This window comes from Enterococcus raffinosus (assembly GCF_001886185.1).
Lineage (GTDB): Bacteria > Bacillota > Bacilli > Lactobacillales > Enterococcaceae > Enterococcus_A > Enterococcus_A raffinosus.
Genome location: NZ_JXLA01000007.1, coordinates 57,672 through 115,342, shown reverse-complemented (window position 1 = coordinate 115,342; position 57,671 = coordinate 57,672). Strand labels below are relative to the sequence as shown.

62 protein-coding genes (1 of these 62 only partly in view) are annotated in these 57,671 nt (G+C 41.3%); 48 read left to right on the top strand and 14 right to left on the bottom strand.

Annotated features, from left to right (window positions below):
* The 8 genes from RV13_RS05530 to RV13_RS05495 all read left to right on the top strand — a co-directional run.
* Positions 1–227, top strand: partial view of a helix-turn-helix transcriptional regulator gene (locus tag RV13_RS05530; RefSeq protein ID WP_010745222.1) — the 3' end only. The gene continues 640 nt to the left of window position 1, outside the view; 227 of the gene's 867 nt are visible here — the last part of the coding sequence; its start codon lies off the left edge, out of view; it ends in the stop codon at positions 225–227.
* A 57-nt stretch (positions 228–284) separates the two neighbouring features.
* A complete protein-coding gene (locus tag RV13_RS05525) occupies positions 285–758 on the top strand; it encodes a GyrI-like domain-containing protein (protein WP_010745223.1) in 474 nt (157 codons plus the stop codon).
* A 204-nt stretch (positions 759–962) separates the two neighbouring features.
* Positions 963–1,763, top strand: a complete 801-nt coding sequence (locus RV13_RS05520; RefSeq protein ID WP_028020034.1) for an SDR family oxidoreductase — start codon at positions 963–965, stop codon at positions 1,761–1,763.
* 56 nt (positions 1,764–1,819) lie between these two features.
* Positions 1,820–2,233, top strand: coding sequence for a PTS sugar transporter subunit IIA (locus tag RV13_RS05515; RefSeq protein WP_010745225.1), 414 nt, complete (start codon positions 1,820–1,822; stop codon positions 2,231–2,233).
* Position 2,234: 1 nt separating this feature from the next.
* A complete protein-coding gene (locus tag RV13_RS05510) occupies positions 2,235–2,723 on the top strand; it encodes a mannose/fructose/sorbose PTS transporter subunit IIB (RefSeq protein ID WP_060789277.1) in 489 nt (162 codons plus the stop codon).
* 57 nt (positions 2,724–2,780) lie between these two features.
* A complete protein-coding gene (locus RV13_RS05505; protein WP_010745227.1) occupies positions 2,781–3,593 on the top strand; it encodes a PTS mannose/fructose/sorbose transporter subunit IIC in 813 nt (270 codons plus the stop codon).
* Between the two features lie 12 nt (positions 3,594–3,605).
* Positions 3,606–4,469 (top strand): PTS system mannose/fructose/sorbose family transporter subunit IID, encoded by an 864-nt coding sequence (locus RV13_RS05500; protein WP_010745228.1) that lies wholly within the window; start codon positions 3,606–3,608, stop codon positions 4,467–4,469.
* A 40-nt stretch (positions 4,470–4,509) separates the two neighbouring features.
* Positions 4,510–5,736, top strand: a complete 1,227-nt coding sequence (locus RV13_RS05495; protein WP_010745229.1) for a zinc-binding dehydrogenase — start codon at positions 4,510–4,512, stop codon at positions 5,734–5,736.
* Between the two features lie 123 nt (positions 5,737–5,859).
* Here RV13_RS05495 and RV13_RS05490 read toward each other — a convergent pair whose 3' ends face one another.
* Together RV13_RS05490 and RV13_RS05485 are read right to left on the bottom strand one after the other, a co-directional pair.
* A complete protein-coding gene (locus RV13_RS05490; protein ID WP_010745230.1) occupies positions 5,860–6,627 on the bottom strand; it encodes an alpha/beta hydrolase in 768 nt (255 codons plus the stop codon).
* A 47-nt stretch (positions 6,628–6,674) separates the two neighbouring features.
* Positions 6,675–7,046, bottom strand: a complete 372-nt coding sequence (locus RV13_RS05485; RefSeq protein ID WP_010745231.1) for a hypothetical protein — start codon at positions 7,044–7,046, stop codon at positions 6,675–6,677.
* A 151-nt stretch (positions 7,047–7,197) separates the two neighbouring features.
* On the opposite strand from RV13_RS05485, the gene RV13_RS05480 reads away from it, so the two are divergent.
* The 13 genes from RV13_RS05480 to RV13_RS05420 all read left to right on the top strand — a co-directional run bounded on the left by RV13_RS05480 (position 7,198) and on the right by RV13_RS05420 (position 21,225).
* Positions 7,198–8,214 carry a LacI family DNA-binding transcriptional regulator gene (locus RV13_RS05480; RefSeq protein ID WP_010745232.1) on the top strand — a complete coding sequence of 339 codons (1,017 nt, stop codon included), beginning with the start codon at positions 7,198–7,200 and terminating at the stop codon, positions 8,212–8,214.
* A gap of 139 nt (positions 8,215–8,353) precedes the next feature.
* Positions 8,354–9,655: a pyrimidine-nucleoside phosphorylase gene (locus RV13_RS05475; protein WP_010745233.1), complete on the top strand. Its 1,302-nt coding sequence runs from the start codon at positions 8,354–8,356 to the stop codon at positions 9,653–9,655.
* 62 nt (positions 9,656–9,717) lie between these two features.
* Positions 9,718–10,380, top strand: a complete 663-nt coding sequence (gene deoC, locus RV13_RS05470) for a deoxyribose-phosphate aldolase (protein WP_010745234.1) — start codon at positions 9,718–9,720, stop codon at positions 10,378–10,380.
* Between the two features lie 17 nt (positions 10,381–10,397).
* A complete protein-coding gene (locus tag RV13_RS05465) occupies positions 10,398–10,790 on the top strand; it encodes a cytidine deaminase (RefSeq protein WP_010745235.1) in 393 nt (130 codons plus the stop codon).
* 59 nt (positions 10,791–10,849) lie between these two features.
* Positions 10,850–11,947 (top strand): BMP family lipoprotein, encoded by a 1,098-nt coding sequence (locus RV13_RS05460; protein WP_060789276.1) that lies wholly within the window; start codon positions 10,850–10,852, stop codon positions 11,945–11,947.
* 213 nt (positions 11,948–12,160) lie between these two features.
* On the top strand, positions 12,161–13,696 hold the full coding sequence (locus RV13_RS05455; protein WP_192926093.1) for an ABC transporter ATP-binding protein: 1,536 nt from the start codon (positions 12,161–12,163) through the stop codon (positions 13,694–13,696).
* Positions 13,689–14,819, top strand: a complete 1,131-nt coding sequence (locus RV13_RS05450; protein ID WP_010745238.1) for an ABC transporter permease — start codon at positions 13,689–13,691, stop codon at positions 14,817–14,819. Before RV13_RS05455 ends, RV13_RS05450 begins: the two co-directional genes overlap by 8 nt.
* Entirely contained in the window at positions 14,819–15,772 is a 954-nt protein-coding gene (locus RV13_RS05445; protein ID WP_010745239.1) for an ABC transporter permease, read from the top strand. The genes RV13_RS05450 and RV13_RS05445 overlap by 1 nt, the downstream gene beginning before the upstream one ends.
* Positions 15,773–16,201: 429 nt before the next feature.
* Positions 16,202–17,374 carry a phosphopentomutase gene (deoB, locus tag RV13_RS05440; RefSeq protein ID WP_010745240.1) on the top strand — a complete coding sequence of 391 codons (1,173 nt, stop codon included), beginning with the start codon at positions 16,202–16,204 and terminating at the stop codon, positions 17,372–17,374.
* 25 nt (positions 17,375–17,399) lie between these two features.
* Complete coding sequence (locus RV13_RS05435; RefSeq protein ID WP_010745241.1) at positions 17,400–18,218, top strand: purine-nucleoside phosphorylase; 819 nt, start codon at positions 17,400–17,402, stop codon at positions 18,216–18,218.
* A 51-nt stretch (positions 18,219–18,269) separates the two neighbouring features.
* On the top strand, positions 18,270–18,977 hold the full coding sequence (deoD, locus tag RV13_RS05430; protein ID WP_010745242.1) for a purine-nucleoside phosphorylase: 708 nt from the start codon (positions 18,270–18,272) through the stop codon (positions 18,975–18,977).
* Between the two features lie 98 nt (positions 18,978–19,075).
* The gene (locus RV13_RS05425; protein ID WP_010745243.1) at positions 19,076–19,828 is read left to right on the top strand and encodes an alpha/beta fold hydrolase; all 753 of its coding nucleotides are present in this window, start codon (positions 19,076–19,078) and stop codon (positions 19,826–19,828) included.
* A 209-nt stretch (positions 19,829–20,037) separates the two neighbouring features.
* Positions 20,038–21,225, top strand: a complete 1,188-nt coding sequence (locus RV13_RS05420) for an iron-containing alcohol dehydrogenase (RefSeq protein WP_010745244.1) — start codon at positions 20,038–20,040, stop codon at positions 21,223–21,225.
* 27 nt (positions 21,226–21,252) lie between these two features.
* Here RV13_RS05420 and RV13_RS05415 read toward each other — a convergent pair whose 3' ends face one another.
* Positions 21,253–22,263, bottom strand: coding sequence for an acyltransferase family protein (locus RV13_RS05415; protein ID WP_010745245.1), 1,011 nt, complete (start codon positions 22,261–22,263; stop codon positions 21,253–21,255).
* 116 nt (positions 22,264–22,379) lie between these two features.
* On the opposite strand from RV13_RS05415, the gene RV13_RS05410 reads away from it, so the two are divergent.
* From RV13_RS05410 to RV13_RS05395, 4 genes are all read left to right on the top strand, one after another.
* On the top strand, positions 22,380–23,252 hold the full coding sequence (locus RV13_RS05410) for an alpha/beta hydrolase fold domain-containing protein (RefSeq protein ID WP_010745246.1): 873 nt from the start codon (positions 22,380–22,382) through the stop codon (positions 23,250–23,252).
* Between the two features lie 179 nt (positions 23,253–23,431).
* Positions 23,432–24,046, top strand: coding sequence for a TVP38/TMEM64 family protein (locus RV13_RS05405; protein WP_010745247.1), 615 nt, complete (start codon positions 23,432–23,434; stop codon positions 24,044–24,046).
* 79 nt (positions 24,047–24,125) lie between these two features.
* Complete coding sequence (locus RV13_RS05400) at positions 24,126–25,079, top strand: Gfo/Idh/MocA family protein (protein WP_010745248.1); 954 nt, start codon at positions 24,126–24,128, stop codon at positions 25,077–25,079.
* A gap of 410 nt (positions 25,080–25,489) precedes the next feature.
* Complete coding sequence (locus RV13_RS05395; protein ID WP_010745249.1) at positions 25,490–26,239, top strand: MerR family transcriptional regulator; 750 nt, start codon at positions 25,490–25,492, stop codon at positions 26,237–26,239.
* 269 nt (positions 26,240–26,508) lie between these two features.
* Here RV13_RS05395 and RV13_RS05390 read toward each other — a convergent pair whose 3' ends face one another.
* Positions 26,509–28,017: a helix-turn-helix domain-containing protein gene (locus RV13_RS05390; RefSeq protein ID WP_060789275.1), complete on the bottom strand. Its 1,509-nt coding sequence runs from the start codon at positions 28,015–28,017 to the stop codon at positions 26,509–26,511.
* A 448-nt stretch (positions 28,018–28,465) separates the two neighbouring features.
* Between RV13_RS05390 and RV13_RS05385 the strand changes: the two genes are divergently transcribed.
* From RV13_RS05385 to gltX, 3 genes are all read left to right on the top strand, one after another.
* On the top strand, positions 28,466–29,944 hold the full coding sequence (locus tag RV13_RS05385) for an amino acid permease (protein ID WP_010745251.1): 1,479 nt from the start codon (positions 28,466–28,468) through the stop codon (positions 29,942–29,944).
* A 35-nt stretch (positions 29,945–29,979) separates the two neighbouring features.
* A complete protein-coding gene (gene gad, locus RV13_RS05380) occupies positions 29,980–31,356 on the top strand; it encodes a glutamate decarboxylase (protein ID WP_010745252.1) in 1,377 nt (458 codons plus the stop codon).
* 76 nt (positions 31,357–31,432) lie between these two features.
* The gene (gltX, locus tag RV13_RS05375) at positions 31,433–32,944 is read left to right on the top strand and encodes a glutamate--tRNA ligase (RefSeq protein WP_010745253.1); all 1,512 of its coding nucleotides are present in this window, start codon (positions 31,433–31,435) and stop codon (positions 32,942–32,944) included.
* A gap of 169 nt (positions 32,945–33,113) precedes the next feature.
* Here the strand turns inward: gltX and RV13_RS05370 are convergent, their stop codons facing one another.
* Together RV13_RS05370 and RV13_RS05365 are read right to left on the bottom strand one after the other, a co-directional pair.
* Entirely contained in the window at positions 33,114–33,431 is a 318-nt protein-coding gene (locus RV13_RS05370; RefSeq protein ID WP_010745254.1) for a type II toxin-antitoxin system RelE/ParE family toxin, read from the bottom strand.
* Entirely contained in the window at positions 33,431–33,682 is a 252-nt protein-coding gene (locus RV13_RS05365; RefSeq protein WP_010745255.1) for an AbrB/MazE/SpoVT family DNA-binding domain-containing protein, read from the bottom strand. Before RV13_RS05365 ends, RV13_RS05370 begins: the two co-directional genes overlap by 1 nt.
* A 294-nt stretch (positions 33,683–33,976) precedes the next feature.
* Between RV13_RS05365 and RV13_RS05360 the strand changes: the two genes are divergently transcribed.
* Positions 33,977–34,222 (top strand): hypothetical protein, encoded by a 246-nt coding sequence (locus RV13_RS05360; protein WP_010745257.1) that lies wholly within the window; start codon positions 33,977–33,979, stop codon positions 34,220–34,222.
* Positions 34,223–34,275: 53 nt separating this feature from the next.
* Here RV13_RS05360 and RV13_RS05355 read toward each other — a convergent pair whose 3' ends face one another.
* Positions 34,276–35,007: an MIP/aquaporin family protein gene (locus RV13_RS05355; protein WP_010745258.1), complete on the bottom strand. Its 732-nt coding sequence runs from the start codon at positions 35,005–35,007 to the stop codon at positions 34,276–34,278.
* Positions 35,008–35,221: 214 nt separating this feature from the next.
* Entirely contained in the window at positions 35,222–36,229 is a 1,008-nt protein-coding gene (locus tag RV13_RS05350; protein ID WP_010745259.1) for an alcohol dehydrogenase catalytic domain-containing protein, read from the bottom strand.
* A gap of 268 nt (positions 36,230–36,497) precedes the next feature.
* On the opposite strand from RV13_RS05350, the gene RV13_RS05345 reads away from it, so the two are divergent.
* From RV13_RS05345 to RV13_RS05310, 8 genes are all read left to right on the top strand, one after another.
* Positions 36,498–37,124 carry a DUF1054 domain-containing protein gene (locus tag RV13_RS05345; protein ID WP_010745260.1) on the top strand — a complete coding sequence of 209 codons (627 nt, stop codon included), beginning with the start codon at positions 36,498–36,500 and terminating at the stop codon, positions 37,122–37,124.
* A 323-nt stretch (positions 37,125–37,447) separates the two neighbouring features.
* On the top strand, positions 37,448–38,917 hold the full coding sequence (locus tag RV13_RS05340) for a BglG family transcription antiterminator (protein ID WP_010745261.1): 1,470 nt from the start codon (positions 37,448–37,450) through the stop codon (positions 38,915–38,917).
* Position 38,918: 1 nt separating this feature from the next.
* Positions 38,919–39,413: a PTS sugar transporter subunit IIA gene (locus RV13_RS05335; RefSeq protein WP_010745262.1), complete on the top strand. Its 495-nt coding sequence runs from the start codon at positions 38,919–38,921 to the stop codon at positions 39,411–39,413.
* 25 nt (positions 39,414–39,438) lie between these two features.
* Positions 39,439–39,753 carry a PTS fructose transporter subunit IIB gene (locus RV13_RS05330; RefSeq protein WP_028020029.1) on the top strand — a complete coding sequence of 105 codons (315 nt, stop codon included), beginning with the start codon at positions 39,439–39,441 and terminating at the stop codon, positions 39,751–39,753.
* Between the two features lie 248 nt (positions 39,754–40,001).
* The gene (locus RV13_RS05325; protein ID WP_010745264.1) at positions 40,002–41,087 is read left to right on the top strand and encodes a PTS fructose transporter subunit IIC; all 1,086 of its coding nucleotides are present in this window, start codon (positions 40,002–40,004) and stop codon (positions 41,085–41,087) included.
* 57 nt (positions 41,088–41,144) lie between these two features.
* On the top strand, positions 41,145–41,996 hold the full coding sequence (locus tag RV13_RS05320; protein ID WP_010745265.1) for a class II fructose-bisphosphate aldolase: 852 nt from the start codon (positions 41,145–41,147) through the stop codon (positions 41,994–41,996).
* Between the two features lie 23 nt (positions 41,997–42,019).
* Positions 42,020–42,919, top strand: coding sequence for a ketose-bisphosphate aldolase (locus tag RV13_RS05315; protein WP_028020028.1), 900 nt, complete (start codon positions 42,020–42,022; stop codon positions 42,917–42,919).
* A 50-nt stretch (positions 42,920–42,969) separates the two neighbouring features.
* Positions 42,970–43,851: an ROK family protein gene (locus tag RV13_RS05310; RefSeq protein ID WP_028020027.1), complete on the top strand. Its 882-nt coding sequence runs from the start codon at positions 42,970–42,972 to the stop codon at positions 43,849–43,851.
* A 22-nt stretch (positions 43,852–43,873) separates the two neighbouring features.
* Here RV13_RS05310 and RV13_RS05305 read toward each other — a convergent pair whose 3' ends face one another.
* Both RV13_RS05305 and RV13_RS05300 read right to left on the bottom strand, forming a co-directional pair.
* Complete coding sequence (locus RV13_RS05305; protein WP_010745269.1) at positions 43,874–45,031, bottom strand: macrolide family glycosyltransferase; 1,158 nt, start codon at positions 45,029–45,031, stop codon at positions 43,874–43,876.
* A 105-nt stretch (positions 45,032–45,136) separates the two neighbouring features.
* Positions 45,137–45,679: a biotin transporter BioY gene (locus tag RV13_RS05300; RefSeq protein ID WP_010745270.1), complete on the bottom strand. Its 543-nt coding sequence runs from the start codon at positions 45,677–45,679 to the stop codon at positions 45,137–45,139.
* Positions 45,680–45,959: 280 nt separating this feature from the next.
* Here RV13_RS05300 and RV13_RS05295 point away from each other — a divergent pair, with 280 nt between their 5' ends.
* The 3 genes from RV13_RS05295 to RV13_RS05285 are packed head-to-tail and all read left to right on the top strand — an operon-like array spanning position 45,960 to position 48,665.
* A complete protein-coding gene (locus RV13_RS05295; protein ID WP_010745271.1) occupies positions 45,960–46,778 on the top strand; it encodes an efflux RND transporter periplasmic adaptor subunit in 819 nt (272 codons plus the stop codon).
* Entirely contained in the window at positions 46,775–47,461 is a 687-nt protein-coding gene (locus RV13_RS05290; protein WP_010745272.1) for an ABC transporter ATP-binding protein, read from the top strand. The genes RV13_RS05295 and RV13_RS05290 overlap by 4 nt, the downstream gene beginning before the upstream one ends.
* Positions 47,451–48,665 carry an ABC transporter permease gene (locus RV13_RS05285; protein ID WP_010745273.1) on the top strand — a complete coding sequence of 405 codons (1,215 nt, stop codon included), beginning with the start codon at positions 47,451–47,453 and terminating at the stop codon, positions 48,663–48,665. Before RV13_RS05290 ends, RV13_RS05285 begins: the two co-directional genes overlap by 11 nt.
* A 24-nt stretch (positions 48,666–48,689) precedes the next feature.
* Here the strand turns inward: RV13_RS05285 and RV13_RS05280 are convergent, their stop codons facing one another.
* On the bottom strand, positions 48,690–49,136 hold the full coding sequence (locus RV13_RS05280) for a VOC family protein (RefSeq protein WP_010745274.1): 447 nt from the start codon (positions 49,134–49,136) through the stop codon (positions 48,690–48,692).
* 259 nt (positions 49,137–49,395) lie between these two features.
* Between RV13_RS05280 and RV13_RS05275 the strand changes: the two genes are divergently transcribed.
* From RV13_RS05275 to RV13_RS05265, 3 genes are all read left to right on the top strand, one after another.
* The gene (locus RV13_RS05275; protein ID WP_010745275.1) at positions 49,396–50,424 is read left to right on the top strand and encodes a hypothetical protein; all 1,029 of its coding nucleotides are present in this window, start codon (positions 49,396–49,398) and stop codon (positions 50,422–50,424) included.
* A 377-nt stretch (positions 50,425–50,801) separates the two neighbouring features.
* Positions 50,802–51,728, top strand: coding sequence for a sulfurtransferase (locus tag RV13_RS05270; RefSeq protein WP_010745276.1), 927 nt, complete (start codon positions 50,802–50,804; stop codon positions 51,726–51,728).
* Positions 51,728–52,432 carry a TVP38/TMEM64 family protein gene (locus RV13_RS05265; protein WP_010745277.1) on the top strand — a complete coding sequence of 235 codons (705 nt, stop codon included), beginning with the start codon at positions 51,728–51,730 and terminating at the stop codon, positions 52,430–52,432. Before RV13_RS05270 ends, RV13_RS05265 begins: the two co-directional genes overlap by 1 nt.
* 36 nt (positions 52,433–52,468) lie before the next feature.
* Here RV13_RS05265 and RV13_RS05260 read toward each other — a convergent pair whose 3' ends face one another.
* On the bottom strand, positions 52,469–53,386 hold the full coding sequence (locus RV13_RS05260) for a DUF975 family protein (protein ID WP_028020025.1): 918 nt from the start codon (positions 53,384–53,386) through the stop codon (positions 52,469–52,471).
* Positions 53,387–53,567: 181 nt separating this feature from the next.
* Between RV13_RS05260 and RV13_RS05255 the strand changes: the two genes are divergently transcribed.
* From RV13_RS05255 to RV13_RS05245, 3 genes are read left to right on the top strand one after another with little or no spacing between them, the layout of a single operon-like run.
* A complete protein-coding gene (locus tag RV13_RS05255) occupies positions 53,568–53,777 on the top strand; it encodes a helix-turn-helix transcriptional regulator (protein ID WP_028020024.1) in 210 nt (69 codons plus the stop codon).
* A 3-nt stretch (positions 53,778–53,780) separates the two neighbouring features.
* Positions 53,781–54,164 (top strand): hypothetical protein, encoded by a 384-nt coding sequence (locus RV13_RS05250; RefSeq protein WP_010745280.1) that lies wholly within the window; start codon positions 53,781–53,783, stop codon positions 54,162–54,164.
* Positions 54,165–54,202: 38 nt separating this feature from the next.
* On the top strand, positions 54,203–54,736 hold the full coding sequence (locus RV13_RS05245) for a helix-turn-helix domain-containing protein (RefSeq protein ID WP_010745281.1): 534 nt from the start codon (positions 54,203–54,205) through the stop codon (positions 54,734–54,736).
* A 162-nt stretch (positions 54,737–54,898) separates the two neighbouring features.
* On the opposite strand, the gene RV13_RS20980 is transcribed toward RV13_RS05245, so the two are convergent.
* Both RV13_RS20980 and rpsD read right to left on the bottom strand, forming a co-directional pair.
* Positions 54,899–55,057: a hypothetical protein gene (locus RV13_RS20980; protein WP_156424137.1), complete on the bottom strand. Its 159-nt coding sequence runs from the start codon at positions 55,055–55,057 to the stop codon at positions 54,899–54,901.
* A 110-nt stretch (positions 55,058–55,167) separates the two neighbouring features.
* Positions 55,168–55,779 carry a 30S ribosomal protein S4 gene (gene rpsD / locus RV13_RS05240; protein WP_010745283.1) on the bottom strand — a complete coding sequence of 204 codons (612 nt, stop codon included), beginning with the start codon at positions 55,777–55,779 and terminating at the stop codon, positions 55,168–55,170.
* Positions 55,780–56,140: 361 nt separating this feature from the next.
* Here rpsD and RV13_RS05235 point away from each other — a divergent pair, with 361 nt between their 5' ends.
* Both RV13_RS05235 and RV13_RS05230 read left to right on the top strand, forming a co-directional pair.
* Positions 56,141–56,779, top strand: coding sequence for a DNA alkylation repair protein (locus tag RV13_RS05235; RefSeq protein WP_010745284.1), 639 nt, complete (start codon positions 56,141–56,143; stop codon positions 56,777–56,779).
* 15 nt (positions 56,780–56,794) lie between these two features.
* Entirely contained in the window at positions 56,795–57,574 is a 780-nt protein-coding gene (locus RV13_RS05230; protein WP_010745285.1) for a Cof-type HAD-IIB family hydrolase, read from the top strand.
* Positions 57,575–57,671 lie beyond the last annotated feature (97 nt).

Genomic DNA, 57,671 nt, shown 5'->3' with positions numbered 1-57,671 from the left:
TACGCTTCAGTAAACGAATTGCCTATAAAAAATATGCGGAGTTCGCCGATTTTGACTGGACTGATAATGCGGACAGCAGTTTTGATGCCTCATTGACCTTTGCGGAATTCGACGATCTGTACCGTTTCTTGATTCCGCTGGGGAAAAATGTCGAAATACTTGGACCTAGCTGGATTCGTGAGAAGGTGCTGAATTATGTCGCGGCTTTTTACGAAAATCATTTTTAATATGACAGGTTCTGGCACCTTTCTTCGGTAGAGTAGAGAAAAGAGGAGGAGATAGCTATGCAATTTGAACCAATCATTAAACCGGATCAGTGGATTCTTTCCCAAAGCTTTACTGTGAAAGTCGAAGAAATTCCACAAGTCATTGGACCAACCTTTATGAAATTGGGCGGCTTCGTTCAAGAGCAAGGAATCGCAATTTTGAGTACCCCTTTTGTGTCCTATAAAAATATGGATGAGAATGGCGGGTTAGATGAGTCTGCTATCGAGATGGAGGTGGGCTTTCCAGTAGCGGAGGAAGTGAAGAATGCTGCGGAAATTGACAGCGACAGCTATTTTCTGCCTTCCTATAAAGCGTTATCTGGTCTTTATGTAGGCAAATATGAAGAGATGACCGAACCCTATTTCGCGATGATGGATGAGATTAAACGGATTGGCGGAACCTTCAGCGGGATTTCTTATGAATATTATCTTAGTGATGAGGAGATCCCAGAGGAACAGCAGGAAACGATCATGGAATTGGTTTACGAATAGTGAGCAGCAGGACAAGTTGAAAAGCTTGTCCTGTTTTTGTTTTAACGACCCTAGGCAATTTTGCTAGGGTTTTTCTTTGTGCACTTTTGTGATTTTGTTTTAAATAAATTGCAAAAAGTTGTTGACAACGTTTTCTTGTGCGGTTACTATAAAGGTGCAACAAATGTTAAAAAGAAATCACAAATGTTAAAAGGGGCGTTTGCAATGGATTGGTTAGATGTAAAAGGAAAAACGGTCATTGTCACAGGAGGATCATCAGGAATTGGAGCGGCCATTGTCGAAGAGTTATGTGAATTAGGGATCAATGTCGTGAACGCGGATCTTAGAGAAGGAAGCTTCACACATGAAAATCTACTTTTTAGTCAAACAGATGTGACGTCACCTGAATCTGTGGAGCAGACAGTTGCCACAGCTGTAGAAAAATTTCAAACGATTGATGCGGTTGTGAACAACGCAGGGATCAACATCCCTGCTTTACTAGTCGATGAAGAACTGACTGAAGGCGGGAAATTCCAAATCAACGAGCAAATTTTTAATAAGATGATCGCCATTAATCAAAAGGGTGTTTACCTGATGGGGCAAGCTGTCGGTCGTGTGATGGTCAAGCAGGGCTACGGCGTCATTATCAACATGTCCTCAGAATGTGGGCTAGAAGGTTCGGAAGGTCAAAGTGTTTATGCAGCGACAAAAGCGGCGGTGAATAGTTTTACGCGTTCATGGGCAAAAGAGTTAGGAAAAAAAGGCGTTCGGGTAGTAGGGATCGCACCTGGAATCATGGAGGAAACAGGCTTACGCACAATCGAATATGAAACAGCGTTGGCTTATACACGCGGTATCACTGTGGAGCAATTACGCGCAGGCTACAGCAATACAAAAACAATTCCACTGGGACGCGATGGAAAATTAAGTGAAGTAGCAGATTTGGTTGCTTACTTTGTTTCGGGACGCTCAAGCTATGTGGATGGTGTGACGGTGAATGTTGCCGGTGGGAAAACGAGAGGATAAATCGTCTGTTTCCTTTTTTGAAGGACATGGACATAAATAGGAACGAGGAGGGACTTATGAACAAGGTAATTTTAGTCGCACATGGCAAGCTGGCACATGAAATGAAAAATTCCGCTGAAATGATTTTCGGCGGACTGCCAAATTTTGAGTCAGTGGAATTTTTGAAGGAGGAGGGCTTAGATACGATTCAGGAAAAAATCACTGCAGCTATGCAAGATGATGAGTCTTCGTATTTGATCTTGACCGATTTGTTTTGCGGCACACCTTATAATGCCAGCTGTGCCGTGGCTATGAAAAATCCCGAACGCGAGATCGACGTCGTATCGGGAATGTCGCTGCCGATCGTTTTAGAGGTGGCAAGTATGTTAGGGAATTCTTTGCAGGATATTGTGAATCATGCAACAAGTATTCCGTGCGATACAGTGAAAGCGTTTAAACAGCAGGTGATTGAAGAAGAGGAGGATTTTTAAGATGCAAATCAAATTAGTGCGGATCGATGATCGATTGATCCATGGACAAGTAGCAACGGTTTGGGCAAAGGAAGCAGGTGCGAAACGAATCATCGTTGTCAGTAAAGAAGTCGCGAACGATGACATTCGCAAGACATTGGTGAAACAAGCAGCGCCTCCAGGTATCAAAGTGAATATTGTTGATCCGGAAAAGGCAGTAAAGGTTTATAACAATCCAAAATACGCGGACGAGACAGTCTTCTATCTATTCACCAATCCGATGGAGGTTTTAGAGCTGGTACAAATGCAAGTACCTATCAAATCTATCAACATTGGCGGCATGCAGTTCAAAACAGGTCGAACGCAAATCACAAAAGCCGTATCCGTTGATCAAACTGAAGCGGATGCATTCAGAAAATTAGAAGCAGCAGGTGTAGAGCTGGATTTACGTGTCGTGGCAACAGATCCAAAAGGAAATTTTGAGGAAAAGCTGAAGGAAGCGGGATTTTAATCAGTATTCAAATAGTAGGAAAGAACTACGTTCGAACAAACAAGGAGGACACAAAAAATGGAATTATCAGCTTTACAGATTGTACTTATTTTTCTTTTTTCATGTGTGTGCGGGATGGGCAGTGTGTTGGATGAATTTCAAACGCATCGACCGTTGATCGCCTGTACGATAGTTGGCTTGATTCTAGGGGATGTAACAACGGGCATTATTTTAGGCGGAACGTTGGAGCTAATCGCGTTAGGGTGGATGAATATTGGTGCGGCACAGTCGCCGGATTCGGCTCTAGCCAGTGTGATCTCAACAATATTAGTAGTTGTGGGTCAGCAAGACATTCAATCAGGGATCGCCATCGCTTTACCTGTCGCAGCAGCTGGGCAAGTATTAACCGTTATCGCTCGGACGATCACCGTGGCTTTCCAGCATGCGGCGGATCGCGAGGCGGAAAAAGCGAATTTCAACAAAATTATCTTCCTGCATTTTAGCGCCCTGTTCATTCAGGCGTTGCGTGTGGCGATTCCAGCGACTATCGTAGCGGCCTTCGTCAGTGCAGAGATGGTAACGAAAATGCTAGACATGATTCCAGACGTGATCACGGGTGGTTTGGCAGTGGCCGGCGGCTTTATCGTGGTTGTCGGTTACGCGATGGTATTGAACATGATGAGCGTCGCTTACTTGATGCCGTTCTTCTATCTAGGATTTGTGATGGGCGGCTATCTAGAGTTCAGTTTGCTGGCCTTCGGGATTATTGGATTGATCACGGCATTAATCTATGTGCAGTTGAATCCAAACTTTAAGAAAAATGAAGTCCAAGGCAATCAGGTGGCGGCGGTCGTTGCTGGTGAGCTGGCTGACGATGAGCTGGAAGATTAGGAGGCAAAGAAAATGGAAAATACTTCAATGGTAGAGAGTAAAAAGGATATTTACGCGCAATCACAATTGACGAAAAAAGACTTGATGACGACGTTTGTCTTCTCAAATTTCCAGCAAGCGTCGTTTAACTTTGAACGAATCCATGCCTTGGCATTCTGTGTGGACATGATCCCAACGATTCGCCGAGTGTATAAAACAAAGGAAGAGCAGGCGGAAGCTTTGAAACGCCATTTGACCTTTTTCAATACAACACCAGCGGTCTGTGGACCAGTCATTGGTGTAACGATGGCGATGGAGGAAGCACGGGCAAGCGGTGCGGATATCGATGATGGAACAATCAATAGCTTGAAAGTTGGATTGATGGGACCATTAGCTGGTGTCGGTGATCCATTGGTCTGGGGAACATTACGACCGATCACTGCAGCTTTAGGAGCATCTTTGGCACTATCCGGCAATGTGATGGGACCGATCCTATTCTTCGTGGCCTTTAATGCGATCCGGTTAGCCATGAAATGGTTTGGCCTGACCTATGGGTTCAGCAAAGGGATGGATATCGTAAAAGACCTGTCGGGAAATCTGTTGCAAAAATTAACCGAAGGCGCGACAATCCTAGGTTTGTTCATCATGGGTGTCTTGGTAACGAAGTGGACGACCGTCAATATTCCATTGGTTGTCTCAAAAACACCAGGTGCGGATGGCAAAACGGTTATTACGACCGTTCAAAATGTTTTGGATGATTTGGTACCTGGCTTGCCAGCTTTAGGTTTGACTCTATTGATGATGTATCTATTGAAGAAAAAAGTCAGTCCAATCGTCTTGATTTTTGTCTTGTTTGCAGTTGGGATCGTTGGTTATTGGTTAGGTATTTTAGCGTAATAATGCTTCATAATATAGTAGGATTTTAGGAGGAACAGCAGTGAAAACGAAAGCGGTAAGATTATATGGTAAGAAAGATTTGCGCTTGGAGGAATTTGAATTACCTGAAATTAAAGAAAATGAAATTTTGGCATCCGTCATTACCGACAGCATTTGCATGTCGACATGGAAATTAGCGAATCAAGGGGCCGACCATAAGAAGGCGCCAAATGATCTAGCGGAAAATCCTATCATCATCGGCCATGAATTTTGCGGCGAACTGCTGGAAGTAGGCGGAAAATGGGCGCACAAATATAAAAAGGGTGAACGTTATGTTCTGCAGGCGAACCTGCAGCTGCCGGATCGCCCAGATTGTCCAGGGTATTCGTATCCTTACACAGGCGGCGACGCTACCTACATCGTAATTTCAGAAGATGTCATGAATCAAGATTGTCTGATTCCATATAAAGGAGACACCTACTTTGAAGGGTCATTGATTGAACCCTTGTCTTGTGTGATCGGTGCCTTTGAAGCAAACTACCATTTAAAAGAAGGGTCTTATGAACACAAGATGGGCATTCAGCCTGATGGCAATTTATTGATCATGGGCGGTACCGGACCTATGGGCTTATTGGCGATTGATTATGCGCTGCATGGCCCTATCAAACCTAAAAAATTAGTGGTCACAGACCGTGACGCAGAAAAATTAGCTCGTGCGGCAAAGCTTTATCCTAGTCAAGATGGGATCGAGGTTTCTTATGTTAATGTGGCGGATGTGGAAGATCAAGTCAGCGTATTGAAGGAAACAGCTGGCGGCGGCTTCGATGATATCTTCGTCATGGTACCAGTCGGCCCAGTGGTAAGTGACGCGGCAGCGATGCTAAATCCTGACGGTTGTTTGAATTTCTTCGCCGGACCACAGGACAAGGGATTTTCAGCGAACGTAAACTTCTATGACGTACACTATTCATTTACTCACTTTGTCGGAACCTCAGGGGGAAATACCGAAGACATGCGTAAAGCGGTGAAGCTGATTGAAGACAAGCAGGTGAAAGTGGCGAATGTCGTTACTCACATTTTAGGGTTAGATGCTGTGGGAGAAACGACACTGAATCAGCCGGCTATCGGCGGTGGAAAGAAATTAGTGTATACCCACAAGCAATCTGAATTAAAGAAATTGTCAGAGATCGATAAGGATTCTGAACTAGGAAAAATTCTCGCTGAAACAGATGGAATTTGGAGCAAAAAAGCAGAAAATTATGTTTTGAAGAATTACCCAAATATTTAATATTTTATTTAGTAAATGAATTAATCCGCATTTGGCAGGATTTCCGAATATCAAATGTTCGTGTTTTAAAGGAATAAAAGAAAAAAGATCGCCGCAGAAAAATCAAACTCTGCGACGATCTTTTTAAATAGTAGCCTTTAAGAATTGAACGGTGGCTTGGTAGGCGATCTCCGCGTAGCCTTCTCCGTGGACGGTCCCTTTGATTAGTTTGTTTTCGCTAGGGATGCCTTTTTCAGCCAGGGCCGCTTGTAATTTATAGACTCCTGATAATGGAACCAATTCATTTAGTGAGTTGGCGATAAAAAGTGGTCCGCTGTTATTTGAGACGCGAGCCAATGGATCGGCCTGCTTCAGCCGTTCCATATCCTGACCAACATAATTTAGGATGAACCACTTATAAAAGGCGTCGTTTGCGCCGTCTTGGTCGATTTTTCCGCTGGCTTGTTTATCAAAATCGGGTTTTTGGTTCATTGCTGGAACAACCTCTGGGTGCTGCTGTACCCAATCATAGAGGTCGATGATCCCAGACCAGGAAGCTGCTGGAATCCCCTTTTGCAAGGCCAATTCAATAGATAAATTGCCGCCGGATGAAGAACCAAGGGCGGTAATTTTCCCCTTTACCGGATAGTCACTGGCTGCCAACCAATCATAGACCTTCAGTAAATCATCCATTGCCGCTGGAAAGAGATGATCAGGTGCTAAACGATAGTTCGGTGCGACAACAAGAAAGCCATCAGTGGTCAATCGTTCTGCCAAAGCAGTTTCTTTACTTTTGTCTCCGCGAAACCAGCCGCCGCCGTGGATCAAAATAATGGCGGCTTCTATTTTATTTGGTTCATAAATGTCTAAGGTTAATTGATTTTTTTCATCGTACACGTAATCTTTGATCATAGTGTTGCGCTCCTTTTTAAATAAATGAGATTCGCAAACGGCTTCTATTAAATCAAGTCATTTTCTTTGGTTGGTTTGGGCTGTTGCGTCATCAATTCAGCTAAAATAGCTAACAAATTTTGTTGCGCTGCCTCATAGTCATCTATTTGGTCGCCGAATTCTTGATTGAATTCGGCTAAACCACCCTTTACAAAGGCGTATTCATATTGGTAGACCGCATCGTAGGCTTTGGTAAAGCGTTGAAGCAAGTCCATTTGACCATCTAATTGCAGCGCTATCTGGATGATACGAAAATCCGTATAAGCTAATTCAAACTGAACGGCCCAAGCACGCATGAAATCGTGTTGATTTTTTATGTGTAGATAGTGGTGTTCGGTTGTCCATTGTAGATTTTTAACGGCTCCTATCACATCAAGCATTTTTCTCACCTGCCTTGGCACTCTTTATAGTCTTTAATTTACGCTCTTTTTTCTGTAGAGCAAGTAAGAAGTCTTACCTTTTGAAGAAAAAGACTTTCTTTCTAAATTTTCCTTTGCTACACTTAAAAAAAACATAGAGAGAAGGTCCATGATGAAGATCACCATTAAAGAAATCGCTGAAATGGCGGGTGTTTCGGTAACAACCGTCTCGCAAATCTTGAATAATAAGGGCAGTCGCTTCAGTGAGCAGACGCGGCAAAAGGTCTTGGCGATCGTGGATGAGTATCAATACAAGCCAGATTTTTTTGCGGCGAATTTGATCAATCGTCATTCAAAAACAATCGGCATGATCGTGCCGGATGTGACAGACTTTTTCTTTTCAAAAGTGATTGAAGGGGTAGAAAGTTATTTAAACCCATTAGGCTATATGATTATTTTGTGTAACTCACGCCACGACATTGAACAAGAAAAACGTTATTTAAATGAACTGTCTCATCGCTCAGTAGATGGCATCCTGTTAGCGACTCCGAACCATCTGGAGGGGGAGCACAAGCTAGGCAGTGAATTCTATCGAAAGCGTCCCATCGTTTTAATCGACCGGGGCTTGAATGACCGTGATTGGGGTCAGTTGCTGGTGGAGGAGTATGCTGGTGCGCAAGATGTCTTGCGGATGCTGGTAGAAAAAGGGCATCGACACATAGGAATGCTGAAGGAAAGCCAAGGCTACTATCAATTGACCGAACGTGTGAAGGCCTATCGTCAGGTAGTTTTTGAATATCAGCTGCCTTTTGAGGAAAGCTATATTTGTTCGGGGCAATTGACGATTTCTGGTGGTTATCATGCGGCGAAAGAAGTATTAAAGAATAAGGAGATTACCGCTATTTTTTGCGGAAACGATGAAATGGCGATCGGTTGCTATCAAGCGATTTATGAAGCGGGATTAAAGATTCCTGAGGATATTTCAGTTGTCGGTTTTGACGGATTAGAGGTTAGTCAGTATATGGTTCCACCATTGACAACGGTCTTTCAGCCAAGTACCGAAATCGGTTTTTCTGCAGCGAAATTTTTAGTCGATGCTATTAATTTTCCTTCTCAGCGAATCCCGAATAAAATCTTCCAAACTAAATTAATTATTCGTGAGAGTGTGAAGAATGTAAATGAGGGTTGACAACGGGTTGAGTACCCGTTATAGTAACGATGTTAGCGCTAACAGAAAGCGCTTCTATATTTAGTAAACTGTTTTACTAAAGTGGTTTACCTTTCGCCATTTTATTGTATAATATCTTTTGAAGCTTGGAGGAAAACCTATGAGAATGGTAGATTTAATCGAGAAAAAGAGAGACGGAAAAGTCCTGTCAAAAGAAGAACTGGACTTCATTATTGGGGGCTACACGGACGGAAGCATTCCTGATTATCAAATGAGTGCCTTGCTGATGGCTATTTTTTACCAGGACATGACAGACGAGGAAATCTCTCATCTGACTTTAGCTATGGCGAATTCAGGTGACATCATTGATTTGTCTTCTATCGATGGCATCAAAGTGGACAAGCATTCAACTGGCGGTGTCGGAGATACAACAACATTGGTTCTAGCTCCCCTTGTGGCAAGTGTTGGTGTACCAGTAGCGAAAATGTCTGGAAGAGGACTTGGCTTTACCGGTGGGACCTTAGATAAGTTTGAATCTATTCCTGGCTTCAAGATCGAACTATCGGATCAAGAATTTATTGATATCGTGAACAAGAGCAAGGTTGCGGTCATTGGACAGTCAGGGAATCTGGCTCCAGCGGATAAAAAGCTTTATGCGCTGCGTGATGTGACTGCGACTGTTGATTCGATCCCATTGATTGCCAGCTCGATCATGAGTAAAAAAATTGCGGCTGGAGCGGATGCGATCGTCCTAGACGTAACTACCGGCGATGGAGCTTTCATGAAGGATATCGAAGACGCGAAACGCTTAGCGAAAACAATGGTACGCATCGGAAAATTAGCAGGTCGTCAAACAATGGCTGTTATTTCAGATATGTCTGAGCCATTAGGTGAAGCAATCGGCAACAGCTTGGAAATCGTTGAAGCGATCGACACGTTAAAGGGAAATGGTCCAGCGGATCTTACGGAAATGTGCTATGTCTTAGGTAGTCAAATGGTTGTATTAGCGAAGAAAGCAGAAACCTTGGAAGAAGCTCGAGGAATGCTGGAAGAAGCGCTTCATTCTGGCAAAGCCTTAGAAAAATTCCGTGAGATGGTCAAAGATCAAGGCGGCGATACAAGCGTGATTGATCAAACCGAAAAAATCTTAACCGCTAAGTACGAGATCGAACTGCCAGCGAAAACGTCTGGTTATGTAACCAAACTAGTAGCCAATGAAATCGGAATTGCAGCCATGCTGTTAGGTGCAGGACGCAAAACGAAAGAGGACGATATTGACCACGCAGTAGGCATCAAGCTCCACAAGAAAATTGGGGATAAAGTAGCTGTAGGGGAATCCTTATTAACCATTTATTCAAATTCCAAGGAAATTGATGCGGTGGAAAAATTACTTTATCAAAATATTTTCATCGGAGATACGCCAAAAGAACCTATTTTAATCCACGATATCATTACGGAATAAGTATTTAAAACTTTTTTATAACAATAAAAAATATATTATAATAAGAGAAGCGAGGATTAGACATGGAAATAAATCGAATGATCGACCACACCATTTTAAAAGCAGACGCGCAAGCAGCAGATGTAATGAAAATTATTGAAGAGGCTAAGAAATATCGCTTCTACTCTGTTTGTATCAACCCTACCTGGGTAGCGCTTGCGGCAAAAGAATTACAGGGTGAACCTGTTGCCGTTTGTACCGTGATTGGCTTCCCTCTTGGAGCGAACACAACAGAAACAAAAGCTTTTGAAGCAGCCAATGCTATTGCTAATGGTGCGGATGAAGTCGATATGGTTATCAACATTGCCGAGCTAAAAGACGGCAACGACGAAAAGGTTCAAAAGGATATTGAAGCCGTAGTGGCGGCAGCAAAAGATAAAGCATTAGTAAAGGTGATCATTGAAACGTCTCTTCTTACTAATGAAGAAAAAATCAAAGCCTGCGAATTAGCAAAAGCTGCAGGAGCAGATTTTGTGAAGACATCGACTGGGTTTTCAACGGGTGGAGCAACAGTGGAAGACGTCCGCTTGATGCGTGAAACAGTGGGACCTGAAATGGGTGTCAAGGCTTCCGGCGGTATCCACAACGCGAAAGAAGCCGAAGCAATGATCGAGGCAGGCGCAACGCGTTTAGGAGCCAGCTCAGGGGTTGCTATTATGAACGGACTATCCGGTACGGGGTATTAAGATCGGAGGACCATTGAATGAATAAACAAGAATGGATCGACATCGCAATCGACGCACTCGACAAAGCGTATGTCCCATATTCTCACTTTCCCGTAGGCGCATGCCTTGTAACGAAGGAAGGGAAAACTTACCAAGGACTTAACATTGAGAACGCCTCTTACGGCTTATCCAATTGTGCGGAACGCACAGCCATTTTTAAAGCAGTATCGGAAGGCGAAAGAGAATTTAGTCATTTAGTTATTGCGGGACACACACCAGAACCTATCTCACCATGCGGCGCATGCCGTCAGGTTATGGCAGAATTTTGTGATCCAGCGATGCCAGTAACCTTAGTCGGTGACAACGGTGTAGTTAAGGAAATGACCGTTGAAGGCTTACTGCCGTATACCTTTACTGACAAAGATTTATAAACCATGTTCATTCAGTCGCAGGACTGTTGAAAAAAACATATTTAGGGGGCTTTACAGAAATGAAAAAAGCAAAATTATTTGGCCTAGGTACCGTGACAATGGCAGCGTTGCTGACTTTAGGAGCTTGCGGCGGCGGAGGCGGCGGTTCAACTGATTCTTCAGGTGGAGCGGCTAAAGACGATGCGAAACACAGCGTAGCAATCGTAACAGACATTGGTGGAGTGGACGACCGTTCATTTAACCAAAGTGCTTGGGAAGGTCTTCAAGCATGGGGTAAAGAACACGATATCAAAAAAGGTACTGGCGGATATAACTATATCCAATCAAACGATGCTTCTGAATATGAACAAAATATTTCACAAGCTGTTACTAACGGATTCAAAACAGTCTTCGGGATTGGTTACTTGTTAGCTGACCCAATCTCAGCAGCAGCAGATCAAAATCCAGATACAAACTTCGTTATCATTGACTCAGTGATTGAAGGCAAAGACAACGTCGCTTCAGCAACATTTAAAGACCAAGAAGCAGCTTACCTAGCAGGTGTAGCAGCTGCTGAAACAACAAAATCAAATAAATTAGGTTTTGTTGGTGGTGAAGAAGGTGCCGTAATCGACCGTTTCCAAGCTGGTTTTGAAAAAGGTGTAGCGGATACTGCTAAAAAATTAGGCAAAGACATTTCTGTAGATGTACAATATGCGGCTTCATTTGGTGATCCAGCGAAAGGGAAAGCTTTGGCAGCGAACATGTACAATGGCGGAGTAGATATTATCTATCATGCTTCAGGCGGTACTGGTCAAGGGGTCTTCTCAGAAGCGAAAGCGCGTAATGAAAAAGCGGATGAAGCGGACAAAGTTTGGGTTATCGGTGTAGATAGCGACCAACAAAAAGAAGGCGAATATAAATCTAAAGACGGTAAAGAAAGCAACTTCTGTTTAACTTCAACACTTAAAGGTGTAGGCGCAGCGGTTCAAGATATCTCTACTCGTGCATTAAATGATAAATTCCCTGGTGGCAAACACTTAACATTCGGTTTGAAAGACGGCGGTGTTTCTCTAACTGACGGATTCCTTTCTGATGAAGCAAAAGATGCTGTCAAAGAAGCAAAAGATCAAGTTTCTGCTGGCGACATCAAAGTTCCAGAAACTCCTGAGAAATAATCATTCAGGTGACCATAGTCTCCAACTACGCGAGGCTATGGTCCTCTTTTAAAAAAATACAATTTGAATAGAAGCCTTCTTTTTTTAGCCAAGTCACAGCCTGTGCTAGATTTGGCTAAGGGAAGAACGCCCTTAACGTTGCAATGTTTTGTCAGGTTTGAAAAAGCGATAGGATGTGAAAAGAAAGTGACAGAAGAACAATATGTCATTGAGATGCGCAATATCACCAAGCAATTTGGCACGTTTAAAGCAAATGACAACATCAATTTACAGATCCGAAAAGGCGAAATCCATGCACTTTTAGGTGAAAATGGTGCCGGTAAATCGACACTGATGAATGTTTTGTCAGGGCTATTGCAGCCAACTTCTGGTGAGATTTTGATGGATGGTCAGAAGGTTGATATCTCAAGTCCAACTAGAGCCAACCAACTAGGAATCGGGATGGTCCATCAGCATTTTATGTTAGTGGATGCCTTCACCGTTACAGAAAACATTATTTTAGGCAGCGAGCCGAAGAAGAACGGCATGCTAGATCAAAAGAAAGCCAAGGCTGAAATTCAACGGTTATCCGAAGAATACGGCTTGAAGGTGGATCCAGACGCGTATATCCGTGATATTTCAGTAGGGATGCAGCAGCGGGTTGAAATTTTAAAAACGTTATACCGCGGAGCCAACGTTCTGATCTTTGATGAACCAACCGCAGTATTAACACCGCAAGAAATTGATGAATTGATCACCATTATGGAAGGGTTAATCAATGAAGGAAAATCAATTATCTTGATCACCCACAAATTGGATGAAATCAAAAAAGTTGCGGATCGTTGTTCGGTTATTCGTCGGGGACAATACATAGGAACGGTCGATGTGAAGGATGTCAGTTCACAGCAATTGGCCGACATGATGGTTGGACGTTCTGTCTCATTTAAGACAGACAAGGTCCCAGCGAAACCAGGGGAAGTCGTTCTTTCGATCAAAGATCTAGTTGTTAAAGAAAGTCGCGGAATAGAAGCGGTTAAAAACTTGTCGCTGGATGTTCATCGCGGTGAAGTTGTCGGAATTGCCGGGATTGATGGCAATGGACAGACAGAATTGATCCAAGCGTTAACGGGCTTGCGAAAAGTCGAAAGCGGAACAGTCACCATTAATGGAGAAGACGTAACAGGCAAAGCACCACGCCAGATTACTGAAACAGGTGTTGGTCACGTACCAGAAGACCGTCATAAATATGGATTGATCTTGCCGCTGCCATTATCTGAGAATATCGCTTTGCAATCTTATTATCATGCGCCATTTAGTAAAAATGGTATTTTGAATTACGGTGAAATCGATCGCTACGCGAAACGCTTAATCGAAGAATACGATGTGCGGACAACTGGTGAAAAAGCGCCGGCAGCTTCTCTGTCAGGTGGGAACCAGCAAAAGGCGATTATCGCTCGTGAAGTCGATCGTGATCCAGATTTACTGATCGTCTCTCAACCCACTCGCGGACTTGACGTCGGGGCGATCGAATATATTCACAAACGTTTGGTGGAACAACGCGACAAACAAAAAGGTGTGTTACTAGTAAGCTTTGAGTTAGATGAAATTTTGAATGTCTCTGACCGTATCGCGGTTATTCATGCAGGGGAGATCGTTGGTATCGTAGATCCGAAAGAAACTTCTGAAAACGAGCTTGGTTTATTGATGGCCGGCTACAGTTTAGAAGAAGCGCGAGCAGAATTAGCAAAGGCTGGTGAGACAAATGAATGATCGCTCAGAAAAAATTAGAAATATATTAGTACCGGTTATCTCAGTTATTTTAGGATTTATTCTTGGTGCCATTTTGATGGCGGTATTTGGTTTCAATCCGATTGAAGGCTACAATGCGATGTTTAGCTCGGCGTTCCAGAGCAAGATGTCGATTGGTGAAATCTTAGTTGGTGCTGGACCATTGATCTTTACCGCATTAGGGTTTTCAGTTGCCAATTCCGCTGGATTCTTCAACGTTGGGCTTTCTGGTCAAGCGTTATGCGGATGGGTGGCAAGTATCTGGGTGGCTTTAAGCATGCCGGATTCACCAAAGATCGTTGTTTTAACTCTAGCAATTGTTGTAGGTGCTTTAGCCGGAGCGGCAGCCGCTGCGATTCCAGGTTTATTGCGGGCCTTCTTTGGAACAAGTGAAGTTATTGTTACAATTATGATGAACTATGTGATCCTATATGTAGCCAATCATATTGTCAATCACGTGATGTCTCCAGATGTTATCTCAAACAAAGGGGTTACTAAAGCTGTTGGCTTGAACGCTTCTTTAAGAGAACCTTGGTTGACCAATCTATTTGGCGGTTCACGTGTCAATATGGGGATTATTCTAGCGTTAGTCTTCCTAGTGCTTGTATGGTTCTTAATGAAACGTACAACCTTAGGATTTGAAATTCGTTCTGTTGGCTTGAATCCTTTCGCATCAGAATACGCTGGGATGAGCAGCAAGCGGACGATTGTCATTTCGATGATTATTTCTGGCGGATTGGCTGGTCTTGGTGGCGTTGTTTACGGTCTAGGAACCTTCATGAACTACTTTGTTCAAGGGTCATCACTCAGCATCGGATTCGATGGTATGGCGGTTTCGCTATTAGGAAACGGCAGCTCTGTCGGTATCCTATTATCGGCATTGCTGTTCAGTATTTTAAAACTTGGCGGACAAGGGATGCAGTTCTCAGGTATTCCGAGTGAATTAGCCAATAGTGTAATTCCGTTGATCATCTTCTTCGTAGCGATCAATTACATCGTACGTGTGGGTCTTGCAAAAGTAATGGGCGGTAAAAAAGAAGTAGAAACTGTCCAAGAAATAGAGAGTGCTCCGAACGAAGAATCTGAAAAAGGGGGCAAAGTCTAATGAATATGGATTTATTAGCTTCAATTATTGCTCAGACACTTGTGTACTCTGCACCGTTAATTTTAACTGCACTTGGCGGGGTGTTTTCTGAACGAAGCGGGATCGTTAACGTTGGTTTGGAAGGAATCATGGTTGCCGGTGCCTTCAGTTCTGTGGTATTCAACTTAGCTTTTGCGGATCAGTTCGGTGCGATGACACCATGGCTGGGCGTTTTAGTCGGCGGTCTAGCAGGAATGGCATTCTCACTGCTGCATGCAGTAGCGACAGTCAACTTCCGTGCGGATCATATCATTAGTGGTACTGTAATGAACTTATTGGCGCCGCCATTAGCGATTTTCTTGATTAAAGTAATCTATGGAAAAGGTCAAACAGATACCATTCAACAGCAATTCGGGTACTTTGATTTTCCAGGTTTGAGTAAAATCCCAGTACTAGGCGAGTTGTTCTTTAAAAACACTAGCTTACCAGCGTATTTTGCGATTTTAGTCGCAGTAATTTCTTGGTTTGTCATTTTCAAAACGCGCTTTGGTTTACGTTTACGCTCTGTTGGTGAAAATCCTCAAGCAGCGGATACGTTAGGGATCAATGTTTACGCATTGCGCTATTCAGGAGTCTTGATTTCCGGCTTCTTAGGCGGAATGGGCGGAGCAGTCTTTGCACAATCCATCGCGGGACGTTTCGCGGCAACAACCATCGCAGGACAAGGATTCATTTCATTAGCAGCGATGATCTTTGGTAAATGGAATCCGTTAGGTGCTATGGGAGCCGCAGTGTTCTTCGGCTTTGCACAAAACTTGAGTATCGCAGGGTCTAATCTGCCGATCATCTCACAAATTCCAGATGTGTACCTGCAATCAGCACCATACGTATTGACGATCATCGTACTGGTTCTCTTCTTAGGAAAATCAGCCGCACCAAAAGCCGATGGCGTCAACTACATCAAATCAAAATAATTCTTTTGTTATTAAAGGGTGGGACTATGGGACAGCGTTTCTTAGTCACGCCCTTTTTGCGAGTTCCACTTCGCGCTTTAGCGCGATTAGTGGAATCGTATGCGTACGAAAATAAAACTCATTTTTCACGGGTTTAGAAAAATTATTTCATCTACAATGAGTTAGCTTATTTTGACGCGCTGTTTAGTTGGATGGTATGCGTGATGAGAATCAGATTAACTTTTTCGGTTTTTGAAAAAGTTATTACATTAAAGCGAATTAGCTGCAAGTCCAGTACGCACTAACACAATGGCTTTTAGTTTACGGGACTTTAAGAACCCAATATACTAAAGCTGAGTTGAAAATTTAGTAGTATCTTAGTTTTGTTAAATTTATAAGCGGGTCTTGTTCTGCTTATTAGATATAAATCAATAGAAAGAGGGAATAGAAATGTTTAAGCGTATTCACTTAGTCGTTATGGATTCTGTCGGTATCGGAGAAGCACCGGATGCTGAAAAATTTGGAGACGTTGGTTCGGACACCTTGGGTCATATTGCTGAAGAAGCTGGATTGAATATCCCGCATTTGGAACAGCTTGGACTTGGAACCATTCGTCCATTGAAGGGCGTAAAGGATGTCGCTGATCACGATGGCTATGCAACAAAATTAGAAGAAATTTCTGTTGGTAAAGACACGATGACAGGTCACTGGGAAATTGCTGGGTTGAATATTCAAACCCCATTTCGTGTTTTCCCAGAAGGCTTCCCGCAAGAATTGCTAGATAAAATCTCTGAGTTTTCTGGTCGTGGTATTATTATGGGAGCCAACAAACCCTATAGCGGAACAGAAGTCATCAAAGATTTTGGGGAAGAGCAGATGAAGACAGGGGATTTGATTATCTACACTTCAGCTGACCCAGTGTTGCAGATTGCTGCTCATGAAGAAATTATTCCGTTGGATGAACTTTATAAGATTTGTCAATATGTTCGTGATATTACGAAGGATGATCCTTACATGATCGGTCGAATTATTGCTCGCCCGTATATCGGCGAACCTGGTGACTTTACTCGGACTAGCAATCGTCACGACTATGCTCTTGATCCATTTGGTAAGACTGTTTTGGATTCATTGAAGGACAACGGAAAAGACGTGATCGCCGTTGGTAAAATTAATGATATCTTTAACGGACAAGGAATTACAGATGCCGTTCGCACGAAGAGCAACATGGATGGCGTTGATAAATTATTAGACGTAATGAAAAAAGATTTTACAGGTTTGAGCTTCACGAACTTAGTTGATTTTGATGCGTTGTTCGGACATCGTCGGGATGTGGTAGGCTATGCTCATGCAATCGAAGAATTTGATCTTCGCATTCCAGAAATTTTAGATGCGATGCAGGATGATGATTTATTGATGATTACCGCTGATCACGGAAACGATCCAACCTTCACAGGGACAGACCATACCCGTGAATACGTTCCATTCTTGGTTTACAGCAAAAAAATGGCGGCACAGGGGAAATTACCACAAGGTTATTACTCAGACATCGCTGCGACAATCGCGGAAAACTTTGATGTGCCAGCTACTGAAAATGGCGAAAGTTTCTTAAAATTATTGAAATAAAAATACTCAGAAAAAGGAGCATTTTATGACAGACGTACAAGAAAAAATCCAACAAACAGCCAGCTACATTCAAGACAAAGGAGTAGCGGATGTCGCCTTTGGTTTGATCTTAGGATCAGGACTAGGCGAACTAGCAGAAGAAATCGAAAACCCTGTTGTGATCCCGTATAACGAGATTCCACATTTCCCTGTTTCAACAGTGATTGGCCATGCCGGGCAATTAGTTTATGGACAATTAGCTGGAAAAAATGTGTTGGCGATGCAAGGACGTTTCCATTATTATGAAGGGAACACGATGGAGACAGTGACTTACCCTGTTCGCGTGATGGCGGCCTTAGGAATTCACTCAGTTGTCGTAACAAACGCGGCTGGCGGTGTAAATGAAGGCTTCCAACCAGGCAACTTGATGCTGATCACAGACCATATCAACTTTATGGGAACCAATCCATTGATCGGACCAAATGATGAAAACATGGGCCCTCGCTTCCCAGATATGAGTGCGGCTTATACGAAGGAATATCAAGAAAAAGCACGAGAAGTTGCAGGCAAATTAGCGATTGATCTGCAAGAAGGCGTGTATCTTGGAATGACAGGTCCAACCTATGAAACCCCTGCGGAAATTCGCATGGCTCGCACGATTGGCGCAGATGCGGTCGGTATGTCGACGGTTCCAGAAGTTATCGTAGCGGCTCACAGCGGTATGAAAGTTTTGGGTGTGTCTTGTATTACCAACTTAGCGGCTGGTATGCAAGCCAACTTGAACCACGCGGAAGTAGTGGAAACCACAGAACGTGTCAAAGAAGACTTCAAGAAATTAATCAAAGAAACACTAGCGGTTCTATAAAACGTTTATTAATATAATAGACATAATGATAATTGATCGAGGAGGAATACAATGAGCGTTCATATTGAAGCAAAACAAGGTGAAATTGCGGATAAAATTTTACTGCCGGGAGATCCATTGCGAGCAAAATTTATCGCGGAAAATTTTTTAGAGGATGCGAAATGTTATAACAACGTGCGAGGCATGTTAGGTTATACTGGAACTTACAAAGGCGAACGCGTTTCTGTCCAAGGGACAGGGATGGGCATGCCTTCTGCTGGAATCTATGCGCAGGAGCTGATTCAATCTTACGGGGTGAAAAAATTGATCCGTGTGGGAACATGCGGCGCATTGTCTAAAAACGTTCATGTCCGTGATTTGATTATTGCTCAAGGGGCAGTGACGAGCTCGTCTATGGTGGAAAAACATTTTCCAGGTTTCCACTTTGCGCCGATCGCAGATTTTGATCTGATGATGAAGGCTTATGAAGTGGCGAAGGAAAAAGGCTTTACGACCCATGTTGGAAATGTGTTGTCAGAAGACACCTTCTACAAAGATGATTTAGCTCCAACCTTTAATTTGGCTGAATACGGAGTAATGGGTGTTGAGATGGAAGCAGCGATCTTATATTACTTAGGGGCGAAATTCCATGTTCAAACACTAGGCATCATGACGGTCAGCGACCACATGGTAACGGGTGAAGAAACAACTTCAGAAGAACGCCAAAATACCTTTAAAGACATGATGTATGTAGGATTAGAGACATTAATTGCAGAATAAATTTTTAGTACCGCCCTTTTATCTCATGAAGGGCGGTATTTTCGTGTATTTTCGAAGGACTAGGTATAATGAAGGAAAGACTGAATGGGAGGCACGAAATGAAAGTAGTGGTACGAAAACGCATGGTAGGGAATATTCCTTTGCTGGAAGTTGTGGCAGAGGATAAAATCTATGAACCGCTGCCGTTGATCATTTATTACCACGGCTGGCAGACGGCGAAGGAACTTGTGTTGACGCAGGGGCGAAAATTAGCGGCGCAAAATTTTCGGGTCTTGCTGCCGGATGCGGCCAATCATGGCGAACGTAAAACAAAAACGTCGGAGATTCCTTCATTGACTTTTTGGGACAGTATTCAAACGAATCTTTATGAGTTTGGTTATCTAGTTGATTACTTTGAAAATCTGGGATTGGTGAGGGATAAAATCGGTGTAGGTGGTATCTCGATGGGCGGGATCACGACTTGCATGCTTTTGACACAGCATCCAGAGATCAATGTAGCAGCCTGTGTGATGGGGTCTCCTGCACCAATCAAATATCGCGAACAGATTGCCATGCATGCTGGCGAATTAGGCTTCTATTTACCAAAGGATTACCGAGAGTTAACCTCTTGGCTAGAAAAGTATGATCTATCTTTAGCGCCTGAAAAAATTGCTGGTCGCCCGGTCTTCTTTTGGCATGGCACAGAGGATGAAAAAGTTCCCTATCAGCATACCGCGGATTTTATCAAAGCGAATCCTCAAGATAATATTACGTTCGTTAGCGCAAAGGAGCGCCATTTTGTTCAGATCGCGACAATGGATCAGATCACAGATTTTTTTGTGTCTAACTTGGAAAATATTGAGGGAAGATAGTTTCCTTCTGGAAAACTTTGGCTTATGATAATGAATAGAGGCAAACAACGCTATCTGATCTGCTGGTCGCAGTTTGTTTCGAAAAGCGCCCAAATATTACTATAGCAATTTAAGGCTCAACGTATTAATAAAATGGTCTATGGCTAGAAGATAAGAGTGATTTTTCCTAGGAAAAATTAGATCTTTAATATGAATATGGAGGAATTTAAATGGAAAATTTTGATTTTCATGTAACGACGGATATTCGTTTTGGTAAGGATCGTTTGTCTGAGCTCCCTGAAGTATTGAATCAATATGGTAAACGAGTACTGATCGTTTACGGTGGCGGCAGCATCAAGAAGATCGGCTTATACGATAAAGTGATGGAGCAGTTAAAAGCAAATGGCAACGAAGTCTTTGAATTAGCTGGGGTAGAACCGAATCCACGAGTGGAAACCGTCCGTCGTGGAGCAGAAATTTGTCGCAAAGAAAATGTTGATGTGATCTTGGCTGTCGGCGGCGGCTCAACGATTGACTGTGCGAAGGTAGTCGCTGCGGCCACAAAATTTGATGGCGATGCCTGGGATTTAGTATTACAGCGTCGGAAATACCAAGGTGGCGCCTTGCCATTAGTAACGATTTTGACATTGGCTGCGACAGGTAGTGAAATGAATAGTGGCGCAGTGATTTCGAATCTTTCAACGCATCAAAAACTAGGTACCGGCAGTAAAGCAATGCTGCCAAAAGTTTCTTTCTTAGATCCGCAAAACACCTTTAGTGTAAATAAATATCAAACAGCGGCAGGTTCCGCGGACATCATGAGTCATTTGATTGAAAATTATTTCAAACGGACAGAGGGAACCGACGTACAAGATTCTGTTTCAGAAGGCTTGATGCGTTCAGTGATTAAAAACTGTCCGATTGCCCTGAAATATCCGGAAGATTATGATGCACGGGCTAATTTGATGTGGGCGAGCACGTTAGCTTTGAACGGGTTGACTGGAAACGGCAAGCCAGGTGCTTGGTCTTGTCATCCGATGGAGCATGAATTGAGTGCCTTTTACGATATCACTCATGGTGTCGGCTTAGCAATCTTGACACCACGTTGGATGGAATATGCTTTGAATGATGAAACAGTTGATAAATTTGCGAATTTCGCATGGAATGTTTGGAATGTAGAAGAGAAGGTTCCAATGTTGGCCGCACGTATCGGTATCCAAAAATTATACGATTACTTCAAAGCCTGCGGAATTCCAATGACATTACCAGAAGTAGGAATCAATGAAGAAAAATTCGATGAGATGGCCAAACAAGCGGTAGCTCACAGTACTATAAAAACCGATGCTTTCGTTCCATTGGATGAAGCGGCGGTAAAAGAAATCTACATCGCATGCTTAACTGAAAGCAATTTTGAGTAATAAAATAGAAGAAATAAAAACGGCGGCTCATGACGAGTCGCCGTTTTTGTTTGGCATAATAAAATGTAAAATTCGAGAAAGTGTTTTCCGCAGAATCTCTGTTACTTTAGGATGTGATAGCAGATAAGTGATAAACCCACTGCCTGCTACTAAGAGAATTAGATGAAGGACAGCATTATCTTCAAATTGCGTAAATTCTACTAATGGCGCCACTAGGTAAACATGAAGTAAATAAATAGCCAAAGTGCGCTGTCCCCATGCAGTGAAAAAGTGTGGCTTATTATTGACGAGAGCCAGAAAGACGAAGATGAACGCAAAGCCAATGCCGTATAAAAAGATGATCGTCAATAGGTTTTGCAGTAAAGGGACGGGAAAGAAGGCGTAAGCTCGATCTCGCCATAAAAGTTCTGGTGGCAAATTATTCTTTGTCCAAAAGAAGGCGGTCACTAGCCCAAAAAGAATGATCCCTATACTGATTATTTTTCTGAAGGGAGTCTTGCGTACTCGAGAGACTAACTCGGGAGTGGTGAAATACCCCGCTAAGAAATACGGCAAAAAGCCTAAGGTTCGTGCCATCGCCATATAGGTTCCAAACTCAGTTAAAAAACCAGAGAAAATACCGATAATAAAACTTAAAATTAAGATTCTTCGTACTTTTACGAGGTCTGGTAGCAATAAACGCCAGATAAACATACAATATAAATACCAAAGGGTCCATCCTGGACTCAATATCATAAACTGATCGATTTTACCAATGGCCAGCATAATTAGGGTCAAAATTAAATTTAGCAGCAAATAAGGGACAAGGAAAGTCTCCACTGCGGTGGAACGACCCTTCTTCAGATTTTTTGAGAAATAACCGGAAATAAAGATAAATACCGGCATGTGGAATAAGTAGATGAAGACGTAAATAAACTCGCCAACCTTGTTATCTAAACGAAAATATTCCAATGCGTGCCCCAATACTACGAGTAGGATCAAGATGCCGCGAATATTATCGTAAAGGTATTCGCGATTCGGTTTTGTGATTGTGGACACCTCCTTTAGATTCCGTTATGCTTAAGAGGCAGACTGCGATAGCCCACCGTGTCTATTGTAGCACGAAAAGACGAATTCTATGCGATGATATAGGAATTTATTTGGAGGATACAGCGATGCGCTATTCAGCAAAATTTGTAAAAAATGTTTTTAAAGTAATCAATATGAAAAAACTGGTGGGAGCAACAATGGTCGATCCGCCGAAGCGAAGACGATTAATCAGCCGCCAGCTTTCGCAAACGGATATTCCGCAAAAGATTTCAGAAATTGACGGACATCAACTGATTACGTTATTTCCTGGCCATCCCACAAGACGTCATGTGTTCTATTTACATGGAGGCGGCTATGCGTTGGAGGCGTCACCTTTTCATAAGGAAATTCAGGAGCGGTTTGTCAAACGGTATAATTTAAAAGTAAGCTATTTTGATTATCCGTTAGCGCCAGAAAATACAGCGGAAAAAACAGTTCCATTAACAGAGAAGGCGTTTCGACAATTGACTTACTTATACCCTGATGACTGCTTTTTCTTATTTGGTGATTCAGCCGGGGGCGGCTTAGCGATGAGCTTAGCCCAGCATCTGCGAAATATCGATTTGCCGAAGCGGCCCAAAAAGATTGCTTTGGCATCTCCGTGGCTGGATGCTTCGTTAAGCGATCCCCGTTCACAAGAATTACAGGAAAAAGATGTATTATTAGAAAAAGACCTGCTGGCAGAAGCCGGTGAGAATTACGCGGGAGAGCTTCCTTTGACCGATCCGATGGTTTCACCGATCTATGGAAATTTTGATCAGCTGGGTAAATTATTCGTGGTGGCAGGAACCGATGAAATTTTGTATCCCGATGTTTTGCGTTTGCAGGATCGAATCAAGCGCAGCAAAGGAACGACGATGCAGCTTGAGGTTGTAGAAGGTATGATGCATGATTTTGTCGTTTACCCATTAAAAGAATCGCTCCCGTTTGTTGATCAAATCGGTGAGTTCTATCAATAAGCCAGTTTTACTACCTATTTTTAGTAGGTTAGTAAAATGGTTCGCGTGAAGACGACTGAAATCATGTTTCATGATTTTAGAAAAATGATTTCTTCAATAGGAATTAGCGTCAATCAAGTACCGCGCGCGAAAATAATTATCTAAATTACACACTTATGCACTTGATAAGGAGGGGAAGGATGGCACAAAAGTCGCGGACACGCGCGCCTTGGCAGCAGAAGGTAATCCAAGTATTACCGATTGTTGGCTTGGCAGCGTTTATTCTGATATTAATCTATATCCGGCGATCCGGTATGTTTGGTTCGGTGGCGGATTTGCAGCATTTTATTAAAAATTTTGGGAGTTTCGCTATTGCGGCGTTTATCATCGTCCAAGCGATCCAGCCAATCATCCCTTTTCTGCCTGGTGGTTTCGCAACAATCGTCGGGATGCTGATGTTTGGCAATATCCCAGGTATTTTGTATAGTTATATTGGACTAGTCATAGGAGAAGTCGGCTTATTTTTATTGGTCCGCCGCTTTGGTCCGAAGTTTGCTCGTCTTGTATTGTCGGAGAAAAATTATGAAAAATTTGAAACGACCTTGCAGGACCACACACAGGATATTAAAAAATTATTGATTGTCTGTTTTATTTTCCCCTTTTTGCCAGACGACTTGACGTGTTTGGTTGCGGGGATGACGGATCTCTCTTTTCGGGAGTATCTCAAGATCATCTTGATTTTTAAGCTGTGGTCAGTAGCTTCCTATGGATACTTCTGTTTGTTCGTTTTGAATAAAACGATAGCTGGTCTTTAGTAAATAGTGAGAATATAAAAAACGGAAGGAGCTGGTTTTTTCAATCAGTTCCTTCCTTGTTCATGGAGGGAAAAAGAATATGATTCGTTATGGTATTTTAAGTACGGCGCAGGTCGTTCCTCGTTTCGTGGCGGGGGTGAAGGAGAGTCATGAGGGTGAAGTGACCGCAATCGCTTCTCGCGGCATCGAAAAAGCGCAAAAGATGGCGCAGGAACTAGAAATCCCTGCGGCTTTTGGCAGTTATGAGGAATTGTGCCAAAGCGAAGCGGTCGATATTGTTTATGTAGCTGTTTATAATAAAGGCCATTACGATGCCGCGAAGTTGGCGTTACTGAATAATAAACATGTGCTATTAGAAAAGCCCTTTACGATGACGCTGGAACAAGCAAAAGAGCTATTTGTGATAGCGAAAGAACGCAAGCTATTTTTGATGGAGGCTCAAAAAGCTCTCTTCTTACCGATCACCAAACAAATTCAACAGGTTATTCAGGCTGGGAAGATTGGTGCGATCCGCTGGCTGGATTCCGTGACCGCTTATCCCAACATTGACCATATTTCATGGTTTCGCGATTTGAGTGCAGGTGGCGGCGTTTTTCGTGGAGCGGGGACCTATCCGTTAGAGTATATGCAGCATCTGCTGGCAGCGTCACCGAATGAGTACAAGGGGACATTGGTGTTCCCAGAAGGACAATCCGACGCACAGGCGCAAGTAACGCTAAACTTTCCTGAAGGTGTTTTAGGCACTATTTTCTTAACGGTTGATCTAGATCTGCCGAAGCGAATGATTATCTATGGGGAAAAAGGGAAAATAATCGTTCCTGATTTTTGGAAAACTGATACGGCAGAGATTCACTACAACGATGGGGAAAAGGAAACCCTCCACAGTACCCAAAACAGTGAGTTTGTCTTTGAGGTGGAGCATGTAAATGACTGCTTGAAGCAAGGGCGCTTGGAGAGTCCTGTTGTGACGAAAGAATTGACGTTAAAAACGGTCGAGATAACGGAAGCAATTTATAAAAACAATCAAAAATGATTGTCAAAGGCTAAGCCAATGTGCTATAGTGTGTCTCATGCGACGAGTCGAGTGGATCTGAAAGATTGATCCTTCGATACCAGAGGCACATGACTTCGGTCACCTGTCGGATTTCAGGGTGTCGGAAAGAAGCTTAGTGGACGAAGAACCTTTCTATCACATGTTGATACTGGGAGAACCCCTCTTAGAATGATATTCTAAGAGGGGATTTTTGTGAATGACGCTTTTATCAGTTTAATAAGAACCGACGATTGCTTCTATCGTTTGAACTAGTTAATAAATGTGATGTTTAGCGGAATCCTATGTGTGAAAAACATTTAACTTGAGTTCGTTACTCAATCAAGTTGAAATGAGCACTTGACCTTTACGTTACGTCAAGGTGTAAGATAATTTTGTCAGGAGGTGCAGAAATGAATTATACAGTTAAACAAATGGCGGAAATCTCAGGCGTCAGTGCACGGACACTGCGATTTTATGATGAGCGCGCATTATTGAAGCCGGCTTTTCTAAGTGAGGCAGGCTACCGCATGTATACTGAAAAAGAAATTGATCGACTGCAGCAGATTCTTCTGTATCGATCGATGGGCATCCCATTAAAAACGATCAAGAAACTGGTTGACCGACCTGACGAAAAAATCGAGGACACGTTGATTCAGCAAAAGAAACAATTGCAGCAAAAACGACAAGAACTGGATCAGCTGCTGGAAACCATTGACAAAACCTTGCGTTACTATAAGGGAGAGATAGAAATGACGAATAAAGAAAAATTTGAAGCATTCAAACAAGAGAAACTAACGGAAAACGAAGCGAATTATGGTCAGGAAATCCGTGAAAAATATGGAGAAGAGGCCGTTGAAGCCTCCAATCAAAAATGGCAAAACATGAGTGAAGCTGAGTATCAAAAGATGCAAGCAACTGAAGCGATGCTAATTGAAAAATTGAGGGACTACTTAGCGGAGGAGAATCCGTCACTAGCAAAAGAAATTTATCAGCTGCATAAAGAGTGGATAAGCTTCAGCTGGAAGCAATACTCAGGAGAGGCCCATAAAGGATTAAGCGAAATGTATCTAGCAGATGAACGCTTCACACAATACTATGATGAAAAGAGCGGGACAGGAGCCACGGAGGCGTTGGTTCAGATTATACGAGAATATGCATAAAACGAAAAGATCGGGCGGCGGCTCGATCTTTTTTCGTAATAAATTACTAAAACAATCATTCTCTAATACACATAAAAAGACGATCGAATATGTCGGTCGATCGTCTTTGTCTGTTAGTTTGTTTTTTGGAAAGAGAAACTAACAGAGGTCAGTATAGCACAAAAATATTTTTTTGCCTGAGCTTGCTTTGTATGCTGGGAAGGATTTTCGTTTATTCCTTCGCCAAATGAATGAAAAGTTCGATTAATGTTCAAAATGTGTGCGTAATTTTAGTTCGATTGCAGCCGCTTCGTTTTTTTCATCATAATTTTTCGCACCATATTTTGGACATTTTTTAGATCCTCGTATTTATCCTTGCACTCTAAAAAGAGGATCGGTTTGTTTTGGCTGTTTTCGATGGGAAAATATTTGTTTGTGCTAATAATTAGATCGACGGTTTCATCCGCTAGTAAGAAACGATTCGGATCGACAAAGTGCATTTTGACCAAGCCGCCGGTACTTTTCATGAATAATTTTTTTAACCAGATAGAATTGAATTCTCCCTTTGAGTCATCGATAAAGACGGATAATTCATAGCCGGTCAAAAATTCATTGGCGATACTCAAAGCGGCGTAAAGGAAGATCGCATAATCCATTTGTGAATAAATCAAGCTATTACGCGGCTGGATAGTCTCAAAACGCAGGCGAAGATTTTCTTGAACAATCGCCATGTCTTCAGGATAAAGATTATGATGCTCACCAATCGGCACATAATTATAGAAACTTTTAAACAAGAGCCGTGTGTGGATCACATAGAGCTCTTTTTCTAATTCATCGTAGTCAAATTGGAATTGATTGAACAGCAATCCGATATTTTGAAAGAAAAACTGATTGGCTTGATAAATATTTGAATCAATTTCTTTGTGATATTTCTTCAATTCTTGGAAGAAACGATCGTTCCGATAAAAGACCATTTTTGATTGTAAAAAAAATAGCATGAAATAAAGTTCGTCTTTGAAATTCGTATAGGCTAGGACGTTTTCTTCTGTAATGAAGTGGAAGTGTTGCACGAATTTATTCCCAATCAGGATCGATTCGACGGGTAGTTCATTGTTTTCAATCTTATGATCAGATAGGTAGCGGATCAAGGTAATATCCACTAAATAATCATATTGAATCTTTGTAATAGGGTCGATTTGATCTGAAAGCAGGAAACTAAGCTTCTCAAAAATAAAGTTTTTTTCTTGGGAGCTTTGAATATTAAATGGATGACCATAGCCGCCATAGAGCTGCCAAAAAAAGCTTAAGAAAAATAAACGAATGGTCGGTTCAAGTCCGGATAATACGAGTTCGCCATTGCGAATGTGGAGGTCGATGGTGGCTTCTTTAAGAAAATCACGGATTTCGTAGACATCCTTTTTCAGGGTAGAATAGCTCAGGCTGTATTTATCCATTAACGCATTCATTGTATTTTCTTTGTTTAGTAATAGTCCTTCTAGCAGGTCAATCTTGATTGAGATGTGATAGATGGCCAAGCAAAGCTCTTTGTTTGCCGCGTAATTGGTTTGAATGATCTGGTAATTTCGCTCTGAAGTAGTCAGTGGAAAAGTGCCGGCTCGCTCCTTCACTTCATCCGACAGTACCGAAAGACGCTCTAGATATTTTGAAGTAGTCCGTTTTTCAAAACCGATTTGTTCGGATATCTCATTGATATCGTGGAAGCCGGGATTTTCTTTTAAATAGGTAAAAATAGCGAAAAGTGCCTGACTTTCAAAATCTAGTAATCGATCAATGCTCATGACTGAACGCTCCTCTTACAGTTTCTTTATGATCCTATTGCCTTCAAATTCAACAGTATAAGCTCATAGGATTAAAGAAGAGCTAGGGACTGTGTGAAAGTTGATTTAAAGATACGTGCGAGGGTTCTTTTTTGGGCGCGCTTTATTTGTGAATCATTATCATTTGCTAAGAAAATGACACGTATCATCCAAAAATTTGCAGTGAATTGCTACACAATTTAGACCTTGGGCTTTTTTTCTTAAAAAGCTTTTTTTATTGAATGAAAAGAGGTGCGGAATTCGCAGAAAGCAAAGGGTTTCTTCCATTATGATGGCAGAATTTATTTTAATAAACCTTCTAATTAGCGGATGCGAGGCAGTTTGACTTTGCTTTTTTTAAGGCTAATATGATGGCTGTAGTTCGGAAGTGCGCACTTCGATTGCAATGAATTTAAAGGATGTGTCACAAATGAATAACGAAGAGAAGAGCACCTCTTTGAGCGAACATAATCAGCTTACTGGTGTTCAGCTATTCTCAATGACTACTTCAATGGTCATGACGGTGTATGGATTTGCCGCCTTCGCTAAGCAAGGACCAACTGCATTGTTCTTCCTATTCTTAGCAGGTATTTTATGGTTTATTCCAGTTACACGTTCCGCTGGTGAAATGGCTTCAGTCGATGGTTGGAGCAAAGGCGGAATCTTTACTTGGGGACGTCACATGCTGGGGGAACGCCTTGGCTGGTCTGCACTCTTTTATCAATGGATCCATATCACTGTTGGGATGTGTACCATGATGTATTTCATCATCGGTTGTTTATCTATCACTTTCAACGTTCCAATTATTAATACAAATCCATTGTTCAAATTTATCATCATGATGGTGATCTTGTGGGGCTTGATCTTCGCGCAACAACGAGGAACCAAAATCACAGGGAAAATCGCTCAATGGAGTTTTACAATTGGTGTCATCATTCCAGTTTTCCTATTGCTGTTCTTAACCATCACTTATCTAGTGAAGGGCAATCCGATGCTGATCAAAATCAATCCGCATACGATCCTGCCATCAAGCTGGAGCGGAAATGTATTAGTTGGATTTGTTCCATTTATCTTAGCCTTTGCGGGAGCTGAAGGATCAGCGACTCACGTAAAAGACTTGAAGAAACCGTCTGTTTATCCAAAAGTCATGATGGCTTTGGCGATCTGCGCGATTGCTTCTGATATTATCGGAACAATTTCAATCGGTGCGACGATTCCAAACGCCAAGATCCAATTAAGTACAGGGATTGTTTATGCCTATGGGGCTTTGGTTCAACAATTTCCATGGGTCAATGTGGTCTTTATTGAACGTTTAATTGGTTTGTTACTGGCAATCGGTATTATCGGTGAAATCAGCAGCTGGGTTGTTGGACCAAATGCAGGGATGTATGAAGCGGCTAAAGAAGGCTACTTGCCTGAACGTTTCGCTAAAACGAATCCTTATGGTGTTGAAACGAATGTAATGATCTTGCAAGGTGTGATCGTTTCGATCATGGCCGCACTCTTAACCTTTGGTGCTGGTGGAGACAAATCGAACCTTTCATTCCAAACAGCGATGAGCTTGACTGTTGCCTTGTATACCTTAATGTATATGCTGATGTTTGTTACTTATTTAGTCTTGGTCTTCAAGCACAACGAGTTGAATCGTACGTTCCGTGCGGCAAAATCGAAAGTAATGCGTGTCATCATGGGTGTTTTAGGTTTTGTCTTATCCGCTTTTGGGTTTATTGTTACTTTCTTCCCACCAGCTGCTTACAACGCGCAACAAAAACATACGTATCTAACGTTATTACTAACAGCTTTTATCATCGTTTTCTTTATTCCGTTGATCATGTATCAATTCCATGGAAACTGGACATTGCATCATCATGATAAATCAGGAAGCGACTTACACCACCCAGTTCATTAAAAAATATAAGAGAGTATTTTAAGGAGATCTTTTAAATGCAAACAGATTATTTAGAAAGTTCATTTTTAGGAAGCAAAGAAGCTGCTCGCAGCATGCCTAAAGAAGTATTACCTGATGAGGGTATGAACCCTGACACAGCCGAGACGCTCGTCAATCATATTCGGTTGAATGAAGCAAAAGCAGACCAAAACTTGGCTACATTCTGTACCACTCAAATGGAACCACAAGCAGATCGTTTGATGTTGGGTTCACTTGAAACGAATGCGATTGACAAATCAGAATATCCAAAAACTACCGCAATGGAAAACTATACCATCAGTATGGTTGCTCATATGTGGAATATCGGTGAAGGGAAAAAATTATTCCAAGACTTCATCGGAACTTCAACAGTGGGTTCTTCAGAAGGTTGTATGTTAGGCGGACTTGCATTATTGCATAGCTGGAAACATCGTGCAAAAGCAGCCGGACTAGACATCGACAACTTACATGAACACAAACCTAACTTAGTTATCATGTCTGCATTCCAAGTTGTATGGGAAAAATTCTGTACGTACTGGAATGTCGAGATGCGGGAAGTTCCAATGGATGAAAACCATATGTCATTAAACACTGACACCGTCATGGATTATGTAGATGAAAACACCATTGGTATTGTAGGAATTCAAGGAATTACTTACACTGGCCGCGTAGATGATATTCAAAAATTAGACGAACTAGTTTCTGAATACAACCAAACAGCGAAATTACCAATTAAGATCCATGTCGACGCAGCATTTGGCGGCTTCTTCGCACCATTTGTTGATGGGTTCAAACCATGGGACTTCCGTTTAAAAAATGTAGCATCAATCAACGTTTCAGGGCATAAATACGGGATGGTTTATCCCGGTATTGGCTGGATTGTTTGGCGCGAAAATACGGAAGACTATTTACCAGCAGAAATGCGTTTCTCAGTTCCTTATCTTGGCAGCAGCGTAGACTCGATCGCTATCAACTTCTCACATAGCGGCGCACACATCGTTGCGCAATATTACAACATGATTCGTTTCGGTCGTGAAGGCTTCACAGCGATCATGAACAATGTTCGCAGCGTGTCACAACGAATCAATCAAGAATTGAAGGATCTAGGTATTTTTGAAATCATCAATGATGGTTCACAATTACCAATCAATTGCTGGAAAATCGCAGACAATGTGGAATTAACTTGGAATCTTTATGATTTAGAAGACAAGTTGAAGGAATACGGCTGGCAAGTGCCTGCTTACCCACTTCCTGTAAGTCTGGAAGATGTCACAATTAGTCGAATCGTTGTTCGCCCATCCATGACAATGGCCATTTGTGATGATTTCATTGAAGATTTGACTCGCGCAATTGACGATTTAAATCGTAATCATTTGATTCATCACGCATCTTAACATATAATAGCATCTGTTATTAAAGCCCTGATAAAGCATTATTTTTATTAGGGCTTTTAAACTGGAGGGAATCAAATTGAAAAAAGACAAAGTAGAAGTTACCGGCGACGTACGAGTTCGATACGCACCAAGTCCAACAGGTTTTTTACATTTAGGGAATGCGCAATCTGCGTTATTCAACTACCTGTTTGCGAAGCATTATAACGGCACCTGGGTGTTGCGAATCGAAGATACTGACTTGAAAAGAAATGTTCCGCATGGTGAAGAAAGCCAGATGGAAAATCTTCATTGGTTAGGTATCGACTGGGATGAAGGTCCGGATAAACCGAAAGTTGAATTTGCCCCTTACCATCAAAAAGATCGTGTGAATTTGTATCATAAATACGTACAACAATTATTAGACGCAGGACTTGCCTATCGCGACTATGCGACGGAAGAAGAATTAAAAGAACTGCATGATCAACAAATCGAAGCTAAAATCGCGCCTCATTACGATGGACGCTGGTATGGCGCAACGGAAGAACAAATCAAGCAAGCCGAAGCAGAAGGCCGCAAATCCACGGTTCGTCTTCACTTACCTGAAAATCATATTTATGGCTGGGATGACATGATTAAAGGCCGTGTGGAATTTAATTCAGATAATATCGGCGGAGACTTCATTATTGAAAAAAGTAATGGTATGGCAACCTATAACTTCGCGGTAGTAATTGATGATTACTTAATGAAGATGACACACGTTTTACGTGGAGATGACCACATTGCCAATACACCAAAACAAATCGCCGTGTATGAAGCTCTAGGTATCCCACAACCGCTATTTGGTCATATCACACTGATATATAGCTTGGATACCCATAAGAAATTGAGCAAACGGGATAAAAATACGCTGCAATTCATCAGCCAATACCGTAAATACGGCTATTTGAATGAAGCGTTGCTGAACTTTATCGCCTTTCTTGGCTGGTCGCCCGTCGGAGAAAAAGAATTGTTCACTCGGGATGAATTGATCGAAGCTTACGATATCAATCGGATGTCCGCTTCGCCTGCTTACTTCGATCAAAAGAAACTCGACTGGACCAATGCGGAATACATCAAGAAGACATCTGTGGATGAATTAACAAGAAGAATCATGCTGTTAGTTGATGCTGCTGAAACAGATGTAGCAGAACAATTGAAAGCGATCGATATTGAAAACGATCTTGATTTTGTTAAAAAAGTCGTGGATATCTATCACACAGAAGCCAAGACTTTGATGACCTTTATGGAAAAAATCTTGTTTATCAAAAATGCTAACCAAGTGACTTTCACTTATACCGACTTAGCAGAATTTGATAGCGAAAGTGTTAAACAAATTTTGACCACCATGTCAGCAGAATTGAACAAGGCGTCAGAACCCGTGGACTACTCAGCGATTATTTCTACTGTTCAAAAAGAAACCGAACAAAAAGGACGCAAGCTGTATATGCCATTGAACGTCGTATTTACCGACAGCAAATCTGCACCGCAAATCACTGATATTCTATCTGTAATGCCTAAAGCAACCGTCCAACACTTGATCGACAACGCATTGACTTACTTAAATAAATAATGTGTTCTAACTGCAGCCTTGACTGAGGGCTGCAGTTTTTTGCGAGTTCCACTTCGCGTCTTTAGCGCGATTAGTGGAATTGTACAAGAACGAATCACTGTACATAATTACGATCAAAAAATCCAGAAAGAAAGCGGCAAGCAGCGCATGTTTCCTTCTGGATGTTCTATTAGAAATATAGGTGCATTTGTTTTTGTTTAAATAGGTTTCCAATAAGTATTGTTCTCTCTTCCTGATTGATTCGATAAAAGATTGCAAAACTTTTTCCAATCAGGATGCGATAGGTTGGTTTGTCGAAACCATACAAACCAGCGACATTTTCATACATTTCAGGAAATTGTTTTAAACGATTTAATGAATGATAAATGGCATGAACAAATTGAGTGATTTTTTCATCGGTAAGAAGCAGTTCCTTTTCCCATTCTGAAATGTTCTCCTGAAGACTTTTTCTAAAGGATTCAGAGTAAACAAGTGTGTAATTCATCATTAGTCGCCCCAACCATATTTACCAAACAGTTCTTCCATTTCTTGTTCAGTGGTTGTAGTTTTATTCTCAAAATCAGCGAAGCTTTCTTCGATTAGTTGACGATCTTTCTCTTTTGCAGAATCCTCAGCATCCAAAATGAAGAGGTGTCCTTCTTTGCGAACGTTTAACAAATCACCTTCATGCAAGCCCCATTCTTTTGGGAAAATGCCGCCGATTGAATTTCCAATTTTGCGAACTTTTATTTTTTTCATTCGTGCTTCCTCCTATTTGAAAGATAAGTAACTGCTTCAAGAATAATGTACGCAATAGTAAGCAATATCTCCTAGCGAAACTGTATAGAGTGACTTCCTAATGATTATAACATGTTATAATGTGCGCTTCTATCAAGTTAACTAAAAGAGTAACTGAAAAACAGGCTTGCTAGATGGATGAAACAAGTATTCCGCGAAAGGATGAGCCAAAGAATGGAACACAATTCAAATTGCGAATAACAGAAGGGGCGAGTACACTGTTAGTAACAAGAAAATTCTTTGGAGGTAATTCCAATGCATGAACATGACATCGTCCCGCCTATCCAACCAAATGACTTTATTGATGAAATCAAGAATGAACAACATGCCGCGCAACAACTTTCAATCGAAGATCAGCAGAAAGAAATCAGAGTGGAGCAGCATAAAATTGGGAAAAACCAAGATATCTTAGTTGTGATCCCAGACCCAAAGCCTGTTGTGATGGACTTGGAGACGGATCGGATTATTAAGGAAAAGAGAAGAACGGAAATTATCGACTAGAAATTAGCAAAAAAACACACTGTCGCAACTTTTACGACAGTGTGTTTTTACGTTTAAATGAATAGTGCTTTATATAATGCGATGGCAACGATGGAAGCGACAATAGGGGCTAAAACAGGTACCCATGAATAACTCCATTGTGAATCGCCTTTGTGTTTCAATGGTAATAATGCGTGCATGATACGAGGACCTAAGTCACGCGCTGGATTCAAACCAGGGCCAGTTGGTCCACCGAAGGATGCAACCAATGTCCATACTAAGAAACCTAATGCCAAGTGAGCAGTTCCTAAGTTGTTTTGGAAGAAAGGTGCTTTCGTAATCCCAAGGGCACCGAAGAATAAAATGAATGAACCAAAGAACTCATTCACGAATCCATTGAACTTAGAACCAACACTATTGATTGTTGAGAATGTTCCTAATACATGCAATTTGTCTTCTGTTTGATCATAGTAAGGCTTGTAGCTCGCTACAACGACTAATTGACCGACCATCGCACCAAGTAATTGGACCACGATGTAAGGAAGAACTTCAGACCAAGGAAAGAAGCCGCTAACGGCCAAACCAATTGTAAATGCCGGATTGATGTGGTTTCCGCTGATACCGCCGAAGATCATTGCCGGAATCATAACCCCACATCCATAACCTACAGCAATCAACATCCAGTCACTACCGTAACCTTTTGTACCTCTCAAATCAACGTTGGCAACTGCGCCGTTTCCTAGCATTACTAACAAAGCAGTCCCCAAGAACTCAGCAGCTAACCGAGTAGTCAGTGAATAATCCATAAAAACCTCCTAAAAATATTTGAAATGAAAATGTAAATGAAAATTTCATTTTATATCTTAATCCCTATCTTTGTAATTAGCAAATGTTAACCTCAGAAAAACTATAAATTTCTATGAGAAATGACAACATAAGTTATGAAAGGCGAGGAAATGGGCTTTCTATTCAAAAATTTCCAGTTAATAAAAAAATCCCGTTCAAAGGAACGAGATTTTGTCAGTTGATCAAAACAAGATGTCGGAAGTTCGGATTGTTTTCAATCAATTTATGAGCTCCGTAAAAGTTTTTGTCAGAGAAACCATTCAGCTGTGCCGTTAAAATCGATTTCAATTGATTTTTCTCCCAGAGATAGACCAGCAGCTCCATCACATTGTGTGAATACTCGATGCCTTCCTCCGTAGTAAAAGAAGCTTCTAAAAACTCTTCACAGTAGAAATGAAGATACTCCGGATCCAAATTTTTGCTTTTCTTCTTAATAAAATGCAATAGGAGAACCTTAGCCGTGCCTTTGAATTCGGCTAAATGATCAAAGCTCTTTTCCTTTTCTGTATCCAGGTTGATCACGTAATCAATGGGTGTCATCTCTGCAGCCTCTAAGTCCCGTGACAGGTGAGTGGATTGTGACAGTACCACATCAGCCCCCATGTTTTTGATCCAAATTTCAGAGTTGTTTTTGTTGATAGTAGCGGCAACCTTCAGTCCCGCCCATTTCGCTAACTGGATAATTGTTGCGCCTAATCCGTCGGAAGTATTCAAGATCAACAGGTTTCCTTGGTTCTTTCTTGGTTTTGGCGTTAATTGCAGCTGCTTGAACAGCACTTCGAAGGCTAAGAAAAAACTATAAGAGAAAGCGGCGGCTTCATCTGTAGGAAAAGAGTCTGGCAATTTTACGATGGAACGAACATCCGCGATTTGAAAATTACTGTAGCTGCCGTATTTTCCGACTTTATTTACATACAATACCCGATCTCCTACATTCAGACGCGGGTTACTGCTGCCAAGACGAGTGATGATTCCTACGCCACCAAAGCCTAAAATATAAGGTTTTTTTGCCCCTTTAATCGTTTGGCGAATCTGTGTATCTAAGGTGCTGATGGAAATAGCGGCAATTTTTATCATGACATCATTTTCCCGTAATTTCGGAAGCATGATCTTATAGTGTTCAAATTTTTTATCTTCTTTTAAACGAAATTTTTTCTCGAACCCGATTGCGTCTGAAATCATTCGTTTTACCCTCCTCAGAAATAACTTTCTGAATCTCCAATAATAAAATGGCTACTTATAATATACTTGATTTAACAAAGAGAGGGAAATAATTTCTTTAAAATGGGAAAAGAATAGGAAGATTTAAACAAATTTTGTCCGTCTATTTGTCAAAATCGGAGAAAGAAAAAAAGTGTTTCGTCGTTTCTATCAGAAAAAGGTAGTCCTTGACTTGTGGGGGGAAGACAAGATGAGTAGAATTGCTATAATAGGAAATAGGAGGAATGATATGTTCACAGAAAAGAGTTTTGAGGTATTTGAAGTGGAGGGGCTTGACGGACGAATGACGGCTATTCGTGAAGAGATTCAGCCGACATTTCAACACTTAGATGAAGTATTTCAAGCAGCGCTGGAACCGCTGCTGGATGAAAAATTATTTATCCACATCGCCCAGCACCGCCGCCGCACGACATATCCGCCAGAAAATACCTGGTCTGCCTTGAGCCGACAAAAGCGTGGCTATAAGATGGAGCCGCATTTCCAATTAGGGATCTGGCCAGACTATGTCTTTATGTGGTTGTCTTGCATCGATCAGCCCAAAAATGAACAAGCAATCGCTCAGGTTTTGCTAGACAATCAAAAAGCCTTTGACACGTTAGCCTCAGATTTTGTTGTATCCGGTGATCACACGAAATCAAATGTAGAAGCGTTATCCTCAGAAAGTCTGGAAAGACTGTTGAAACGATTCCGTGATGTGAAAAAAGGCGAGTTCCAGGTTGGACGGATCATAAAAAAGTCAGATCCGATATGGAAGGACCCAGAAGCAGCGCAACAGTTCATGATAGAGACTTATCAACAGTTGGTACCAATTTATCAATTGGCGATTGAAGCAAGTGTTACACCAGTGAAAAATTAAAATATCGTGTATTCTTCTTTTCGTAAAATAGTATGCTAGACAGTTTTTTTGGACGGAGGATGCAGCCACACTGATAGACAGCGATTTATTCGCTGTTTTTTTTATCCAACCAAGACCCAAAGAAAATTTCGGGAAAATTGGTCAGTCTGGGGCGTTTTCCAAAGAAAGAAGAATCTCTGGGCCTTTTGGAAGATCAGTTATTTTTCTATTTTAGTTTTGAATAGTTATTGAAAGCGTTTTATGTAAATGTCCATTTCAATGGACACAAGAAAAAATGTACGTAGAAAAAAATGAGCTATATTAAGGACAAGGAGGTTGACAAAATGCAGCTAAGCAAACGTGAAACACAATTGATCGAATTGTTTATCAAACATGGGATGACACTTACCGCTCAAGAGTTAGCTGAATTTGCCAATGTTTCCACGAAAACAATTTACCGAACGATCAAAAAAATCAATGAAGCGTCGGATGATGGAGAGTTGATTTCAGCGGAGGTCGGAAAAGGTTTTCGTTTAGATTATGACAATTATTTAAAAGAAAGTGTACGCAAACGAGGAGGAGATACGGTCCAAGGTCCACTGGAAAGAAGGAATACGATTTTACTTTCCTTGTTATTCAAATCGCCAAAGAAGGTATTGATTCAAGAGCTGTTTGAGGAGTATTACGTCAGCAATACAGTGATAACGAATGATTTGGTACGGATGAACGAGTTCTTGCAGAAGTATCAATTATCCCTGATTCGTAAAGGGCAGCGAGTGTCAATCGAAGGAACAGAAAAGCATATTCGCAAGGCCGTCAATCATTTGATTAGTGCGAATCGAGTTTGGGAAGAGGACTTTTCTACCCAGCAGGAAAAAATCAGTTCCTATGACATTAATTTTATTACCTCTTTATTAGAGTATATCGAAAGAAAATTACAGAATGGGATCGCATACCCCTATAATAGCAACATCTTTTCCCACATTTATATTTTGATCAAACGAGTGCGGGAGGGAGAAATTCACGCGGATACTTGCGCAGAGTTATTAGACCCTGACGAAGAGGAGCTGATCACACAATATGATCAGTTGTATCAGCTCTCTAGGATGGTCATTACGAAGCTGAATCATTACCTGAATATTGTTTTACCGGAAAGCGAAACCTTTTACTTATTTCAGTATCTGATTTCTTCACGAATGGAGAAGGAACCGATCAAGTTGAATCGGAAATCCAAAGAGGCGCTAGCAATTACTGATTTTTTCGCGAAAGAAATGAGTCATTTGATGGGGATGAAAGTGGATCAACAGCCAAATCGTCAAGATTTATACGAGCACATTGATCCATTATTGTATCGTTTGAAAAATGAAATCATCGTTAAGAATGATTTGTTAGGGGATATCAAGCTGGAATATCCAGAGATTTTTCAACAGGTTCGGCAGGTTAGTAAAGCAGCGGAAGAAGAGTATCAGCTCAATGAGATTTCGGAAGACGAGATCGGCTTTTTAACCCTATATTTTGTGAAGTATAAAGAAATGATTCATTCGAAAAAGCGAGTATTGATTATGTGCAGCAGTGGGGTAGGAACCTCCGAGCTGCTAAAGGTAAAGGTTCGAAAAGCCTTTCCAGAATTAGAGATTGTAGATGTTCTTTCCGCGCGAAAATTTTCCAAAGCACCAGAAAAATACCAAAATATTGATCTGATTTTAACGACCGTTCATTTGACAGTCGAGATGATGATCCCAACGATTTTAGTTAATTCAGTATTTACCAAACAAGATGAAAAACGAGTGAAAGAGATGTTAGGAGAGATGTGAGATGAAAGCAGAGCAAATGATGGACGATTTCAGTATCGCCGATGTAATTACCGAAGAATTGATTCAATTAGAAATGAAAGCGACAACAAAAGAGGAAGCCATTTATGAATTGACGCGTTTACTGATGGCCAATGGGGACATTGAGGACGAGGAAGAATTTGCCGCCGATGTGTTTGCGCGGGAAGCAGAAGGGATGACTGGAATCGGTAATAGTATCGCTATTCCTCATGGGAAATCTGATAGCGTAATTAAAACGTCGTTAGTCGTCGGAAAAGCGAAGACGCCAATAGAATGGGAATCATTGGATGAGGAGCCGGTCCGGGTGATTATCTTGTTTGCAGTCAAGAACACGGATGCGAACACGATGCACATTAAACTATTGCAAAAAGTCGCGATGCTTTTAGCGGATGAGGATTTTATTGAAAATATGGTCAACGCTGAAACAAAAGCAGAAATGATGGAATTATTATCACGAGATCCAATGGAAGAAGAGTAAAAAAAAGAAAATGGAGGAATAGATGATGAAAATTGTTGGAATCGCCGCATGTACTTCCGGAATCGCCCATACGTACATCGCAAAGCAAAAATTGGAAAAGGCCGCTAAAGCTCTCGGGCACACGGCCCACATCGAGACACAGGGAACGATCGGTACGGAAGACGAACTGACTATGGAGGAAATCAAAGACGCTGATGTAGTGATCATCGCAGCAGACATCAAAGTTGGTGGAAAAGATCGCTTTGAAGGGAAAAAGGTGGTAGAAGTCCCAACAAGCATGGTCATCAAAGCGCCAAAAGGACTGATCAACAAGATCGAAGAAGAAATCATTAAGGCATAAAGAATGAAATCATTAATATGAAAAAGGATATCAGTTTGCCAGTTCTACTTCTTGCTTCAGCAAGATTAGTAGAATGGTATGCGTACGAAAACCCGTTGAATTTTCGCACTAGGAAAATTCACACATTATTAATGAGCTAGCCTATATGTTAGTAAAAAGCAAATAGTGGAATGATATACGGCTTGAAAAACGAACTAATTTTTCCTAGGAAAAATTAATTCATTAATATGAAAAAGGAGATGAATGAAATGTTTAAGAAGCTTCAATTGAAAAAACATGCTTTGACGGCAATCTCGTACATGTTACCGGTTGTTGTTACGGCAGGGTTGCTGATCGCGATTGGGAATCTGACTGGTGGTGGTGTCATCGAGGATTACAAGGCAGCCTATTCGGTTCCAGATGCACTGGTTTCACTGGGTGTGTTAGGAATGGGTCTGTTAGCTCCAGTTATTTCAGCAGCGATCGCTTATTCAATTGCTGACCGTCCGGGTATCGGACCTGGTTTGTTTATGGGGTTAATCGCTAATTCCATTGGTGCTGGGTTCTTGGGCGGGATGTTAGGTGGTTATTTGGTTGGTTTCTTCGTCCTGTTCCTAGTGAAAAACTTGAAAGTGCCAAAATGGGCACAAGGTTTGATGCCGATGATGATCGTTCCGCTCTTATCTACCTTGATCATTGGATTATTGATGTTCTTTGTCATTGGTGTGCCGATTGTTTGGGCAACAGAAGCGTTAACTGAGTTCTTACAAGGCCTGCAGGGTTCAGGAAATTTCTTGTTTGGGTCAATTGTAGGTGGAATGGCAGCCTTCGACTTTGGAGGTCCAGTCAACAAGGTGGCTTCACTCTTTGCGGATGGACTGCTATTAGAAGGAATTCAAGGGCCAGAAGCAGTGAAGGTATTGGCTTCAATGGTACCGCCATTTGGTGTAACAATTTCTTGGGTATTGTCTAAAATTTTCCGCAAACCGAAATATTCAAAAGAGGAACAGGACAATATCAAAATCGCGTTTCCAATGGGACTTTGTATGATCACGGAAGGCGTCATTCCTATTGCGGCAGTTGATCCACTACGTGTGATTTTCTCTTGTACAGTAGGTGCGGCGATTGGTGGGGGCCTGAGCATGTCATGGGGAGTGGGTTCACCAGTTCCTTCAGGCGGGGTCTTCATTATCCCGGCGATGACTGATCCGTTGAAATTCACACTCGCTTTATTGATTGGTTCTGCCATTACAGGAATTCTTTTGTTCGCGTTGAAGAAAGCCCCTGTTGAAAATGATATCAAGGATGATGAGGAAGAGGAAGAAGTAGATTTTTCTTCTATTAAAATTTCGTAGCAGAGGATTTGTTAGTTAGAAGTAGAGGTTCCTAGAATATAGAAGGAGACTTGTTGCATGTATGTTTCGATGAAAGAGATGTTACAAAAAGCCAATCGTGAAAACTATGCTGTAATGGCGATCAATTGTTTTAACTTAGAAACGGCTAAAGCAGTAATAGAAGCAGCGGAGGAAATGCGCTCGCCGATCATTATTGATCTGCTGCAGGATCATTTGAAGGAACACTTGGACATTCGCTATTTAACCAAGCCAATCATTCGAATGGCAAACAATGCGAAGGTTGAAGTAGCGATCAACTTGGATCACGGACAAGATGTTGCGTTTGTAAAGCAGTGTCTGCATGAAGGTTTTTCCAGTGTCATGATGGATGCGTCGATGTATCCGCTGGAAGAAAATATTCGGATCACAAAAGCGATGGTGGAGTTGGCACAAATTTATCACGCCAGTGTAGAAGCTGAAGTTGGGGATATGGGAGCTGTAGCAGGGGATCATTTCACAAATGATGAGATGTACACAGATCCTGACGAGGCGATTCGCTTTATCCAGGAGACAGGTGTGGACTGCTTAGCATTATCTTATGGCTCAAGTCATGGGGACTATCCAGATGGCTATGTACCAGCTTTTCGTTTCGATATTGTAGAAAAAATCAAAGCGGCAACGAACTTGCCTTTAGTCTTGCATGGGGGTTCTGGTGCGGGTGAAAAAAATATTTTGCGCTCAATCGAATTAGGGATTAACAAGATTAATGTTGGTTCTGACTTCATGAAGGCACAAAAGGCCGAAATTCAGAAACAACTAAAAGAAAATCCAGAAGTGGATTATCCTACGCTCATTCATCAAACGATGGCGGCAGGGAAAGAAATGGTCAAACGGTACATCGAACTTTCGGGTTCTAAAAATAAATCATAAGAAGAGAATGGAGACAAAGTCAAATGTTAATTAATATGAATCAAATGCTGGAAATCGCCAAGGAAAACAAATTCGCTGTGGGAGCTTTCAACGTCGCAGACAGTAATTTCTTACGAGTTGTTATCGAAGCAGCGGAAGAAAACGATGCACCGGCAATCATTGCGGTACATCCAACAGAGTTAGACTTTACGAAGGATGAATTTTTCCAGTATGCTGTTTCTCGTGCGAAAAATAGTTCGGTTCCATTTGTTATCCACATGGACCACGGGGATAACCTAGCAAGCATTATGCGTGCGATCCACTGTGGATTTAGTTCAGTCATGATTGATGGCTCATTGCTACCGTTTGAAGAAAATATTGCCATCACTAAAGAAGTGGTAGATGTTTGCCATAAGATTGGTGTTTCTGTCGAGGGTGAACTAGGGACGATCGGTAATACAGGTACTTCTATTGAAGGTGGCGTATCGGAAGTTATCTACACGAAACCAGAGGATGCCGAAGAGTTTATTGAAAAAACCGGGATTGATACGTTAGCTGTTGCGATTGGGACGGCTCACGGAATTTATCCAAAAGATATTAAACCGGCATTGAAAATGGATGTTTTAGAAGACATTAAAAATAGAGTGGATATTCCGCTAGTTTTACATGGCGGCTCTGCCAATCCAGATGAGGAAATTGCTAAAGCTGTTCAAATCGGCATTCAAAAAGTCAATATCTCTTCTGATTACAAATATGCCTTCTACAAAAAATGTCGCGAAATTCTTTCGACGACAGAATTATGGGATGCAAATGCGATTTATCCAGAATGTATTGATGCAGCGAAGGCGGTTGTTAAGCAAAAAATGGAATTGTTTAATTCAATCGGTCAAGCAGCGGTTTATCGCAAAGAAAACGTTCAACCTTGGAGACAAGAACAAAATTAAACAAAGCTGCCGAGGGAATTTCCCTCGGCTTTTTTTAGGAGGAGAACATGCTGTACGGAGGGATCGAAGCAGGCGGCACAAAATTTATTTGTGCCGTGGCTGATGATAAGTTCCATGTAAAAGAAAAAATCAGTATACCGACAACTGACCCACAAACGACTTTTAAGAAGGTTTTTGCTTTCTTTGATCAGTATCCAATTGATGCGATGGGAATTGGATCATTTGGTCCTATCGGCATTCAACCGGATCAAGAAAATTATGGTCATATTTTAGCAACACCTAAAGCGGGCTGGAGGGGTGTGGATTTCTTAGGCCAAATGAAGCAACGATATCAGGTGCCAACAGCTTGGACCACGGATGTGAATGCTGCAGCATTCGGTGAGATTAAACAGGGTGCAGCGAAAGGAAAACATAGCTGTATTTATTTAACCATCGGTACAGGAATTGGCGGTGGTGTCGTAATAAACGACGAAGTTTTTCAAGGAATCTCTCATCCAGAAATGGGGCATCTGTATATTAAGCGTCACCCTGAGGATACCTATTCAGGGACGTGCCCATACCATAAAGATTGTCTGGAAGGATTAGCGGCAGGGCCTTCATTAGAAGCGCGTACCGGAATTAAGGGAGAAGAGTTACCGTTGGATCATTCTATCTGGGACTTGCAGGCGAATTATTTAGCACAAGCATTAATGACGTATACCTTGATTTTGGCGCCAGAGGTGATTGTTTTAGGCGGCGGTGTCATGAATCAAGATCATTTACTTAAAAAGGTCCAGAGCCAATTCACAGAATTAATGGCTGGTTATATGGAAGTTCCCAAAGCGGAAGAATATATCCTTCGATGGGGTTTACCAAATGAAAGTGGCCTGATTGGCGCACTATTGTTGGCTAAAAAGGAACTCGAAAAGAACAATAACCGCAATCTTTCTTAAAATGAAGGATTGCGGTTTTCATTCAGTTTAAATAATCTTCGATAGCGTCTGCCGCTTTTTTATAGCCGCCAGCGGCTAAAAAGGATTGCTTGATATGCTTCAAATTGCTTAAATAGCTAGGGTTAATCTGAACGTTTTCTACAGCTGCTTTTAATTCATCACTGCTTACCTGTTGATAATCTAAACAAATAGCTGCCTTTAGCTCGACTAAACGATAAGCAAGTGCTGGTTGATCCGAGCCCATTGGCAGAGAGACAAAGGGAACGTCATTTAAGATTAAATCATTCATGCTGTTTAAGCCGTTATGAGTGATTGCTACGTCTGCGTATTTCAACACTTCATTTTGCGGAAGATAATCTTGAACGATGAAATTTTTTGGAATAGCCAGATCTTTTAGACTAACCTGATGGGCTGCTAGGACAACTAGGTAGTCGGTGTCGCTAAATGCTTCAAAAACTTTTGTATAAATCTCTTTTGCGTAGTCGCCAAAAATAGTGCCGAAGGAGACATACAAAACTTTTTTAGCTTTCTTTAAACGTTCAATTGGAAAATTAGAGGTATCTTCCAAACGCTGATAACTGTCTGCACCAACTAAGACAAACTTTTCATCAAAGAATTCTTGTTCATTTTCAGGTAGAAAATATTCAGAGGTAAAGACAATATTTATTGGTTCAATATTAAAAATCAAATCAAAAAAACGAGGGGGCATAGATACAGGCAGTGCCTGCTCAATTTTTTTTGCTTCCAAAAGATAGGCATCGTTCATCGTCTTGAATTTCCCCGCTAAATGCGTTTTGTCAGGTTTCATGAAGTCCTGCATTCCCATGAAGACAGCTAGCATGGAAATAGCAGGAACCATCAAATAGTTAGCGAGCTGTTTGCTGAAGGGCATAGCCACAGAATGAATGACTGCGTCAAAGGAATCGTCTTGTATCTGCTCTAGAATATCTTGCATAATGTCTAAGCCGTGGTCTAATAATACATTAAAGCCGTTTTTAAAAATATTTAGATCATAATGATAGGCGCGGTAATCAGCGCCAGCTTCTTCGATCTTTTCACGGAATTCTTCACTTGAAAAATAAACGACCTCAATCCCGCGATTGTTCAGCTCTTTGACTAAACCAAGTGAAGGATTAACATGGCCGTGGGTAGTTACATTTAAGAATAAAACTTTTTTCATAGTTGCTCGCTTCTTTCATTATTTTAATAAGGGCACCTTATGAATAGATATAATAAGGGTACCTGATTAAAATGTCAAGAAAAAAAGTTTCCGATTTTCGGAAACTTAACGATACACCAAGTGTGTGAAGGATAATCTTTTACCAATCAGAGCTCCTAGATAGCCCGCGGCTAGTGCTTTGATCAAGCCTGGCAGGATAAAGGGAATCATTCCAGCTGAAAAGGCTGCGTCCCAAGGAAGGCTGCCGCTATATTTTAACCATAATGATCCGAAAAACAGGGTAATAAAGGCGCCAACTACATTTGCGAGGATTGACCAAAAATAATTAAAACGGGTCTTTTCGATAATCAACCCAGTAAAGAAGGCCTGAAAGATAAATCCAACTAAAAAGCCGCCTGTTGGTCCAAAATAATGAACAATTCCGGCAGAACCGCCAGCTAATACGGGTAAGCCGATCATCCCCATTAACAGATAGATCGCAACAGCGATGGTTCCAGTTTTTTTTCCTAAGATCGTCACGACAAACCCAACAGCAAAGGTTTGCAGGGTTAATGGAATCGGTCCAAAAGGAATTGTAAATTGAGATAAAATTCCAATGATTGCGGCAAATAATCCGGCTAAAACAATTTCTCGACTTGTTAATTTCACTATACTCACTCTTTCGTTAACTTAATATTTTGTTTTGGTTAACGAAAGTATACTGGATGGTTAACAGGATGTAAAGAGATTTTTTTGTGATTTCTCGATTAAACGTTTTCATAGTTAAATACATGAAACACTGTTTAGTAAAAAAAACAAATGTTCTTCGGCCTAAAGTCCTATCTAGAATTTGTACTTTCGTTGGAAGTAGTAGACAGGTCTTTCCTCTAAAATTTATAGAGTAAAGAACAAATGCACTAATTTTATAACGGAAGGAATGGAGTCGAAAATGAAAAAAATATTTATAGGTATAAGTGTGTTAGTAGTTGCGGGGGCAGGCTTTTTTCTCTATCAAAACACGCAGGCAAAAGCAAAAGCGGATACATCAGTAGAAATGTACCAAGTCAACAAGCAAACGCCGTTGCATTTAAAGGGGCAAGTTCAATCAACGAAAAAACAAACGGTTCTAGTGGATACGGAAAAAGGTCCTGTCCAGACGATTCATGTAAGTGAAGGAGATCATGTAATAAAAGATCAAATTTTAGTGACCTATCGTTGGGGAGAAGTCATTCGTGCGGCGAATGATTCCGTTGTGACCGCTTTAAATGAGGATGCAAAAAACGATCCGCAGCAGGCTTTGATGGTTTTGAAGAGTGAAGAATCTGCTATCAAGGGAGAAGTGACGGAATATGACCGTTCCAAGGTTGCTTTGAATGAGCCGATAGAAATTACTTATGGAAACAATGAAAAGAAAGTGACCGGGAAAGTAACCTCTCTGGCTGAGATGAACAATGAACCAGAAAAAGAAGATGCTAGTAGTTTGGTCACCTATAATTATACAGCAGTGCCTGACGAAGCAATTCCTGTAGGCTATTCTGTAGAATTATTAATTCCGCGAAATGAGATTCATTTGCCGTTGAAAAGTGTAGTGGAAAAAGACGGAAAATACTATGTTTATACAGTCGCTAAAAATAAGGCTGAAAAGCATGAAGTGACTGTTGAAAAAGGAAACGGTTATTATTTGCTACATGAAGGTTTGAATGAAAACGACAAAATTATCAAAGATGCGAAGGGCATGAAAGATGGGATGGATGTGACAGTTGAATGATTGTGATGGAAAATATCAATAAATTTTACACCGCCGATCAAGAACGCATCCATGTCCTAAAAGCAATCAGCTTGACGATTGAGGAACACGAGTTTGTGGCGGTAATGGGACCATCGGGTTCGGGAAAATCGACGTTGATTAATACGATCAGTTTTCTTGATGGAGATTTTGAAGGAAGCTATCGTTTTGAAGGGCAAGATGCCTATCGTTTCAATGATGAGAAGCTTTCAGCTTTACGCAATAAGTCGGTAGGGTTCGTTTTCCAGTCCTTTCAGCTGATTGATAATAATACAGTGATGGAGAACGTGGCGATGCCGCTGCTATATGGCGGAATGAAGCAAAAGCAAACCAAGCCTTTGGTAATGGAGGCTTTGCGAAAAGTTGGTATCGCGGATAAATACAACAAACTGCCCAAGCAGCTCTCAGGCGGACAGCAGCAGCGGGTGGCAATTGCTCGGGCGATTGTCGGAAACCCAAAATTTATCGTAGCGGATGAACCAACAGGAGCATTAGACAGTCATACTTCTGAAGAAATCATGCAATTATTTAAACGATTGAATGAAGAAGAAAAAGTAACGATTTTGATGGTCACTCATGATCCTGATGCGGCGGCTTATTGTCAACGAATCATTACGGTGAAGGATGGCGAGATAGTGGAAGAAGGTGTTTCTCATGCGGTTTAGTGAAGTATGGAAGACTTCCTTCAAGGCAATCGGGAAAAACAAACGGCGAAGCTTTTTAACCATGATCGGTTTGATTATTGGGGTATCTGCGGTAATTACTGTTTTTTCAATCGGGCGTGCCTTTGAAAATTATGCCTCGGAATTCATTGGATTGGATCAATTTGACGGTAGTGTGGGTTACACTTATACACCAAAAAATGATTCGTTCTATGGAAATGGCTTAGATGCCTTTACCGAAGAAGATATTAGTCGCTTAGAGAGCATTCCTGGAGTCCAATCGGTGAACTATTACAATGATTCTCGTAACGGCAGCAAATATTCTGATCAAACCTTTGATGAAGTGGGAAATGACGGTCGTTGGAATTGCTTTAAGCTGCTGAAAGGTCAAGGGACCAAGGTTGTTCATGGCCGACCGATTCAAGATAGTGACTATTATAATGAAAATCCTGTAGTCGTGATCGATCAAACTGCGGCTAAGGCAATTAAAAAGGAACAGACAGAGACTTTAATTGGTCAAAGCATAAAAATTGGCGGACATCTCTTTGAGGTAGTCGGAATTATGGAAGATCGAAACGGCGGTTCTATTGTTTCCACTTCGGAGGACTATGTTGTTGCTGAGGTTCCTGAAAATGTTTACGAACATTATTTTAATACGGAAGACCGTAGCATGATCCAAGTCAAAATGAGCCAAACGGCAAATATCAAGAATGTCTCCAAAGAAGCCGAAGATACGCTGAAAAAATACGGAACATGGCGAGAGTTTGGCTCTTATAAGAGTCAGGATTTGGCTGGACAGGTGGATCAATTACGGATGCTGCTGACTAGTATTACTTTACTGATCTCAGTGATTGGTGGTATCTCGCTATTTATTTCGGGGATTGGAGTCATGAATATGATCTATATCTCTGTCTCAGAACGAACCAAAGAGATCGGCGTTCGAAGAGCTATGGGTGGAACAAAGGGCAATATTATGATGCAATTCTTACTTGAAGGTATCTCGCTAACTTTAGTGGGCGGCACGATTGGTTATCTAATCGCTATGCTGCTAGGATTTGCCATCAGTATGTTTACACCTCTGTCGGTTCGTCCGGATCTGTTTACGGTGACGCTGGCCTTTGGCTTGTCTGTCGTGATCGGAATCGTCTTCAGCTGGCTGCCGGCAAAGAGTGCCGCAAAAAAGGATATCGTCTCCTTGCTGCGCTGATTTAAATTTAGAAAGAGTACCCCGTCAGATGATCATTGTCTGACGGGGTATTTGTTGCGGATACTGTTCGTTGGTGCTCCCGATTTCAAGTAGATTACCTTCGGGATCAGTGACATAAAAATTACGTATACCGAAAGAGAAGGTCATAGGTGCTCCTGTTGGGAAGGAAAGCCCCAGTTTTGATAATCGTTCGTATTCGGCATCTACATCTGCAAAACAGGGCAGCCACAGAGCTAGCTCAAAGGTTTGATTGATTCCTTTTGGAGGGACGTAGCTTTCATCAATAGCTTGCACGAAAGCTTCACGGCTATACATAAAAAGTGCCAAATCTCCGCTTGCTGTTTCAAATTCAGCGAAATCTCCATCGGTCCATTGTGTTTGAAAACCCAATAGGTCTCTGTAGAAATGAACCATCTTTTTCATATCGCCAACTAATAAACCAGTACCGATCCTTACCTCTTTTCCCTTCAATTTTATCCACTCCTTTGACTTCAGATTCTTTCTTTGATTATAGCAGAGTAAAAAAGTCCTGATTGATATAGAAGCTGTTTTTGATTTTCTGGTAAAAAATAGTACTGAAAGACTCAATCAAATTCGTCTCTTTTAACGATAATTTTAATTTATAAAATTTAGAGAAAACAAAAATAAAAGCGTATTTTTAATTGAAGGATAAAAATAGTACGACTTGAAATGACTTAAAACATACTATAAAAATTAAGGAGTGGAAATTATGCAAACACAACGATTAGGCCAAAGACAGCTTCTGAATATGATGAAGGGAAACTTAGAAAAAAGAATATTACAAGTATACGGTGAAACAGAGGATGTACCGTCTGTTATTGAGTATGCAGTTGCACTCCTTGTACGACATGCTTTGTCCGTCGCGGATTTCTCTTTTATGTGTCATGAATTAATCAGAGAACTATTCCTGACGGCAGTGCCTTGTACAACGATGCGCCGTTTCAGTGTCTTTTTCGAAGCATATTTTGACGAAGAAGAATGGAGAAACGTCGTTGACCGTTTATATAAAGATGAACAGGACTATCTCGCTGCTACTGCAGAAGCACGAGCAAGCAAGGGATATTTAAAGGAAAAAGACTCAATGAGAACGGATGAATTAGCCGATCACCAGTTTATTCTTCGTTCTACCTTCAAAGGGGCGAATGGCCGAAAGCATACTTGGACCCTAAAAAATGCACATCCCGTTAGAAACGAAGAAGAATTGGTAGGTGCATTAAAAATTCTAACAATGCTGACCATTTTTGAGACAAATGGCGTACGAAAATTTACTGAATTTGTTGAGGTTTTCCGAGATGCACTCGCTCCGGATCTGCATTATGTGGAAGAACTAGAGGAGCCTTCAGAAGCTGATGAGTACGCATTTGTGAAAAGTGAACAGAAAATAAATGTGCAAAAAGGAACCAGTTCAATGCAAAAAGCGAATGAGCGAAAGAAGGGTTTAGTACATTCGAATGAAGAAGAAATTAACGGACTAAACCATGCCTCGGAATCAAAAGGGATTGGGAAATTTGAACCGAAAGTGATAGCTGAAAGCTCAAACATAGTTCGTCCTTTTGAAAGAAATCTAGGAACATTGGAGAAAGTCAAAAATACCAGTAAGAAAAAAACAAAGGATGGAAAACAAAAGAATAAACAAGACTATTTTGGCAAAAGTGAAGAACAAGTTATAGAAGGTAGAAATGAACGGAAACTGAAACAAAGAGTCGCCAAGCTGCTCGGGAAAAAGAAGCGAAAATAAATGTAGTAAGATATAGTTTGGTTTTTCGTGAGAATAATACAAGGCGTATTGTAAAAAAATAAAGCGTTTTATATACTTTACCTAAGGGCAAAATTTGAGTGAGAGGGGAGCGAGTATTTTGAATTTTCATCGGTGATTATGAGTAACACCTTGCCTTAGAGTCTCTAAGAATGTGAATTTAAAATTCTCCTCCCTGACGATGCTTCTTTTACCATAGGTATAATGCCTACACCGTAAGAAGTCGTTTGAGAACATACGGGGGTATGTTTCTTTTAGTGCATCTACTGAAAGTAGTAGCTGCACAAATGAGAGGGGATTCCTGGACTTTGACCGAAACATTAGGGTCAACAAAAAACGACAAGTGAATGGAGAAGAAGATGAAGAAAACAATTATTGGACTGTTGGCGTTAGTTACGCTAGGATTGACTGCTTGTGGTGGTGGAAGTGACGAAACAACCGACACAGCCAAGGCGAAAAAGGAAACGGAAGCATTTACTGGAGAATACATTGTAAATGCTGATTATGTGAAGAAAAACCTAGACGATGTTATTTTGATTGATGCGCGGGGTGAAGAAGAAGCCAATAAAGGAACCGTAAAAGGTGCGACAGCGATCGGCTGGCAGAATTTAGCATCGGTGGAAGAAGGCGCTTCAGGAGATGAGAAATGGGGCTTGGTTCTTGAACCGAAGGAACTAGCTAAACGCTTAGGTGAGAAAGGGATCGCAAAAGACAAAGAAATCGTACTGTTTGCTGGAGCGCAAAAAGGCTGGGGCGATGATGGCCGAATTGCTTGGGAGTTATTGGCAGCCGGTTACAAGGATGTAAAAATGGTTGATGGCGGCTTTGCAGCCTTAAAAAAAGCAGGATTAGAAACGGATATCGAGAGCACAAAATTGGACCCAGTTGATGTCACGATTGATTCAATTGATCAAACACATATCATTCGAACAGATGAGTTGAAAAAGGACTATGATGAGTACAAAATCGTCGATGTCCGAGAGGATAAAGAATACGAAGGAGACGTCTTGTATGGAGAAGCCAAGGGCGGACATTTGCCTGATGCGATTCATATTCCCTTTACTGATTTGTTCAATAGCAATGGAAAATTAAAAAGTAAGAAAGATTTAACCAAGCTTTTTGAGGATGCGGGATTAGCCAAAGAGGATAAAATCGTTACTTATTGTACAGCGGGCATTCGTTCGGCCTACATGGAATTAGTGATGGATATGTGCGGCTTCAAGCAAGTAAAAAATTATGATGGCTCTTATTATCGTTGGGCAAAAGTTGAGGATGTAGAAAAATAATGTCTAAACTAAATAAACGCAAGCTTGCGAGAATCTTGTTGATTCTGTTTATGCTGCTAGCAGTAGTGGCCTTTTACTTTGTTCCAGGAGTTCGCTCGAAGGTCACGCAGGTGTTGATGCTGTTTCGTTCGATGAGTGTGGAAAGTATCGTAGGCTATTTACGTTCCTTTGGTATTTGGGCAGTTGTTATCTCATTTCTGCTGATGATGTTCCAGTCCATTATCGCACCATTGCCAGCCTTCTTAATTACGTTTGCTAATGCGGCTGTTTTTGGCTGGTGGCAAGGCGCGTTGCTTTCCTGGACCAGTGCGATGGCGGGAGCACTCGTTTGCTTCTACATTGCGCGGATTGCAGGACGAGATATCGTAGAACGATTGAACAAGAATTTTTCATTAGAGTCGTTGGACGCTTATTTTGATCGGTATGGCAAGCACACCATTCTGATCTGTCGTCTGCTGCCATTTATCTCTTTTGATTTTGTCAGCTATGCGGCAGGTTTAACGGCAATCAAGCCTATACCGTTCTTGATTGCCACAGGAATTGGACAATTACCAGCGACAGTTGTTTATTCGTATGTTGGCAGCAATCTAACAGGCAGTACGAAAACCATTCTGTTTGGTTTGCTAAGTATGTTTGCGCTGTTCATCGCGGTGTACGTCTTCAAACAAATCTATCAAGGCCGGCAGGCAAAAACGAATAAATAAAGAAACGTCAGCTATATTTTTAGCTGACGTTTCTTTTTAAGCTTCACTATGTTTTTCTACATAGTGATTATAAAGCATGTCTAAGAATTGAATCTCAGTAACATTTTGATAAGGCATAATGTAGAAGTTTGTAACTTGGAAGAATGCGATCAAATTCCAGAAAAAGAAGGAATAGCGCAGAATCAAAAATTCCATTTTATAGCCATCCATAATTTGACGGCTTAGCAAAATCGCATCCGAAGCGCTCAAGGTGTCGTCTTTTTCTAGTAAGTAATTAGTCATTGCATAAGAAGCGCTTTTTACAATTCCTGGGATAACGAAAAGTAGTGACCAGAAGAACGTGTAGATGGCCATTAAAACATTTGCTTTTAAGACGCGATTTTTTTGTGCTTTGATAAAATAAGCAAAAATTTGCAGCCCATCTGCACGATTGCCTCGCAGCGTGTGAATCGCACACCATTGTAAAACAGCTGTAGAAAGTGCGGCAATCAGTAATATTAAGATCAGCGCAGCAATCATCACTAAAAACCATAAGAAGGTCGAAACACCGGAAAATGGACGACTGTAACCATAGCTATAATCATAATTGTAATTGTAATAGCCATAAGGAGAAACAAGACCTAAAATGCTATTGGTAAAGAAGCGGACATAAGCAAATTGGAAAATAAAACCTGCGACAATGTTTGCACCAATCAGGAGAAGGATCGTTTTACACCATTCTCCATACCTGCCGGATAATTTCTCTTGGGCATGCTTTTTAATGTCAGCACGTGTAACATTTAAGCCTTCCGCTTTTTCTAGCTCTAGTTCAAAGTGATCCTTTGGTTGTACTTGAACAAAAGGTTCGTTATTGTCGTCTTCGTTTGGAGTTCCTTGCTCCAAATTGAATCCGCAGGCCGGACAAAACTTCGCTTCCGCTCGTAATTCCGCACCACAATTGGGACAATATTTCATTTTTCCACCCTTTTCTTTTTCATTCAATATCATCTAATCATTATCATTGATAAGCCAATATTCGTCAATAACCGATAAGTGAAAGATTTAGCAGCTTCTTCCAGCTATACAAGTATTTCTTTACTGTAGGTGAAGAATGACTTATGATTTAGTAAAGATATCTTTACTAGGAGCGAAGAAATTGAGTGTCGTAAATCATATTCGAGAAATCAGAGAAGAAAAGAAGATTCCACAAAAAGAAATGGCTCAGGCACTGGGGGTTTCACGCCAAACAATGACTGCGATCGAAAAAGGAAAGTATAATCCTAGTTTAGAGCTTTCATTGAAAATAGCGGCTTACTTTGATAGGCCGTTTGATGAAATTTTTTATTTGGATGAAGGGAAGGATTAATGAATGGGCTTTTTCCGTATATCGGGTGTGAATAATTATATAGCAGGGGCATTGCTTATTTTTGGTTTGTTGGCTCTGTATGCACTTGGGTCTTCAATATATTTTTTAGTCAAAGAAATTTTTAGGAAGAATGATGAACTGGTAAGAAAAATCGTCTTTGATTCTATGGCAATGAGCTTTGGAATCATCCTACTTTTACACATCGTGCAGATGGTTATTCGAGTTGTACACTTTAATAAAACCGGTCAAGATATCAATTTAATAGTGACTCCGGGATTAGCGATTTATCAATTAGGTGATGTACCTCTGCACCTTGAATCTTTTGGTGTTGATCTTGGGATTTTTGCCTTGTGTCTATTTGTAAATCGATTACGTTATCGACTTTAGTAAAAACAAAAATTAATAGATGTGAAGGAGGAAAAGTGATGAAAAATGTTCTAGATATTTATTTGAAGAAGAAGGGCATAACAAGGAGCGAGCTCTCAAAAAAAGAAGAGCTTTCGGAACAAAAATTGGCTAGAATCAGCAAACAGAATCCAGACAGCTATTCAGAAGAAACGCTTGAGTTATTGGCGAAGGGATTAGCTACCACACCTGCAGAGGTATTAGAGGAATTGAGATCAATTCGTGATAGTGACGCGCTCTATCAAGTAACGAATATCAATGAGCTAAGACAAAAAGTGAAAGAGAAGGAAGAAGAGTTCCTTGTTGAAGGTGATTTCAGAGAATTATTGAAAGAAATCGAAGGAAGCAGAGTGTCTGAAACTGCTGAATTAGGCTTTCAATTGGGGTCTGGAGGATCAGGAACTGTGCTGGCACAGGCCGTTTTGCGAGTGATGAACTTTTTTGAAGAAGATACAAAATTAGAAAATTTGAAGCAAGACATTGCGCAGCTTTATACCATCGAGTTCATTAATGAAGAAGAAGCGAAGCTGCGCTTAAAGCAGTTAGATTATTAATTAATATGCAGCTACACCCGCGGTTTTCTACTCAGACCCGCGGGTGTTTTGGTGCATGAAAGATATCCAGGAAATGACCTAAATCGGCCTATCTGATTCGTTTGATTTTGGTAGGATCATTTTTATCGTATCTGATTTTTATGGTATCACCAACTTGATAACTTAATGGGACGGTAATACTTCTTTTAGAAATGTGTTTAAATCCATCCACCACATAAGAGACAATCGCAAATTTTGCGTTTCCGATGACAATTTTTGGGGAGCTGCAGTAACAACTTCTTCGATAGTAGCAAGTGTTTCGACAGTTTCTGCTTTTTTCATTTTTGTTCCCTCCATAAGTAAATGATACACTTTAGCTTGCGTTGTGACGTATCGAAGTTGAAAAAAACACCCAAATCCATGAAAAAGGATTTGGGTGTCTGTAAGAAGTCTTACATTAATTTGTTGTAGAATTCAACGACTAATGATTCGTCGATTTCTGGGTTGATTTCATCACGTTCTGGTAAACGAGACAATGAACCTTCTAATTTTTCATCGTCGAAGCTTACGAAAGCAGGACGACCAACAGCTGATTCAACTGCTTCTTTTACTGTAACCATGTTTTTAGATTTTTCACGGATACCGACAACTTGACCAACTTCTACTTCGTATGAAGCGATGTCAACACGTTTGCCATCGACAGTTACGTGACCGTGGTTAACTAATTGACGAGCTTGACGACGAGTTGAAGCCAAACCTAGACGGTAAACCACGTTATCTAGACGACGTTCTAGTAAGATCATGAAGTTAACACCGTGTTTACCTTCTTTGATTTTGCTAGCGCGTACGAATAAGTTACGGAATTGACGTTCGTTTAATCCGTAGATGAAACGTAATTTTTGTTTTTCTGACATTTGCAAGCCGTATTCAGATTTCTTTCCACGGCTGTTTGGTCCATGTTGACCTGGAGCGTATGGACGACGTGCTAATTCTTTACCTGTTCCTGATAATGAGATACCAAGACGACGAGATTGTTTCCATGATGGTCCTGTATAACGAGACATTAAAAATTCCTCCAATAAATTGTTTTGGAGTAAAATAATCCGTTGAAAAATTCATATCCGTGTAGTTCGTTCTTCAATCTTCACCTTCGCAGCCGCGGTTACACAATTGAACCAATGCTGGCAACGAACTAGGGACGGGCTATTATTCTTCTGCTGCATTATTTTACACAAAGGTCAGTATAACTGAAAAACGTGGCTTGAGTCAAGTTCAGCTGTTGCTTTTTTGAAAAAAATGTGTTAATTGTTGGGTGCTGGCAAAAAACGATTACTTTCTTTCAAAGTCAGTGAAAATATTGACGGAGAATTACGGAATAACATTTTGCAAATTCTCTGAAACTTCTCTACAATGAAGGAGGAAAAGATGGAACCTTTGATTTTTCCGCATCAAATTGAAAATATTGGACCAATGACTCGTTATATGAAAAACCTTTTTCCTTTTTGCGGCGTCAAAAAACCACAGCGTGCATTGCTGGAACGTCCTTATTTAAAGGAAAGCCTGAAGCTGCCGATGCCAGAGCTGTTAGAGGAGATTTTTCGCAATTTCTACAAAGAAGAGCGAGAGTATCAATATTATGCAATTGATTTGGCTCAAAAGAACATCAAACGTTTTTCGCTAGATGATTTGGCAGCATTGCTTCCTTTGTTAGGGGAAAAAACTTGGTGGGACAGTATTGACGCTTGGCGCAAAGTTTTTTCTACGTGGGTTTTGGCGCATCCTACGGAGATCAAACGGGTTTATGCGTTTTTTTATCAGCACGAAAATTTTTGGTATCGGCGAGTAGCGATCAACTTACAGTTGATGTTTAAAGAGCAAACCGATACAGAGTTATTGGCGCAAGCGATCTTAGCAGATTTGACGACCGAGGAGTTTTTTATCCAGAAGGCGATCGGCTGGGCATTGCGAGATTATAGTAAAGTGAATCCTGATTGGGTAAGAAATTTTATGCAGCAGCATTCATTAAGTAAGTTAGCCCTACGTGAGGGCAGCAAATACATATAAATGGAGAGATAAATTTTGGAAAGAAAATTAATCGCACTAGACATTGACGGGACCTTGTTGAGCAGCCAAAGAAAACCATTGGACAGCACGATGAAGGCGTTGAAGGCATTACGTGAAGCTGGACACTTAGTGACTATTGCGACGGGACGTTCCCGCTTGTTGGCTGGTGATGTGATTCATCAATTAGGTTGTTCGAATTATATCATCTGTAACGGATCGGCTGGCTTTTTAGATCATGAGCAAGTCTATAAGCATACGCTTGATCGCGAAGCCCTGACTCGGATGATTGAATTCGCAAGTGCACGTGAAGTCGACATCATGCTTTTCGGGCTAGATTCCTTTGGACGTGTGACGGATTTTGACGCGTCAAAAGTAAGCAATGCAATGAATTCTTTTGGACAGCAAGCGCCAGAATATGAAGAAGATTATTTCTCTAAACATGAGGTCTATCAAGGCTGTGCCTTTTATGATCAGTCAATGGATGAAGAATTCCAAGCGGCCTTTCCAGAATTTCGTTTGGTCCGTTGGCATGAGAACAGTGTCGATATTATTCCAAATCCTGGCTCAAAAGCGCAAACGATTTTGGCTTTAGCGAAAAAAGTCGGGATTAAACCAGAAAACATCGTTACTTTCGGCGATGGCAATAATGACATTGAAATGTTGAACTTGGCAGGAACAGGGGTTGCGATGGGCAATGCGGCAACTCACGTCAAAGAAGCAGCCAATCTCGTGACTGATACAAACGATCAAGATGGTATTTACAAAGCTTTACGCCAATTAGAATTGGTTCATTAATAAGTAGTGATTAAACGAACTGGGGGAGGACTCTCGGTTCGTTTTTACGTGCTTTTTAATCGAGCGACCAGTCATTAGTCAATTATTGAAGCCTTTG

Coding starts and splice junctions, on each gene's coding strand:
- RV13_RS05285 (WP_010745273.1), top strand. CDS start 47,451: ATGCGGTTTAGTGAAGTATGGAAGACTTCCTTCAAGGCAATCGGGAAA.
- RV13_RS05410 (WP_010745246.1), top strand. CDS start 22,380: ATGCGCTATTCAGCAAAATTTGTAAAAAATGTTTTTAAAGTAATCAAT.
- RV13_RS05515 (WP_010745225.1), top strand. CDS start 1,820: ATGAACAAGGTAATTTTAGTCGCACATGGCAAGCTGGCACATGAAATG.
- RV13_RS05490 (WP_010745230.1), bottom strand. CDS start 6,627: ATGATCAAAGATTACGTGTACGATGAAAAAAATCAATTAACCTTAGAC.
- RV13_RS05360 (WP_010745257.1), top strand. CDS start 33,977: ATGCATGAACATGACATCGTCCCGCCTATCCAACCAAATGACTTTATT.
- RV13_RS05425 (WP_010745243.1), top strand. CDS start 19,076: ATGAAAGTAGTGGTACGAAAACGCATGGTAGGGAATATTCCTTTGCTG.
- RV13_RS05510 (WP_060789277.1), top strand. CDS start 2,235: ATGCAAATCAAATTAGTGCGGATCGATGATCGATTGATCCATGGACAA.
- RV13_RS05365 (WP_010745255.1), bottom strand. CDS start 33,682: ATGAAAAAAATAAAAGTTCGCAAAATTGGAAATTCAATCGGCGGCATT.
- RV13_RS05345 (WP_010745260.1), top strand. CDS start 36,498: ATGTTCACAGAAAAGAGTTTTGAGGTATTTGAAGTGGAGGGGCTTGAC.
- RV13_RS05320 (WP_010745265.1), top strand. CDS start 41,145: ATGTATGTTTCGATGAAAGAGATGTTACAAAAAGCCAATCGTGAAAAC.
- RV13_RS05475 (WP_010745233.1), top strand. CDS start 8,354: ATGAGAATGGTAGATTTAATCGAGAAAAAGAGAGACGGAAAAGTCCTG.
- RV13_RS05500 (WP_010745228.1), top strand. CDS start 3,606: ATGGAAAATACTTCAATGGTAGAGAGTAAAAAGGATATTTACGCGCAA.
- RV13_RS05270 (WP_010745276.1), top strand. CDS start 50,802: ATGAAGAAAACAATTATTGGACTGTTGGCGTTAGTTACGCTAGGATTG.
- RV13_RS05455 (WP_192926093.1), top strand. CDS start 12,161: ATGCGCAATATCACCAAGCAATTTGGCACGTTTAAAGCAAATGACAAC.
- RV13_RS05525 (WP_010745223.1), top strand. CDS start 285: ATGCAATTTGAACCAATCATTAAACCGGATCAGTGGATTCTTTCCCAA.
- RV13_RS05290 (WP_010745272.1), top strand. CDS start 46,775: ATGATTGTGATGGAAAATATCAATAAATTTTACACCGCCGATCAAGAA.
- RV13_RS05450 (WP_010745238.1), top strand. CDS start 13,689: ATGAATGATCGCTCAGAAAAAATTAGAAATATATTAGTACCGGTTATC.
- RV13_RS05435 (WP_010745241.1), top strand. CDS start 17,400: ATGACAGACGTACAAGAAAAAATCCAACAAACAGCCAGCTACATTCAA.
- RV13_RS05340 (WP_010745261.1), top strand. CDS start 37,448: ATGCAGCTAAGCAAACGTGAAACACAATTGATCGAATTGTTTATCAAA.
- RV13_RS05295 (WP_010745271.1), top strand. CDS start 45,960: ATGAAAAAAATATTTATAGGTATAAGTGTGTTAGTAGTTGCGGGGGCA.
- rpsD (WP_010745283.1), bottom strand. CDS start 55,779: ATGTCTCGTTATACAGGACCATCATGGAAACAATCTCGTCGTCTTGGT.
- RV13_RS05520 (WP_028020034.1), top strand. CDS start 963: ATGGATTGGTTAGATGTAAAAGGAAAAACGGTCATTGTCACAGGAGGA.
- RV13_RS20980 (WP_156424137.1), bottom strand. CDS start 55,057: ATGAAAAAAGCAGAAACTGTCGAAACACTTGCTACTATCGAAGAAGTT.
- RV13_RS05350 (WP_010745259.1), bottom strand. CDS start 36,229: ATGATTTCAGACGCAATCGGGTTCGAGAAAAAATTTCGTTTAAAAGAA.
- RV13_RS05315 (WP_028020028.1), top strand. CDS start 42,020: ATGTTAATTAATATGAATCAAATGCTGGAAATCGCCAAGGAAAACAAA.
- RV13_RS05305 (WP_010745269.1), bottom strand. CDS start 45,031: ATGAAAAAAGTTTTATTCTTAAATGTAACTACCCACGGCCATGTTAAT.
- deoB (WP_010745240.1), top strand. CDS start 16,202: ATGTTTAAGCGTATTCACTTAGTCGTTATGGATTCTGTCGGTATCGGA.
- deoC (WP_010745234.1), top strand. CDS start 9,718: ATGGAAATAAATCGAATGATCGACCACACCATTTTAAAAGCAGACGCG.
- RV13_RS05400 (WP_010745248.1), top strand. CDS start 24,126: ATGATTCGTTATGGTATTTTAAGTACGGCGCAGGTCGTTCCTCGTTTC.
- RV13_RS05465 (WP_010745235.1), top strand. CDS start 10,398: ATGAATAAACAAGAATGGATCGACATCGCAATCGACGCACTCGACAAA.
- RV13_RS05505 (WP_010745227.1), top strand. CDS start 2,781: ATGGAATTATCAGCTTTACAGATTGTACTTATTTTTCTTTTTTCATGT.
- gad (WP_010745252.1), top strand. CDS start 29,980: ATGCAAACAGATTATTTAGAAAGTTCATTTTTAGGAAGCAAAGAAGCT.
- RV13_RS05245 (WP_010745281.1), top strand. CDS start 54,203: ATGAAAAATGTTCTAGATATTTATTTGAAGAAGAAGGGCATAACAAGG.
- RV13_RS05275 (WP_010745275.1), top strand. CDS start 49,396: ATGCAAACACAACGATTAGGCCAAAGACAGCTTCTGAATATGATGAAG.
- RV13_RS05235 (WP_010745284.1), top strand. CDS start 56,141: ATGGAACCTTTGATTTTTCCGCATCAAATTGAAAATATTGGACCAATG.
- RV13_RS05480 (WP_010745232.1), top strand. CDS start 7,198: ATGAAGATCACCATTAAAGAAATCGCTGAAATGGCGGGTGTTTCGGTA.
- RV13_RS05250 (WP_010745280.1), top strand. CDS start 53,781: ATGGGCTTTTTCCGTATATCGGGTGTGAATAATTATATAGCAGGGGCA.
- RV13_RS05405 (WP_010745247.1), top strand. CDS start 23,432: ATGGCACAAAAGTCGCGGACACGCGCGCCTTGGCAGCAGAAGGTAATC.
- RV13_RS05260 (WP_028020025.1), bottom strand. CDS start 53,386: ATGAAATATTGTCCCAATTGTGGTGCGGAATTACGAGCGGAAGCGAAG.
- RV13_RS05355 (WP_010745258.1), bottom strand. CDS start 35,007: ATGGATTATTCACTGACTACTCGGTTAGCTGCTGAGTTCTTGGGGACT.
- RV13_RS05385 (WP_010745251.1), top strand. CDS start 28,466: ATGAATAACGAAGAGAAGAGCACCTCTTTGAGCGAACATAATCAGCTT.
- RV13_RS05370 (WP_010745254.1), bottom strand. CDS start 33,431: ATGATGAATTACACACTTGTTTACTCTGAATCCTTTAGAAAAAGTCTT.
- RV13_RS05390 (WP_060789275.1), bottom strand. CDS start 28,017: ATGAGCATTGATCGATTACTAGATTTTGAAAGTCAGGCACTTTTCGCT.
- RV13_RS05445 (WP_010745239.1), top strand. CDS start 14,819: ATGAATATGGATTTATTAGCTTCAATTATTGCTCAGACACTTGTGTAC.
- RV13_RS05420 (WP_010745244.1), top strand. CDS start 20,038: ATGGAAAATTTTGATTTTCATGTAACGACGGATATTCGTTTTGGTAAG.
- RV13_RS05265 (WP_010745277.1), top strand. CDS start 51,728: ATGTCTAAACTAAATAAACGCAAGCTTGCGAGAATCTTGTTGATTCTG.
- RV13_RS05395 (WP_010745249.1), top strand. CDS start 25,490: ATGAATTATACAGTTAAACAAATGGCGGAAATCTCAGGCGTCAGTGCA.
- RV13_RS05335 (WP_010745262.1), top strand. CDS start 38,919: ATGAAAGCAGAGCAAATGATGGACGATTTCAGTATCGCCGATGTAATT.
- RV13_RS05485 (WP_010745231.1), bottom strand. CDS start 7,046: ATGCTTGATGTGATAGGAGCCGTTAAAAATCTACAATGGACAACCGAA.
- RV13_RS05330 (WP_028020029.1), top strand. CDS start 39,439: ATGAAAATTGTTGGAATCGCCGCATGTACTTCCGGAATCGCCCATACG.
- RV13_RS05325 (WP_010745264.1), top strand. CDS start 40,002: ATGTTTAAGAAGCTTCAATTGAAAAAACATGCTTTGACGGCAATCTCG.
- RV13_RS05460 (WP_060789276.1), top strand. CDS start 10,850: ATGAAAAAAGCAAAATTATTTGGCCTAGGTACCGTGACAATGGCAGCG.
- deoD (WP_010745242.1), top strand. CDS start 18,270: ATGAGCGTTCATATTGAAGCAAAACAAGGTGAAATTGCGGATAAAATT.